This window comes from Micromonospora sp. DSM 43699, assembly GCF_055517075.1.
In genome coordinates, this window is record NZ_JBTMMT010000018.1 from 1 (window position 1) to 57,450 (window position 57,450).

Annotated in this window: 52 protein-coding genes; 23 read left to right on the plus strand and 29 right to left on the minus strand. The window is 72.6% G+C overall.

All coding sequences use genetic code 11. The features are described 5' to 3' along the window. Positions 1–16: 16 nt before the first annotated feature. On the minus strand, positions 17–1,306 hold the full coding sequence (locus AC0AIB_RS11970) for an adenylosuccinate synthase (protein ID WP_328341433.1): 1,290 nt from the start codon (positions 1,304–1,306) through the stop codon (positions 17–19). A gap of 123 nt (positions 1,307–1,429) precedes the next feature. On the opposite strand from AC0AIB_RS11970, the gene AC0AIB_RS11975 reads away from it, so the two are divergent. Beyond that, on the plus strand, positions 1,430–2,506 hold the full coding sequence (locus AC0AIB_RS11975) for a hypothetical protein (protein WP_465096669.1): 1,077 nt from the start codon (positions 1,430–1,432) through the stop codon (positions 2,504–2,506). 79 nt (positions 2,507–2,585) lie between these two features. Further along, positions 2,586–4,451, plus strand: coding sequence for a MinD/ParA family ATP-binding protein (locus tag AC0AIB_RS11980; protein WP_465096670.1), 1,866 nt, complete (start codon positions 2,586–2,588; stop codon positions 4,449–4,451). An 87-nt stretch (positions 4,452–4,538) separates the two neighbouring features. On the opposite strand, the gene AC0AIB_RS11985 is transcribed toward AC0AIB_RS11980, so the two are convergent. Continuing rightward, positions 4,539–4,967, minus strand: a complete 429-nt coding sequence (locus AC0AIB_RS11985; protein ID WP_465096671.1) for a DUF3151 domain-containing protein — start codon at positions 4,965–4,967, stop codon at positions 4,539–4,541. Between the two features lie 309 nt (positions 4,968–5,276). Here AC0AIB_RS11985 and AC0AIB_RS11990 point away from each other — a divergent pair, with 309 nt between their 5' ends. Beyond that, positions 5,277–6,482 (plus strand): LOG family protein, encoded by a 1,206-nt coding sequence (locus tag AC0AIB_RS11990; protein WP_465096672.1) that lies wholly within the window; start codon positions 5,277–5,279, stop codon positions 6,480–6,482. Between the two features lie 76 nt (positions 6,483–6,558). Here AC0AIB_RS11990 and fbaA read toward each other — a convergent pair whose 3' ends face one another. Beyond that, a complete protein-coding gene (gene fbaA / locus AC0AIB_RS11995) occupies positions 6,559–7,581 on the minus strand; it encodes a class II fructose-bisphosphate aldolase (protein WP_328341443.1) in 1,023 nt (340 codons plus the stop codon). 144 nt (positions 7,582–7,725) lie between these two features. Beyond that, positions 7,726–8,109, minus strand: a complete 384-nt coding sequence (locus AC0AIB_RS12000; protein ID WP_328341445.1) for a phage holin family protein — start codon at positions 8,107–8,109, stop codon at positions 7,726–7,728. Positions 8,110–8,234: 125 nt separating this feature from the next. Between AC0AIB_RS12000 and AC0AIB_RS12005 the strand changes: the two genes are divergently transcribed. The 5 genes from AC0AIB_RS12005 (at position 8,235) to AC0AIB_RS12025 (ending at position 15,266) form a co-directional block, all read left to right on the plus strand. After that, on the plus strand, positions 8,235–8,447 hold the full coding sequence (locus tag AC0AIB_RS12005; protein WP_328341447.1) for a hypothetical protein: 213 nt from the start codon (positions 8,235–8,237) through the stop codon (positions 8,445–8,447). A 90-nt stretch (positions 8,448–8,537) separates the two neighbouring features. Then, entirely contained in the window at positions 8,538–10,082 is a 1,545-nt protein-coding gene (locus AC0AIB_RS12010) for an LPXTG cell wall anchor domain-containing protein (RefSeq protein ID WP_465096673.1), read from the plus strand. Positions 10,083–10,191: 109 nt separating this feature from the next. Beyond that, entirely contained in the window at positions 10,192–11,646 is a 1,455-nt protein-coding gene (locus tag AC0AIB_RS12015; RefSeq protein WP_465096674.1) for a 3' terminal RNA ribose 2'-O-methyltransferase Hen1, read from the plus strand. Then, positions 11,643–14,156 (plus strand): polynucleotide kinase-phosphatase, encoded by a 2,514-nt coding sequence (locus AC0AIB_RS12020; RefSeq protein ID WP_465096675.1) that lies wholly within the window; start codon positions 11,643–11,645, stop codon positions 14,154–14,156. The genes AC0AIB_RS12015 and AC0AIB_RS12020 overlap by 4 nt, the downstream gene beginning before the upstream one ends. 258 nt (positions 14,157–14,414) lie before the next feature. Further along, the gene (locus AC0AIB_RS12025) at positions 14,415–15,266 is read left to right on the plus strand and encodes a DedA family protein (protein ID WP_328348978.1); all 852 of its coding nucleotides are present in this window, start codon (positions 14,415–14,417) and stop codon (positions 15,264–15,266) included. Positions 15,267–15,445: 179 nt separating this feature from the next. Here AC0AIB_RS12025 and AC0AIB_RS12030 read toward each other — a convergent pair whose 3' ends face one another. From AC0AIB_RS12030 to clpB, 14 genes are all read right to left on the minus strand, one after another. Next, positions 15,446–15,823 (minus strand): ArsR/SmtB family transcription factor, encoded by a 378-nt coding sequence (locus AC0AIB_RS12030; RefSeq protein WP_007454255.1) that lies wholly within the window; start codon positions 15,821–15,823, stop codon positions 15,446–15,448. Between the two features lie 57 nt (positions 15,824–15,880). Next, on the minus strand, positions 15,881–16,420 hold the full coding sequence (pyrE, locus tag AC0AIB_RS12035) for an orotate phosphoribosyltransferase (RefSeq protein WP_328341455.1): 540 nt from the start codon (positions 16,418–16,420) through the stop codon (positions 15,881–15,883). Between the two features lie 167 nt (positions 16,421–16,587). After that, entirely contained in the window at positions 16,588–17,397 is an 810-nt protein-coding gene (locus AC0AIB_RS12040) for an SDR family NAD(P)-dependent oxidoreductase (protein WP_328341457.1), read from the minus strand. Next, the gene (locus AC0AIB_RS12045; RefSeq protein ID WP_465096676.1) at positions 17,394–17,978 is read right to left on the minus strand and encodes a hypothetical protein; all 585 of its coding nucleotides are present in this window, start codon (positions 17,976–17,978) and stop codon (positions 17,394–17,396) included. Before AC0AIB_RS12045 ends, AC0AIB_RS12040 begins: the two co-directional genes overlap by 4 nt. Before the next feature lie 73 nt (positions 17,979–18,051). Further along, a complete protein-coding gene (locus AC0AIB_RS12050) occupies positions 18,052–18,900 on the minus strand; it encodes a hypothetical protein (protein WP_328341461.1) in 849 nt (282 codons plus the stop codon). 153 nt (positions 18,901–19,053) lie between these two features. Next, the gene (locus AC0AIB_RS12055; protein ID WP_328348979.1) at positions 19,054–20,037 is read right to left on the minus strand and encodes a hypothetical protein; all 984 of its coding nucleotides are present in this window, start codon (positions 20,035–20,037) and stop codon (positions 19,054–19,056) included. Positions 20,038–20,071: 34 nt separating this feature from the next. Beyond that, a complete protein-coding gene (locus AC0AIB_RS12060) occupies positions 20,072–21,664 on the minus strand; it encodes a polyamine aminopropyltransferase (protein ID WP_465096677.1) in 1,593 nt (530 codons plus the stop codon). Beyond that, the gene (locus AC0AIB_RS12065) at positions 21,661–22,356 is read right to left on the minus strand and encodes a hypothetical protein (protein ID WP_442930854.1); all 696 of its coding nucleotides are present in this window, start codon (positions 22,354–22,356) and stop codon (positions 21,661–21,663) included. Before AC0AIB_RS12065 ends, AC0AIB_RS12060 begins: the two co-directional genes overlap by 4 nt. 53 nt (positions 22,357–22,409) lie before the next feature. Beyond that, on the minus strand, positions 22,410–22,832 hold the full coding sequence (locus AC0AIB_RS12070) for a DUF350 domain-containing protein (protein WP_328341467.1): 423 nt from the start codon (positions 22,830–22,832) through the stop codon (positions 22,410–22,412). Between the two features lie 38 nt (positions 22,833–22,870). Beyond that, positions 22,871–23,296, minus strand: a complete 426-nt coding sequence (locus AC0AIB_RS12075; protein ID WP_328341469.1) for a DUF4247 domain-containing protein — start codon at positions 23,294–23,296, stop codon at positions 22,871–22,873. After that, complete coding sequence (locus AC0AIB_RS12080) at positions 23,293–23,970, minus strand: DUF2617 family protein (RefSeq protein WP_328341471.1); 678 nt, start codon at positions 23,968–23,970, stop codon at positions 23,293–23,295. Before AC0AIB_RS12080 ends, AC0AIB_RS12075 begins: the two co-directional genes overlap by 4 nt. Before the next feature lie 2 nt (positions 23,971–23,972). After that, entirely contained in the window at positions 23,973–24,599 is a 627-nt protein-coding gene (locus AC0AIB_RS12085; RefSeq protein ID WP_328341473.1) for a DUF4178 domain-containing protein, read from the minus strand. Positions 24,600–24,695: 96 nt separating this feature from the next. Further along, a complete protein-coding gene (locus AC0AIB_RS12090) occupies positions 24,696–25,100 on the minus strand; it encodes a hypothetical protein (RefSeq protein ID WP_328341475.1) in 405 nt (134 codons plus the stop codon). A gap of 227 nt (positions 25,101–25,327) precedes the next feature. Further along, the gene (clpB, locus tag AC0AIB_RS12095) at positions 25,328–27,919 is read right to left on the minus strand and encodes an ATP-dependent chaperone ClpB (RefSeq protein WP_328341477.1); all 2,592 of its coding nucleotides are present in this window, start codon (positions 27,917–27,919) and stop codon (positions 25,328–25,330) included. 197 nt (positions 27,920–28,116) lie between these two features. Between clpB and AC0AIB_RS12100 the strand changes: the two genes are divergently transcribed. Further along, complete coding sequence (locus AC0AIB_RS12100) at positions 28,117–29,166, plus strand: Fic family protein (protein WP_465096678.1); 1,050 nt, start codon at positions 28,117–28,119, stop codon at positions 29,164–29,166. A gap of 57 nt (positions 29,167–29,223) precedes the next feature. Here AC0AIB_RS12100 and AC0AIB_RS12105 read toward each other — a convergent pair whose 3' ends face one another. Continuing rightward, on the minus strand, positions 29,224–29,505 hold the full coding sequence (locus tag AC0AIB_RS12105) for a hypothetical protein (RefSeq protein WP_328341481.1): 282 nt from the start codon (positions 29,503–29,505) through the stop codon (positions 29,224–29,226). Between the two features lie 465 nt (positions 29,506–29,970). Between AC0AIB_RS12105 and AC0AIB_RS12110 the strand changes: the two genes are divergently transcribed. From AC0AIB_RS12110 to AC0AIB_RS12125, 4 genes are all read left to right on the plus strand, one after another. Further along, complete coding sequence (locus AC0AIB_RS12110) at positions 29,971–30,201, plus strand: winged helix-turn-helix domain-containing protein (RefSeq protein WP_091252208.1); 231 nt, start codon at positions 29,971–29,973, stop codon at positions 30,199–30,201. A 131-nt stretch (positions 30,202–30,332) separates the two neighbouring features. After that, a complete protein-coding gene (locus tag AC0AIB_RS12115) occupies positions 30,333–30,833 on the plus strand; it encodes a cation:proton antiporter regulatory subunit (RefSeq protein WP_088641912.1) in 501 nt (166 codons plus the stop codon). 5 nt (positions 30,834–30,838) lie between these two features. Beyond that, positions 30,839–32,044: a cation:proton antiporter gene (locus tag AC0AIB_RS12120; RefSeq protein WP_328341487.1), complete on the plus strand. Its 1,206-nt coding sequence runs from the start codon at positions 30,839–30,841 to the stop codon at positions 32,042–32,044. Between the two features lie 260 nt (positions 32,045–32,304). Beyond that, positions 32,305–32,736 (plus strand): hypothetical protein, encoded by a 432-nt coding sequence (locus AC0AIB_RS12125; protein WP_328341489.1) that lies wholly within the window; start codon positions 32,305–32,307, stop codon positions 32,734–32,736. An 872-nt stretch (positions 32,737–33,608) separates the two neighbouring features. Here AC0AIB_RS12125 and AC0AIB_RS12130 read toward each other — a convergent pair. The 5 genes from AC0AIB_RS12130 to dnaK form a co-directional block, all read right to left on the minus strand. Further along, positions 33,609–33,836, minus strand: coding sequence for a hypothetical protein (locus AC0AIB_RS12130; protein ID WP_328341491.1), 228 nt, complete (start codon positions 33,834–33,836; stop codon positions 33,609–33,611). 90 nt (positions 33,837–33,926) lie between these two features. Further along, the gene (locus AC0AIB_RS12135; protein ID WP_328341493.1) at positions 33,927–34,370 is read right to left on the minus strand and encodes a heat shock protein transcriptional repressor HspR; all 444 of its coding nucleotides are present in this window, start codon (positions 34,368–34,370) and stop codon (positions 33,927–33,929) included. Between the two features lie 28 nt (positions 34,371–34,398). Next, positions 34,399–35,583 carry a molecular chaperone DnaJ gene (dnaJ, locus tag AC0AIB_RS12140; protein WP_465096679.1) on the minus strand — a complete coding sequence of 395 codons (1,185 nt, stop codon included), beginning with the start codon at positions 35,581–35,583 and terminating at the stop codon, positions 34,399–34,401. Positions 35,584–35,665: 82 nt separating this feature from the next. Then, the gene (gene grpE / locus AC0AIB_RS12145; protein ID WP_328341497.1) at positions 35,666–36,409 is read right to left on the minus strand and encodes a nucleotide exchange factor GrpE; all 744 of its coding nucleotides are present in this window, start codon (positions 36,407–36,409) and stop codon (positions 35,666–35,668) included. A 39-nt stretch (positions 36,410–36,448) separates the two neighbouring features. After that, positions 36,449–38,332, minus strand: coding sequence for a molecular chaperone DnaK (gene dnaK / locus AC0AIB_RS12150; RefSeq protein ID WP_465096680.1), 1,884 nt, complete (start codon positions 38,330–38,332; stop codon positions 36,449–36,451). A gap of 211 nt (positions 38,333–38,543) precedes the next feature. Between dnaK and AC0AIB_RS12155 the strand changes: the two genes are divergently transcribed. From AC0AIB_RS12155 to AC0AIB_RS12165, 3 genes are all read left to right on the plus strand, one after another. Continuing rightward, the gene (locus AC0AIB_RS12155; RefSeq protein ID WP_465096681.1) at positions 38,544–40,397 is read left to right on the plus strand and encodes a GTPase family protein; all 1,854 of its coding nucleotides are present in this window, start codon (positions 38,544–38,546) and stop codon (positions 40,395–40,397) included. A gap of 17 nt (positions 40,398–40,414) precedes the next feature. Continuing rightward, the gene (locus AC0AIB_RS12160) at positions 40,415–42,076 is read left to right on the plus strand and encodes a GTPase (protein ID WP_465096699.1); all 1,662 of its coding nucleotides are present in this window, start codon (positions 40,415–40,417) and stop codon (positions 42,074–42,076) included. Between the two features lie 121 nt (positions 42,077–42,197). Further along, positions 42,198–43,424 (plus strand): hypothetical protein, encoded by a 1,227-nt coding sequence (locus AC0AIB_RS12165; RefSeq protein WP_465096682.1) that lies wholly within the window; start codon positions 42,198–42,200, stop codon positions 43,422–43,424. A 12-nt stretch (positions 43,425–43,436) separates the two neighbouring features. Here the strand turns inward: AC0AIB_RS12165 and AC0AIB_RS12170 are convergent, their stop codons facing one another. Together AC0AIB_RS12170 and AC0AIB_RS12175 are read right to left on the minus strand one after the other, a co-directional pair. Further along, the gene (locus tag AC0AIB_RS12170) at positions 43,437–44,348 is read right to left on the minus strand and encodes an NAD(+)/NADH kinase (RefSeq protein ID WP_328341504.1); all 912 of its coding nucleotides are present in this window, start codon (positions 44,346–44,348) and stop codon (positions 43,437–43,439) included. Beyond that, a complete protein-coding gene (locus AC0AIB_RS12175) occupies positions 44,345–45,484 on the minus strand; it encodes an SPFH domain-containing protein (RefSeq protein WP_328341506.1) in 1,140 nt (379 codons plus the stop codon). The genes AC0AIB_RS12170 and AC0AIB_RS12175 overlap by 4 nt, the downstream gene beginning before the upstream one ends. Positions 45,485–45,560: 76 nt before the next feature. Between AC0AIB_RS12175 and AC0AIB_RS12180 the strand changes: the two genes are divergently transcribed. Next, complete coding sequence (locus AC0AIB_RS12180) at positions 45,561–46,247, plus strand: NUDIX hydrolase (protein ID WP_328341508.1); 687 nt, start codon at positions 45,561–45,563, stop codon at positions 46,245–46,247. Between the two features lie 98 nt (positions 46,248–46,345). Here AC0AIB_RS12180 and AC0AIB_RS12185 read toward each other — a convergent pair whose 3' ends face one another. Further along, positions 46,346–46,951 carry a phosphatase PAP2 family protein gene (locus AC0AIB_RS12185; RefSeq protein ID WP_328341510.1) on the minus strand — a complete coding sequence of 202 codons (606 nt, stop codon included), beginning with the start codon at positions 46,949–46,951 and terminating at the stop codon, positions 46,346–46,348. A gap of 359 nt (positions 46,952–47,310) precedes the next feature. After that, entirely contained in the window at positions 47,311–48,243 is a 933-nt protein-coding gene (locus AC0AIB_RS12190; protein ID WP_328341512.1) for a hypothetical protein, read from the minus strand. A gap of 494 nt (positions 48,244–48,737) precedes the next feature. Between AC0AIB_RS12190 and pdhA the strand changes: the two genes are divergently transcribed. From pdhA to AC0AIB_RS12220, 6 genes are all read left to right on the plus strand, one after another. Continuing rightward, complete coding sequence (pdhA, locus tag AC0AIB_RS12195) at positions 48,738–49,916, plus strand: pyruvate dehydrogenase (acetyl-transferring) E1 component subunit alpha (RefSeq protein ID WP_328341514.1); 1,179 nt, start codon at positions 48,738–48,740, stop codon at positions 49,914–49,916. Then, positions 49,916–50,905 carry an alpha-ketoacid dehydrogenase subunit beta gene (locus tag AC0AIB_RS12200; protein ID WP_328341516.1) on the plus strand — a complete coding sequence of 330 codons (990 nt, stop codon included), beginning with the start codon at positions 49,916–49,918 and terminating at the stop codon, positions 50,903–50,905. The genes pdhA and AC0AIB_RS12200 overlap by 1 nt, the downstream gene beginning before the upstream one ends. 5 nt (positions 50,906–50,910) lie before the next feature. After that, positions 50,911–52,368: a dihydrolipoamide acetyltransferase family protein gene (locus AC0AIB_RS12205; protein ID WP_465096700.1), complete on the plus strand. Its 1,458-nt coding sequence runs from the start codon at positions 50,911–50,913 to the stop codon at positions 52,366–52,368. Between the two features lie 219 nt (positions 52,369–52,587). Beyond that, the gene (locus tag AC0AIB_RS12210; RefSeq protein WP_168222356.1) at positions 52,588–52,725 is read left to right on the plus strand and encodes a hypothetical protein; all 138 of its coding nucleotides are present in this window, start codon (positions 52,588–52,590) and stop codon (positions 52,723–52,725) included. 341 nt (positions 52,726–53,066) lie between these two features. Then, on the plus strand, positions 53,067–55,832 hold the full coding sequence (locus tag AC0AIB_RS12215) for an LppU/SCO3897 family protein (RefSeq protein WP_465096683.1): 2,766 nt from the start codon (positions 53,067–53,069) through the stop codon (positions 55,830–55,832). A 111-nt stretch (positions 55,833–55,943) separates the two neighbouring features. After that, entirely contained in the window at positions 55,944–56,156 is a 213-nt protein-coding gene (locus AC0AIB_RS12220; RefSeq protein WP_328341522.1) for a hypothetical protein, read from the plus strand. Between the two features lie 45 nt (positions 56,157–56,201). On the opposite strand, the gene AC0AIB_RS12225 is transcribed toward AC0AIB_RS12220, so the two are convergent. Then, the gene (locus AC0AIB_RS12225) at positions 56,202–57,242 is read right to left on the minus strand and encodes a DUF2690 domain-containing protein (protein ID WP_465096684.1); all 1,041 of its coding nucleotides are present in this window, start codon (positions 57,240–57,242) and stop codon (positions 56,202–56,204) included. Positions 57,243–57,450 lie beyond the last annotated feature (208 nt).

The window sequence follows — 57,450 nt, forward strand, 5'->3', positions numbered from 1 at the left end:
GGGTGGGGGTGGGGGGTTAGGGGAGGAGGGGGTGGCGGATCACGTTTTCTTCGCGGCCGGGGCCTACGCCTACGACGCTGACGCGGGTGCCGGTGATCTCTTCGATTCGGGCGATGTAGCGGCGGGCGTTCTCCGGCAGCTCGTCCTCGGTGCGCGCCTTGCTGATGTCCTCCCACCAACCGTCGTGCTCTTCGTAGATCGGGGTGGCGTGGTGGAAGTCGGTCTGCGTCATCGGCATGTCGTCGAAGCGTTCGCCGTTGATCTCGTACCCGATGCAGAGCGGGACCTTGGGCAGGCCGGTGAGCACGTCCAGCTTGGTGATGACCAGGTCGGTGACGCCGTTGAGGCGGCAGGAGTACCGGGCGACGACGGCGTCGAACCAGCCGCAGCGGCGTTCCCGGCCGGTGGTGGTGCCGTACTCGTGGCCGACCTTACGCAGGTGCTGGCCGTTGTCGTCGAACAGCTCGGTCGGGAACGGGCCGGACCCGACCCGGGTGGTGTACGCCTTGCTCACCGCGATGACCCCGGTGATCGCGGTCGGCGGGATGCCCGCGCCCACGCACGCCCCACCGGCCGTCGGGTTCGACGAGGTGACGAAGGGGTACGTGCCGTGGTCCATGTCGAGCATGGTGGCCTGGGCGCCCTCCAGCAGCACCGTCTCGCCCCGGTCCAGGGCGTCCCAGAGCATCACCCGGGTCTCCGCGATGTACGGCCGCAGCCGCTCCGCGTACCGCAGGTATTCCTCGACGGTCTCGTCGACGTCGATGGCCTTACGGTTGTAGACCTTGAACAACAGCTGGTTCTTCTCGCGCAGCGCGAGTTCCAGCTTCTTGCGCAGGATGCCCGGGTCGAGCAGGTCCTGGAGCCGGATGCCCATCCGGGCGACCTTGTCGCCGTAGGCCGGGCCGATGCCGCGCCCGGTGGTGCCGATCCGGGCCGAGCCGAGGTAGCGCTCCACCACCCGGTCCAACGCCCGGTGGTGCGGCATGATCAGGTGCGCGTCCCCGGAGATCCGCAACCGGGACACGTCCACCCCGCGCTCGGCGAGCCCGTCGATCTCGGCGAGCAGCACCTTGGGATCGACCACCACCCCGTTGCCGATGACGATCATGGCACTCGGGGAGAGCGCCCCCGACGGCATCAGGTGCAGCGCGTACTTCTGCCCGTCCGGGGTGATCACCGTGTGGCCGGCGTTGTTGCCGCCGGAGTAGCGCACGACGTAGTCGACCCGCTCACCCAGCAGGTCGGTAACCTTGCCCTTGCCCTCGTCGCCCCACTGAGCACCGATGAGCACGATCGCTGGCATCTTTTCCGCCTCCAGAAGGCTCGGGTGCCAGGTGGCGACCGGTTGGCGAGCCCGGGGTGTCAGGCTAACAAGTAGGGACGGCGTGGCCGGCAGGGGTTCACGTCGGAGGTCAGGAGGCCCGGTTTGTACGACGTGGTGCTGCTCACCCTCGGCTCGGAGCGGGACGCTCCAGGTGGGGGCTGCGGAAGCGGCGACGCCTGCTGCGGCGGCACCTCCGACCCCGCCGGGAAGCCGCCCGCCGCGCAGCCCGACGCAGGCAGCCAGACCAGCAGAGACCACCGGACCAGCACAGGCAGCCAGACCAACACGGGCGGGGAGCGCTGTGCGACGCCGCGCGTCCCGGTGCTGGCCTGTGCCGACGAGCTGACCGCCCGGGGTGCCCGGGTGGAGACCGTGACCGCATACTCCGACGCCGAGGTCGACGAGGTGCTGGCCCGGCTGGACGCCCCGGCCCGTCCCGACGGCCTCACCTGGCCCGACCCGGACAGCAAGGTCCGGCTGGTCGTCGCCGCCGCCAGCGACGCCCAGCTGCGCGCCGTCGTGCGTCGGCTGGTCCGCCGGTACGCCCCACCGCCGAGCCGCCGCCCGGCCGAGCTGGCCGGCAACCGTACGGTGCCCGATCTGCCGCCGATCGGGGTACTCCCGCTCGATCCGGCCCGGGGTGGCCCGCACCGGGACCTGGTCGCGCAGCTCGGTCTGCCCCGGGAACCGGCGGCGGTGGCGGCGGCGGTGCTCGACGGCGGCGTACGCCGACTCGACCTGCTGCGCAACGACGGCGGCTCGGTGACCCTGGACGGCGCGTTGCTCGGCGCGGCAGACGACGCGGGCCGGCCGCTGCACTGGCGCGGCCGGGTCGAGGTGGACGACGCGGTGCTCTCCGACGGCACCGACCCGATCCTGGCCTGCGCGATCGGCAATGCCGGCGGGTACGCCACCCTCGACTCGCTGCCCCTGCTCACCGCCGGCGACCCGGCCGACGGGCTGGTGGAGGTCGCGGTGGCCGTTCCCGTGCCGGCCCGCTCCACGTTGGGTAGGAAGAGGAAGATCCGGTACGAGGTGCGTCGGGCCCGGGGCCGGGCGGTGGCCGTGATCCCCCGCGACGAACGGGTGCCCTTCCTCGACGACGGCGTCGAGGGTGAGCTGAGCCGCAAGCGGTCCTGGTGGACCGAGCCCGGAGCCTGGGCGGTCTACCAGGGCTGACCACCACCCGCGTCCGTCACCCGGCGTGACGGGACCGGGACGGCCTATCCTCGGCGGGAGGAATGGGGGAGGAGCCGTGGTGGACGACAACGCCGACCGGGCAGGACTGCCCGGCCAGCAGCCGGTGCCGGAGCGGGACATCGAACCGCTCTGGCCGCCCGACCCGGCCGATGCGGTGCCGCACTGGGCCGGCGAGCCCGCGCCGGTGTACCCGCCGACGGCGTACCCGTCGCTCGCCGCGGAGGTCACCCCGACGCCGCCCGACGGTGGTTGGGCCCCGCCCGGGTACGACGGTCAGCTGGATCTCGATCTGCCGTTCACCCTGGACCCGTCGCTCGCCGGCCCACCGTCGCCACCCGCCGGGCCTGCCCCCGGGCCTGGTCAGGCGACGCACACGAACCCACCGAACGGCCTGGCTCACTTTGTCCCACCGGCCCGTCCGGGCCACGGGAGCGGCCTGACCGACGGGACCGACCCGACCGAGTCGGATCTTGAGGGGTCTCCACCCTCGGCGGGGCCTGAACCTCCCGGGATCCGCGGGACCGGCCCGGATCCGACGTCGGATGCGACGGGCGTGGCGGCGGTGTCGGCACCGCACGCCGGCCGGGGCGAGTCGCCGTGGGCGCTGCCGCCCCAGCGGCTCTCGGGCGGTGCCGATGAACCCGGCAGAGCCGAAGGTCCGCGCCGGGCCGAGGTGGTGCCCGCTGCCGCCGTTCACCCCTACCCGGCACCCACCGCACCGCCGCCGCTCCCGCCCACCTCGCCACCAGCACTTCCCGCCGCACCCGGCCCGACCGCCTCGGCACCGACCGGACCAGGGCCGGTGGATCCCGGATCGACCCGCCCGGAGTCGACGGGCGGGACAGGACCGGTGCCGCCCCCGCAGCAGTCACCGGGGGGTTGGTACCGACCCTCCTGGCCGGAGCAGCCGGCCCCGGTCGGGGCGACCCCACCGGCCAGTCCCGACCCCGCGGCCCTGACCGGATACCCGGAACTGGGCTGGTCGCCGGAGAGCGGGGTCGCGCCGACCGCCGAGGACTTCGCCCGCCGCCGGCAGATCCGACCGGCCGAGCCGATCGCCACGATGGGCGTACGGGCCATGGTCAACCGGATCGGGCTGGTGAAACTCCCGCCGGGGCAGCACGAGCAGGAGTTGAAGCGGGACATCGAGATGGTGCGCCGCAACTTCGGCGGGCTGCGCCAGGTGACAGTGGTCAATCCCAAGGGCGGGGCCGGCAAGACCGTGGCCATCCTGCTGCTCGCGATGACCTTCGGGCAGAAGCGCGGTGGCTACGTGCTGGCCTGGGACAACAACGAGACCCAGGGCACCCTGGGCATGCGGGCGCAGCAGGACTTCCACTCCCGTACGGTCCGGGACATGCTGCGTGACCTCGGGCAGTTCCAGGGGCCGCACGGCCGGATCGGGGACCTGTCGCAGTACGTCCGCTCGCAGGGCGAGGGGATGTTCGACGTGCTCGCCTCGGACGAGTCGGCCACCGGCGGCGAGATGCTGACGGCGGCGGCGTTCGCCGAGATCCGCGAGGTGGTGAGCCGGTTCTACAAGCTGATCTTCGTGGACACCGGGAACAACGTCCGGGCGCAGAACTGGCAGGCCGCGATGGACGCCACCGACCAGTTGGTGGTCACCATGTCGGCCCGTAACGACTCGGCCGAGACGGCCGCCCGGATGCTCGACCACCTGGAGCAGAGCGGTCGGCACCGGCTCGTCCGGCAGGCGGTGACTGTGGTGTCGATGCCGCCGTCCCGCAAGGAGATCGACCTGCCGGCCATCCAGGAACACTTCGCCGCCCGGACGAGGGCGGTGCTGCTCGCGCCGTACGAGCGGCTGATCGACACCGGCGAGCCGATCCGTTACGGCGGGCTCTCCTCGGCCACCCGGGACGCCTGGCTGAAGATCGCCGCGGCGGTGGCCGAGGGGCTCTGATCGGCCCGGTCAGCAGCACGACGACGGGAACCGGCGTCACCGGCCCGCCCCGGACGACTTCGGGGCGGGCCGGTGACGACCGGCAGGTCAGGCGCTGGCGAGAGCGTCTCCGGCCGCCGGGTCGCAGTCGCGGAGGAACTGGGCGCACCGGGCGGCCTCGTCCGCCTCGCCGATCTCACCGGCGGCCCGGGACAGCACGTACAGGCAGCGGAGGAAGCCCTGGTTCGGGGTGTGCGACCACGGGACCGGGCCGTGCCCCTTCCAGCCGCTGCGCCGCAGCTGGTCCAGGCCACGGTGGTAGCCGGTGCGGGCGTACGCGTACGCGGCGATCACCTGGCCGCTGTCCAGGGCTCGGGTGGCCAGCGCCGCCCAGGCCGCGCTGTGGGTGGGAAAGCGGGCCGCGACCTCGGCGTACGCCTCGTCGGTGCCCTTGTCCGCGGCGGCGGCCAGAGCGGCGTCCGCCTCTTCGTGGACGGGCAGGAGGGTGGCCGGAGGCTCAGGCAACAGGTTCTGCATCGCCCCATTCAACCCGCTTCGCCCTGCGCCGCGCGAGGGGGTCGGGTGCATACGGTGGCTGAACGGTGGAGGTCTACGTCACGCCCGGGACCCTGTCGGGTGAACCCTCGGCCCCACCGGGTGAACCCTCGGCCGACCGTACCGGCCCTGCGGCCCATGCCGCCCGAAGATATTTTCCACTACAACTATTGGTCCGGAGCCTCCCCAGGAACCGGTTACGCAGGAGCCCGGTGACCTCGGTCGCCGGGCTCCTGTCGTCGGTGCCCCGGCCGCCGCGCGGCGGTGGCGGGGTGGGGGCAGGATGACGGGGTGCCGACCCCACCTCCCGCGGACGTCATCGCGCCGCACGACACCAGTCATGACGAGATCGAGACCCGGGCCGAGTTCGACAGGCACCTGGTCGCCGGCAGCCTCGCCGGGTTGACCGTGCAGGGGCTCCGCCTCGACCTCGATCCGGTCCCCGACCTGACCGCCACCGAGGTGGCGGGCACCCTCTTCGTGGGTTGCCGGTTCGCCGGCCGGGAGGTCGGGGCCGACCTGGTCCGGCGCGGGGCGAACGTCGTGCCGCCCTTCTCCGGCCTGCCGTACCCGACCCAGCCGGCCCACCTCTACACCCCGGCCGACCTGGCCGAGGGGTTCGCCGACGCCGGCTTCGCCGGGATGTACGACACCCGGGTCTACCAGCACTTCCGCGCCCACGGCGGGGCCCTGCCCGACGTGAAGGAGGCGCTCGGCCAGCGGCTGCACGACCACGGGGTGGACAACGCCCTGGCCGACGCGACCCGGACCTGGCTGTCCACCCACGGGCCGCAGTCGGTGGTGGGGGTTATGGGCGGGCACGCGGTGCCGCGCGGCAGCGTGCCGTACCGGATGGCGGCGGTGCTGGGCTGGGAGCTGGCACGGGCCGACCGACTGGTGGTGACAGGTGGCGGCCCCGGGGTGATGGAGGCGGCCAACCTGGGGGCGTTCCTGGCGGCCTGGCCGGCGCGGGAGCTGGACACCGCGATCGACCTGCTGGCGGCGGCCCCCGACTTCACCGACCACGACCGGTACACGGCCACCGCGCTGGCGGTCCACGAGCGCTACGCCGCCGCCGTGCCGCAGCAGCGCGGCCCCGGCCTGGACTGGGCCCGCTCCGGCGGGCTGGCCATCCCCACCTGGCTGTACGGCCACGAGCCGGCGAACCTGTTCGCCGGTCGGATCGCCAAGTACTTCTCGAACGCCATCCGGGAGGACACCATCCTGCGGCTGGCCCGGGGCGGGATCGTCTTCGCCCCCGGCCGGGCCGGCACCGTGCAGGAGGTGTTCCAGGCGGCGACGAAGACGTACTACGGCACGGACGGGGCGAGCGGGGCGTACGTCTTCCTGGACCGGGCGTACTGGACCCGGGAGCTGCCGATCGAGTCGTTGCTGCGGCCGCTGTTCGCCGGGTCGCCGGCCGGTGACCTGTCCGCCAGCATCCACCTCACCGACGACGTCCACGAGGCCGTCCGGGTGCTCACCGCGACCGCCTGACGCCCGTCCCGGCCACCGCCGTGACGCCGACGGCCGGCCCCCGTGCGGGGGCCGGCCGTCGGCGGGCTACGAAAGGTCACTTCATCCGGGTGCCGGTGGAGCGCAGGTGCTCGCACGCCTCGGCGACCCGGGCGGCCAGACCGGCCTCGGCCAGCTTGCCCCAGGTACGCGGGTCGTACTGCTTCTTGTTGCCGACCTCGCCGTCGATCTTGAGTACGCCGTCGTAGTTGCGGAGCATGTGGTCCGCGACCGGCCGGGTGAAGGCGTACTGGGTGTCGGTGTCGATGTTCATCTTCACCACGCCGTAGTCGAGCGCCTCCCGGATCTCCTCCAGCAGCGAGCCGGAGCCGCCGTGGAAGACCAGGCTGAGCGGCTTGTCCTTGCCGTACTTGGCGCCGACCGCCTCCTGGATCTGGTTGAGGATCTCCGGGCGGAGCTTGACGTTGCCCGGCTTGTAGACGCCGTGCACGTTGCCGAAGGTCAGCGCCGCCATGTAGCGGCCCTTCTCGCCCAGGCCCAGCGCCTCGACCATGGCCAGGCCGTCCTCGACGGTGGTGTAGAGCTTGTCGTTGATGGCGTTCTCGACGCCGTCCTCCTCGCCACCGACGACGCCGACCTCGATCTCCAGGACGATCTTGCCCTTGGCGGCCTCGTCGAGGAGCTGGGCGGCGATCTCCAGGTTCTCCGCCACCGGCACGGCCGAGCCGTCCCACATGTGCGACTGGAACAGCGGCTCCTGGCCGTTGCGCACCCGCTCCTGGGAGATGGCCATCAGCGGCCGGACGAACCCGTCCAGCTTGTCCTTCGGGCAGTGGTCGGTGTGCAGCGCGACGTTGACCGGGTACTTCTTGGCCACCTCGTGCGCGTACGCGGCGAACGCCACCGCACCGGTCACCATGTCCTTGACGGACGGGCCGGACAGGTACTCGGCACCACCGGTGGAGACCTGGATGATGCCGTCGCTCTCCGCGTCGGCGAAGCCCTTCAGCGCAGCGTTCAGGGTCTGCGACGAGGTCACGTTGATCGCGGGGTACGCGTACCGGCCGGCCTTGGCCCGGTCCAGCATCTCCGCGTAAGCCTCGGGGGAAGCGATGGGCATGTGAAAAGCTCCTTAGTTACCGCTCTCGGCCGCGCTGGCCGCTGACTTCCATCGGTGCGCCGGACCGCGCTGTCCACCGTCGGCAGTATCCCGCAGGAGGCGACGGCGGGCACCACCGCCCCGGCGACCGTCCACCCGTCGGCCTCACCGGATCTCCCGACGGTCCGGCACGGCGATGCTGATCAACCAGGTCACCACGGCCATCACGATGGCCCCCCAGAAGGCGGCCCAGAAACCGTCCACCCGGAACGGCAGGTCGAGGGCGCGCGCGAGCCGATCGGTCAGCAGGAACAGCAACGCGTTCACCACCAGCGCGAACAACCCGAGGGTGAGCAGGTAGAACACGCACCCGACCACCTTGATCACCGGCTTGAGGACCGCGTTGACGACACCGAAGATCAGCGCCACCACGAGCAGGGTGAGGGCGGTGTTCGCGCCGTTGCGGCCGGTGACGTCGACCCCGGGCACGATCAGCGTGGTGACCCACAGCGCGATCGCCGTGATCACCAACCGGATCAGGAAACCCACCGACCCATCCTGACACCGGCCGGCGTTCCCGGTGGGACGTTCCCGCGTTCCCGCGCCCACCGGGCGACCTGCGCCACCAGCCCGTACGGTGGGGTGGACAGGCCACCGGAAACCAGGGAGGGACGATGGGTCAGCCCGACGAGGACTTCACCCCGAGCGACCACCTCGACCCGGAGGAGCGCGACCCGGAGGCCGAGCCGGCCGACGCGGTCGAGCAGGCCGCCGTGATCGGCCCGGACGAGACCGACGCCGAGCCGCACCGGGGCCTGGAGGTCGCCGACTGGGACGCGATGGAGCAGGCCCGGGTGGTCACCGCCGACGAGGACGACTATCGCTGAGGGACGGGCACGCCGATCACTCAGCAGAGTGACCCAAAAACCGTGAGGTACCTCTAAGCTGCGTGGGCCCACCCCCACTGGGAGGACCCCATGATCGAGCGTTCGCATCGGCGCTGGCTGGCCTGGATCGGCGTCGCAGGCGTGTTCCTCACCGGCACCGCCACCCCGGCCCTCGCCGCGCCCACGGTCGAGATCCGGCCCTATTTCCAGGACACCACCCTCGCGCCCCGCTCCCCGGGCGCCTCCCGCGTCCTGATCCTGTACGCCGACCGACCGACCGCGCTCTCCGACGTCTCCGTGCGGTACGACTACCGCTCTCTCGCCGGCAAGATCACCGTCGCCGCCGAGCGGGCCATGGACTGCACGGCCCCGGAGCCGGGCGTCCTGGTCTGCAAGGAGCCCGACGGCATCGACATCACCGAGGGACTACCCGGCAGCGGGATCTACCGGAGCGGCACCGAACCGGTACGCATCACCGCCACCGACGAGGCGATGGTCGGCGACTCGGGCGACGTCAAGGTCGACCTCCTCGTGGCCGGCCAGCGACGGGGCAGTTACACCTCCCGGATCCGCGTCGGTGAGGGCGTCGACCTGGCCGGCGGCCCGGACACCAGCCACTCCACCCCGCCCGGCGGGAAGGTCGCAGTGCCACTGGTCGTGGCGAACGTCGGCGACAAGGCCGTGGCGGGCTTCGCGGCTGTCTTCGACCTCCCCTACGCCGTCCTGGCCCCGGGCCGGTTCAGCAACTGCCTCTACAACGATGATCGCCTGTTCTCCTGCCAGTTCGACGAGGAGATCCCGGCGGGCGGGCGGCTCGCGACCACGTTGGACCTCCGGCTCGGCAAGGACACCTATGCGCCGAGCACCCAGTCCGCCTCGGCCTACTTCATGACCAGGGCCGACTTCGAGGACCTGTACCGGGTGCAGAAGGAGGCCGGTGCCCGGGCGGCCATCCCCGGCAGCGGCCCGAGACTGGCCCTGACCGACGCCTCGACGCAGTCGCGGCACGCCGACCAGACCGACGTCGGTCCGGGCAACAACTACACCTCGTGGTCCATCAAGATCACCGGCAGGAACGGCACCGACCTCGTGGCGGTCGGCGACACGGTGCAGGGCGGGGCCGGCGCCGTCGTCACGGCGACCGTCGGCTTCCGGAACAACGGCCCGGCCACGCTCGACAGGGTGAACGGCGACTACGAGGCCGCCACCCACACGGTCGTCGAACTGCCACCGGGCACCACCGCCACCGAGGTCCCGGACAACTGCGGGTTGCGGCGGGGCACCCGCACCTACCAGTGCAGCTCGGGCATGCTCCTGCTGAACGGCAAGAGCTACACCATGGACTTCCGGCTACGCATCGACAGGGTCGTCCCGAACGCCCGGGGGGCCGTACACGTCAACGCACCGTGCGAGTGCCCGGGCAGCGTTGGCTTCGCCGATGACCTCAGGCCGGCCAACGACCGGGCCTGGCTCACGGTCAACCCGGCCAGCGGCCAGGGTGCCGGTGACGACGGTGGCCTGCCGGTCACCGGCGTGCCGACCTCCCTGTTCGCCGCTCTCGGTGCGCTGCTGCTCGTGGTCGGTGGCGGCGGCTACCTGATGTCCAGGCACCGACGGACCCGCTTCGTCGCCTGACCGGCCTGCCCCGCCGGGCCCGCAGCGGGCTCGGCGGGGCCCGCGTCGTGGGCCACGGCGGGACGTAAACGGGACGACGGAGGATCGACGGCCCTGGCACCCTGGGGCCGTGCTACTCACCCTCACCACGACGCACCGGCCCGCCACCGACCTCGGATACCTGCTGGTCAAGCATCCCGACCGGCTCCACTCCTTCGAGTTGCCGGTCGGCGCGGCGCACGTGTTCTATCCCGAGGCCGACGAGCAGCACTGCACAGCCGCCCTGCTGGTCGACGTCGACCCGCTGCGGCTGACCGGCGAGGGCCGGGGCAGGGGCCGCGCCCCGGAGAGCTTCAGCCTCGGCCAGTACGTCAACGACCGGCCGTACGCCGCGTCGAGCCTGCTCTCCTCCGCGCTGGCCAAGGTGTTCCGCTCGGCCCTGCGCGGCGAGTCCCGGGACCGGCCGGAGCTGGCCGCCGCGCCGATCCCGCTCCAGCTGCGGGTGCCGGTGCTGCGCTGCCGGGGCGGTGCCGACCTGGCCGCCCGGATGTTCGCCCCGCTGGGCTGGGCGGTGACGGCCGCCCCGATTCCACTCGACGACACGCACCCGCAGTGGGGCGACAGCCGCTACGTCGATCTGACCCTCACCGGCACGGTACGGCTCGCCGACGCCCTCAACCACCTGTACGTGCTGCTGCCGGTCCTCGACGACGCGAAGCACTACTGGGTCGCCCCGGACGAGATCGACAAGCTGCTCCGAGCGGGTGCCGGCTGGCTCGCCGACCACCCGGAGCGGGCCGTCATCGTCCGCCGCTACCTGGCCCACCAACGAGCCCTGGCCGGGGAGGCCATGGCTCGCCTCGCCGCGCAGCAGCTGGCCGACGAGCCACCCGCCGACAGCGTTACCGAAGCCGAACGCGAACAGGCCCCTCGCCAGCCGTCGCTGGCGCTGCGCCGCCGGGAGGCGGTGCTCGCCGCGCTCACGGCCAGCGGGGCGACCCGGGTGTTGGACCTCGGCTGCGGACCCGGTGCGCTGCTGTCCGCCCTGATCGGCGACCGGCGCTACACGGAGATCGTCGGCACCGACGTGTCCACCCAGGCGCTGACGCTCGCAGCCCGTCGACTGCGGCTGGACCGGCTGCCGGATCGGCAACGGGACCGGGTCCGATTGTGGCAGTCCGCCCTGACGTATCGGGACGACCGGCTACGCGGGTACGACGCGGGGGTCCTGATGGAGGTGATCGAGCATGTCGACCCGCCACGCCTACCGGCGCTGGAGGATGCCGTATTCGGCCAAGCCCGGCCCGCCACCGTCGTGGTGACCACACCGAACGCCGAGCACAACGTCCGCTACGAAGGGCTGGGAGCGGGCCGGTTCCGGCACCCCGACCACCGTTTCGAATGGACCCGGGTCGAGTTCGCCGACTGGGTCGACCGGGTCGCGGCGGCGTACGGCTATGTGGCCGAGATCCGGGGCGTCGGTGACGACGACCCCGAGGTGGGCCCACCCACCCAGCTTGCCGTGTTCCGCACCGTGGGGACGGGAACGACCGTCGGGACGGGCACCCGGGAGGTAGCCCGATGACCATCCTCGACATTCCCGAACTCGCCCTGGTGGCGCTGGTCGGCGTCTCCGGCTCGGGCAAGTCCACCTTCGCCGCCCGGCACTTCGCGCCCAGCCAGGTGCTCGCCTCGGACGCGTTCCGGGCGATGGTCGCCGACGACGAGAACGACCAGTCCGCCTCGGCCGACGCGTTCGGGGCACTGCACCACGTGGCGGGGGTCCGGCTGCGGCGGGGCCGGCTCACCGTGGTAGACGCGACGAACCTCCAGCCGCACGCCCGCGCCGGTCTGGTCAAGGTGGCCCGCGAGCACGACGTGCTGCCGGTGGCGATCGTGCTGGCCGTGCCGGAGACGCTGGCCTGGGAGCGGACCCAGGCCCGCGCCGACCGGACGCACGGCCGGCAGGTGCTGGCCCGGATGCAGCGCGACCTGCGCCGGTCGTACGGGCAGTTGGACCGGGAGGGGTTCCGCAGGGTGCACGTGCTGCGCGGGGTCGAGGAGATCGACGCGGCGCAGGTTCGCCTCGACAGGCTCCACAACGACCGGCGGGAGCTGACCGGGCCGTTCGACATCGTCGGTGACGTACACGGTTGCCGCCAGGAGCTGGAGTCGCTGCTGACGCGGCTGGGTTACCTGCTGCACCGCGACGACGCGGGTCGCCCGGTGGACGCGGCGCACCCGGCTGGTCGTACCGCCGTCTTCGTGGGTGACCTGGTGGACCGCGGCCCGGACTCCCCCGGCGTGCTGCGCCTGGTGATGGGCATGGTGGCGGCCGGGCACGCGATCTGCGTGCCGGGCAACCACGAGCACAAGTTGCTGCGCAAGCTGCGTGGTCAGGACGTCAAGCTCACCCACGGCCTGGCCGAGACGATGGCGCAGCTCGACGCCGAGGACCCGGCGTTCGTGACCGGGGCGGCGACCTTCATCGACGGCCTGGTCAGCCACTTCGTGCTGGACGGCGGCCGGCTGGTGGTGGCACACGCCGGGCTGAAGGAGGCCTACCACGGCCGCGCGTCGGGCCGGGTCCGCTCGTTCGCGCTCTGGGGCGAGACCACCGGCGAGACCGACGAGTACGGCCTGCCGGTGCGCTACCCGTGGGCACGCGACTACCGGGGCTCGGCAATGGTCGTCTACGGGCACACCCCGACCCCGGTGCCGGAGTGGGTGAACAACACCATCTGCGTCGACACCGGTTGCGTCTTCGGCGGGCAGCTCACCGCGCTGCGCTACCCGGAGAAGGAGCTGGTCTCGGTCGCCGCCCAGCGGGAGTGGTACGCCCCGGCCCGGCCTCTGGTCAGCCCGCCGGCCCGCCCGGACACCGTGCTCGACCTGGCCGACGTGACCGGGCGTCGGCACCTGGAACACGCCTACGGGACGCTGACCGTGCCGGCGGAGAACGCCGCCGCCGCGCTGGAGGTGATGAGCCGGTTCGCGGTGGACCCGGGCCGGCTGGTCTGGTTGCCGCCGACGATGGCACCCTGCTCGACGTCGACGGTGGAGGGGTTCCTGGAGCACCCGACGCAGGCGTTCGACGACTACCGGGCGGCCGGTGTGGAGCGGGTGGTGTGCGAGGAGAAGCACATGGGTTCCCGGGCGGTGGTGCTCGTCGAGCAGGAACCCGGCGCGTTCGGCGGCGGGGTGGTGCACACCCGTACCGGCCGGCCGTTCTTCGGGTCGCCGCTGGACGGCGAGCTGCTGGACCGGGTCCGGGCGGCGGTCGGCACGGCCGGCCTGTGGGACGAGCTGGGCACCGACCGGCTGCTGCTGGACTGTGAGCTGCTGCCCTGGTCGGCGAAGGCGGGTGGGCTGATCCGCGAGCAGTACGCCAGCGTCGGCGCGGCCGGGCGGGCGGCGTTGCCGGCGGCGCTCGCCGCGCTGGACGCGGCGGCGGCCCGGGGGCTGCCGGTGGACGCGCTGCGGGACCGGATGACGGCCCGCCGGGCGGAGGTCGAGGGCTACTCGGCGGCCTACCGGGCGTACGTGGCACCCACCGAGGGGTTGCGCGGGGTGACGCTGGCGCCGTTCGCGGTGCTGGCCGGGGCGAAGGTGACCTTCACCGACCGGGAACACGGCTGGCACCTGGCGCTGGCCGACCGGCTCTGCGCGGCCGACCCGGAGTTCTTCACCCCGACCCGACGGCAGGTGGTGGAGCTGGCCGACGCGGCAGCGGTGGCGGCGGCCACCGACTGGTGGCTGGCGCTGACCGGGGACGGCGGCGAGGGGATGGTGGTCAAGCCGTACGCCGGCCCGGCGGCCCGGTCGGCACGGGGCTCGCTGCTCCAGCCGGGCATCAAGTGCCGGGGCCGGGAGTACCTGCGGATCATCTACGGCCCCGGGTACACCGAACCCGCCCAGCTCACCGCGCTGCGTCGCCGCTCGTTGGGGCGCAAGCGGGGCCTGGCGCTGCGCGAGCACGCGCTCGGCCTGGCCGCCCTGGACGCGTACGCCGCCGATGTCCCGCTGTGGCGGCGGCACGAGCTGGTCTTCGCCATCCTCGCCTGCGAGTCGGAGCCGGTCGACCCCCGGCTCTGACGGTCGGCGACACCCCACTGCGTCCACACGGCACGGCAGACCGTGGCCGTTGCGGTGGAGTCGCCAATCGTTCGGCCCATTCGGCTCGCTGCCCGCCGTAGCGGGGCGGTGACCGCCCGAGTTGTTCCGTACGCTACGCCACGACTGCCTCCACGTCCGGGGGGTGAGATCCCGGCCGAAGGGACGAGTGCCGCGACCGGCCCCTTCGCGGGCTCGGTATGGTGTGTGGCCGTGGACACAGGTGAGAAGACCCGGATGATGACCGAGACGGTCGCGCTGAATCCGCTCGACCCTAAGGATCTGCTCCAGACCTTCGGTCTGGTCGGCGTGTGGGTGATCCTCTTCGCCGAGACCGGGCTGCTGGTGGGGTTCTTCTTCCCCGGTGACTCGCTGCTCTTCCTGGCCGGGGTCGCCGCCTCGCCGGTGGCCGACGCGATCTTCGGCAGCGGCACCCGGCTCTCCCTGGTCGGACTGCTGATCGGTGGGCCGCTCTGCGCGATCGCCGGCGCCCAGCTCGGGCACTGGCTCGGTGCCCGCTACGGCCGGCGGATGTTCGAGCGCCCCAACTCCCGGCTCTTCAAGAAGGAGTACGTGGAGAAGGCGGAGTTCTACTTCCAGAAGTTCGGCCCGGCCAAGGCCGTGGTGCTGGCCCGGTTCATCCCGATCGTGCGGACGTTCCTCAACCCGGTGGCGGGTGCGCTCGGGATGCCGGCGAAGCAGTTCTTCCTCTGGAACGTCGTCGGCGCGATCCTCTGGGTGGACGGCATCCTGCTGATCGGCTACCTGCTCGCCGACCAGATCTACAACGCCATCGGCGACAAGATCGACAGGTACATCCTGCCGGTGGTCGCGCTGATCATCCTGATCTCGGTGCTGCCGATCTTCTTCGAGTTCCTCCGCGACCGGAAGGCGCGTCGGCGCGGTGAGGCAGTCGCCGTGGTCGCCGCCGCGAGCGCGGTGGGGGCGGTGGAGGCCGTCCGGGACACCGTCGAGCACCACCACCACGACCAGCCCCGGCAGCCGCACGACCAGCAGTTCCCACCGCAGACCTACGGTCAGTCCCCGCCGCAGGACGGTGGGCGGTACCCGGAGCACGGTCAGGGCCGCTGACCGGCGGACGACGAACGGCCGGTCCTCGGGGAGAGGACCGGCCGTACGCGTACACGTACGCCACCGCGGGCACGGTGGTGGATCAGCGAACTGACCGGTGACGGACAACCGTCACCACCCGATGACGCCACCCCTGGTACGCCATCGGACGTCGCCCCTGGCCGGGACGACGGGTGCAGTCAGCGGGCCTTCTTGGTGGCCCGCTTGCGCGGCGGCGTGAGGAGGTCGGCGATCGTGGCGATCGCCGACGGCACCAGCCGGTAGTAGGCCCACACACCACGCTTCTCCCGCTCCAGCAAGCCGGCCTCGGTGAGGATGCGGAGGTGGTGGCTGACCGTCGGCTGCGAGAGGCCGAGCGGCGCGGTGAGGTCACACACGCACGCTTCGCCCTCGGGCGCCGACTGGATCAGGCTGAGCAGCCGCAGCCGGGCGGGGTCGGCAAGGGCCTTGAGGACCCCCGCCAGCCGCTCGGCGTCGGCACGTTCGATCGGCTCGCCGGCAAGCGGCGAGATCTGAGGCATGGTCATTTCAGCCAACGCAGTTCCCACGTATTCCATCCTTCCACCAGCAGCATCGATCCGCCTGCATATCAGCAGATCCGAATCGGCAAATTTTCACGCCACAAGGCCGAGGTCAGCCAACGTATAGGCCGCCCGATACGGCAGTCCGGCGGCTCGTACCACGTCGCCGGCGCCGCGATCGACGACAACCGCCACGCCCACGACCTCCGCCCCGGCCTCGCGTAGTGCTTCGACGGCCGTCAACACACTGCCGCCCGTCGTCGAGGTGTCCTCCACCGCCAGTACCCGCCGGCCGGCCACCTCAGGACCCTCGATCCGCCGTTGGAGACCATGCGCCTTGCCGGCCTTGCGGACGACGAAGGCGTCCAGGGGGCGGTCGGTCTCCGCGGCGGCGTGCAACATCGAGATGCCGATCGGATCGGCACCCAGGGTCAACCCACCGACCGCGTCGTAATTCCAGTCGGCGGTCAGCTCGCGCATCACCCGACCCACCAGGGGAGCGGCCCGGTGATGGAGAGTCACGCGACGCAGATCGACGTACCACTCCGCCTCCCGCCCCGAGGAGAGCACGACCCGGCCATGGACCACAGCCAGGTCAGTGATGAATTTACGCAGGTCGTCGTGGTCCCCCATGGCGATAGAGGGTACTGCGCAAGTCTGTGCGTCGTGTGTGCGCCCCACCCGGATCGACCACACGAGCGACCGATGACTGGCGATGGACCGCTACGCTGCGCGACCGCACCGGCAGAGTTGTGGTTCGATGTCAGGCCGTCCGGGCACGGTCCGGCACCGACGAACAGTCATCCCCCGGTCGGATCGACCCGTCCCCGCCGGTCCCGGAACGCACCGCGCAACAGCCGTCGCGGTATGTGCCGCAGGCTCGCCACGGCCAGCTTGTACTTCCAGTCGGGAACGCTTACGGTCTTGCCTTTCCGCAGGTCACGTAGGGCCTCGGCGACCACGTCGTCGGCCCGCAGCCAGATCCACCCCGGCATGCCGGACATGTCGATGCCGGTGCGTTCGTGATAGCCGGTACGGGTGTAGCCGGGGCAGAGCGCCATCACGTGCACGCCCGACGCGCGTACCGATTCCCCGATCGACTCGCTGAAACTGGTGACCCAGGCCTTGCTGGCCGGATAGGTGGAGCCCGGCATCACCGGGCCGAACCCGGCGACCGAAGAGACATTTATCACTGTCCCATCGCCGCGGCTGGTCATGGGTCCGAGGGCCGCAAGAGTAAGCCGCATCACCGCGTGCACATTCAGCCGGAGCAATCGGGTCTCGTCCGCGACGGTGGAGCGCAGAAACGGCCGGCTGAGGCTGGTTCCCGCATTGTTGACCAGCAGGTGCACCGGGTCGCCGGTGGCGAGCCGCCGTTCCACCCGGGCACTACCGTCGTCGGTGGACAGATCGGCCGCAAGGGTCTCCACCCGGTTGCCGTACCGGCCGGTCAGCTCGGCGGCGGTCGCGTCGAGCCGGGCGGCGTCCCGGGCCACCAGGATCAGCTCCCAGCCCTCGGCGGCGAGGTGCCGGGCGAACGACTCGCCGATCCCGGCGGTGGCACCGGTGATCAACGCGGCGCGGCCCGCAGCCGTTCGGTCGGCGGTCACTGTTGCTCCTCAGCTCTGCGGCGGGCGAACCAGGCGTTCGCCGGCGGCAGGGCCAGCAGCGCGGCCACCACCAGGTAGCCGAGGGCCTGGCCCGCCGAGACCCCCGCGTTCGCCGGGACCCACCAGGACGGGTAGGCGTCGCCGAGGGTGCCGAACAGGTCGGCCACGCCCCGGTCACCGACGCCCAGCCGCAGCGGCCTGGCCCGCTGACCGACAAGTGTGACAAGTGCGCACCCACCGGCGAGCAGGCCCAGCCCGCAGACCACCCAGACGCCGATCCTGGCCGCCCGCCGTCGGGCGAGCAGCCCACCGGCCAGGCCGACCAGCAGCAACCCCACCAGCACCGTCAACATCGCCGCGCCGATCGTGCCGAGCCTCAGCAGCCGGACCACGCCGTCGACGTCGCCCGGGTCGGCGGCGGTGCCGGTGGCGGCGGCCCGGAACCTGTCGATCGTGCCGCCCAGGGCGAGCAGGGTGGTCACGGCGTAGACCCCGGCGACGAGCGCCATCAGCCCGAGCAGCGCCGCCGCCGTGGTGACGGCGACCGGCCGGCGAACCGGCACCTGATCCGGGTACGACACGACGATTCCCTCCGGTAGGCGTCGGTGAGCAACCTACTCGGAGGGAATCGTCGATGTCGCCGTTACGCGCCCGTCAACTGCCGGCGGGGCGCTGCGGGTCGTCCGGTCCGCTGCCTCCGGCGGGCCGGTCCGGCTCCCCACCCGACGGCGGCTGCCAGGACGAGCCGTCGGACGGCTGCGGCTGGTCCGGCACGCCAGGGGTGGACGCCGACGACGGACCGGGCTGACCCGGGGCCGACGACTGGCCGGGGGCACCGGCCTGCGGGTAGCCGGGCGTGGCCGGGTAACCCGGGGTCGCCGGGTAACCCGGGGCGGCCGGGTAGGCGGCACCGGGAACCGGCGGCTCCCAACCACCCGTCTTGGGCTTGCGGAAGAACTCGTTGGACTTCGGCAGGGCGAGCAGGATAAGCGCCGCCAGCAGGGCGAGCAGGCTGAGCACGCCGAGCAGGGTGCTCACCGGGTTGTACCAGGAGGGCAGCACGGCGTTCATGCTGCGCTCCAACTCCTCGGCGCTCGGCGCGTCGCCGGAGGTGGAGCCGGCGGAACCGCTGAAGCCCGCGGCACCGTTGACCAGTCCGCCGCCGACGCAGCAGACCATGATGCCGCCGACCACCCAGGTGGCGATCCGGCTGCCGTTCTTGCCCCGGTTGTTGAAGATCGCCAGGACGACGAGGGCGATCGCGATCAGCAGCAGGACCGCGGACGCGCCGACGGCGAAGACCACCACGGCGGTGCCGAGCCCCTCGACCTCGCTCGCGGTCCCCTGGAACGCGTCCTCGAACGCCTGGCGGAGCTTGCCGCTGATCGACAGGGTGAGGATCAACCCGATCAGTTGGAGCGCCGCGAACAACATCAGCAGATAGCTGGAGAGTGTCACCAGACCCGGGCGGGTCCGGGCGGGCGTGCTGTGGGAATCGACCATGATTCTCCTTCCTAGATCACCGCACCACGGTAACGTCCGCAGTCCCGTCGCACCGGGTACGACGGAGCCGTACCCGATGATCGACCTGCCGAATCATCACCGCGCCGGGCACCGGTCCGCGACCGAACCGGATCAGTCCGCCTGCTCGCCCGGTCACGACTCGCGGACCAGTCGACGGTGTTCGGCGGTCACCACGGCGAGCAGGAGCAGGTCCACCGCGAGCCCGGTCACCGCGTCGAACTGGTTGACCGTGAAGTTGAAGATCTGCCCGAACAGCAGGTCGACCAGGAGGGCCAGCTTGAACAGCCGGAACGCGGCCCGCCGGTCGTGGCGGAGCAGGAACGCCGCGCGGATGCTCAGCACGGCGGCGACCAGCGCCGAGGCGGACACCCCGAGCACCGCGCCCCACTCCCCGGCCTGGTCCAGCTCGCCGGCCACCCCCTCGGTCACCACCCCGACCACCGTCGCCACCGGCTCGACGACCAGGTAGGCCACCACCAGCAGGACCACCCAGCGCTGGGCGGTCAGCCGGATCAGCGCGGCCCGCAGTCGGGCCACCCAGGGCTGCCAGAACCGCTGCGGCGGCGGTTCCCGGCGCGGCACCACGTCGAGCAACGCGGACACCGCCGACTCGACCTCCGGGCCGGCACCCCGGACCAGCCGCAGGGTGGCGATCCGCCGCCGGTCGGTGAGCCCCCGGCCGACCCCGCCGACGATCACGTCCAACGCGTTCGCCACCCGTTCCCCCGGGGTCAGGCGCAGCCGGTCGCGCAGCGCCTGGGTGATCACCACCAGCAGGGCGAAGACGGCGTAGATGATCCCGGCGGCCGGTCGGTAGAAGTAGTTGGTGCCGGCGGTGACGAACTTGCCGACCTCGTCGATGAAGAGCCCGAAGCCGACCCCGGCGAGCACCGCGCCGGTCATCCGGGCGGCCCCGCCCAGGAAGACCAGCGCCACACCCAGGCCGACGGTCATCAGCAGACCACCCCAGAGCACGTGCGCGATGTGCAGACCACCGCCGCCGAGCTGCGGGTAGCCGGTGGCGCGCAGGAAGGCCCGGGTGACCAGCACCGTCGCCACCCCGGACAGCACGAATGCCTGGAGGTACGCCGCCGCGTCCACCGCACGCGGTGGCAGCCGGCGGCGCGACGACGGTGACACCTGTCCGAGGCTAGTAGCCGCGCCACTCACTGCGGGCGTAGTCGAGCACCCTGGGCCGCAACAGGGTGGAGGCGGGCACGTCGAGGCGGGCCCGGTCGGCGGGGAAGGCCGCCGCCGCCCGCAGCACCGCCGGGTCGAGGAACCGCAGCCGGGGCGGGTCGGCCGGCAGCTCCAGCACCGGCGGGGTGCCGCCCGGCGCGGCGAGCACGAACCCCCAGTCGCCGAACGACGGCACGTCGACGTGGTAAGGCACGGTGGCGAAGCCGGCCTCGCGTACCGACGCCTCGATCGACCAGTACGACCTGGGCGCGAAGTACGGCGACCCGGACTGCACCACCAGCCGGCCGCCCTCGGTGAGCACCGAGCGGATCAGCGCGTAGAACTCGACTGTGTAGAGCTTGGCGGTGGCCGTCTCGTCCGGGTCGGGCAGGTCGGCGACGACCACGTCGAAGCGTTCGGCGGCGGTACGCAGCCAGCCGAACGCGTCGGTGTTGAGCACCCGTACCCGGGGGTCGTCGAGGGAGCCGCCGTTGAGCGCCCGCAACTGCGGCTCGGAGCGGGCCAGCGCCACCACCGCCGGGTCGAGGTCGACCACTGTCACCCGGCGCACGTCCGGGTAACGCAGGATCTCGCGGACCGCGAGCCCGTCGCCGGCACCGAGGACCAACACCTCACCGCGCGGGCCGCGCATCGCCGGATGGACGAGCGCCTCGTGGTAGCGGTATTCGTCGATCGAGCTGAACTGGAGGTCGCCGTTGAGGAACAGCCGCAGGTCGGTGTCGGGGTGGCCGACCTCGCGCACCGACCGGGTCAGCACGATCTCCTGGTAGCGGGAGCGTTCGGCGTGCACCACCGGGTCCCGGTAGAGCTGCTGGCGGCTGGTCACCTCGAAGTCGGCGGCGGTGACCCAGGCGTACCCGAGGCAGAGGGCGACCACGACGGAGCCGGCGCCCAGCACGAGCCGGGCCCGCCGGCTCAGCTCGGCGCGGAACACCGTGCAGACCAGGGCCAGGCCGGCGACCGCGTTCACCGCGCCGACCACCAGCGCGCCCTTGAGCTGGCCGAAGACCGGGATCAGCAGGAACGGGAAGGCGAGCCCGCCGAGCAGCGCGCCGACGTAGTCGGCGGCGAACAGGTCGGCGACCGCGCTGCCGGCGGCCTGCTCGCGGATGCGTTGCAGCATCACCATCAGCAGCGGGATCTCCGCGCCGATCAGCAGGCCGAGCACGAACGCGGTGCCGACCAGCGCCGGGCCGTACAGGTCGAGCCAGGCGAAGGCGGCGTATAGGCCGAGCACCGACAGGCCGCCGAGCAGGGCGAGGGTCAGCTCGATCACCGCGAACGCGGCGGCGGCCCGGGGCTGCAACGGCTTGGCGACCAGCGCGCCGACCCCCATCGCGAAGACCATCACGCCGAGCACGATCGACGCCTGCCCGACCGTGTCACCGATCAGGTAGCTGCCGAGCGCGACAAGCGCCAGCTCGTACACCAGGCCGCAGGCGGCGCAGACGAAGACCGCGACCAGCACCGCCGCGCGGGCGAGCCGCCAGCGCGGCCGGGCGGCCGGGCCGCCGTCGGCCGGCACCGATGTCCCGGCGGTCACGGCTTGCCCCAGGTACGCCCGGCCGGGGCCGGGGCCCGCCGCCGGCTCCGCTGCACGAACCCGACGGTGATCAGCAGCACGGCGACCAGCAGCAGGCCGGCGGCGGTGAGCAGCAGACCCCACCGGTCCCGCCAGAAGTCGCTGCCGGCCTCCGGCAGCGGAGCCACCGCGGCACCGGGATCGACGGTCGGGGTGGCGGCCGGTGGTGCGACGCCGGCCTCGGCCACCAGCAGCGGCAACGCCACAGCGGCCCGGCAGACCGCCCAGCCCGGGTCGTCGACGAACACGTCGTCGTTCAGGCCGAACCTGGTCAGCCCGGCCTGCACCGAGGCCAGGTCGGCGGCGGCGATGTCGGGCGAGCCGACCACTGTGACGTACGCCGAGTCGCTGCTCTCGCTGCTCTCCGCGGTGTAGGTGATCCGGGCACGGGCCTCGACCCAGCGCGGGCAGCGGGCGTCCTCGCTCACCGGCACCCCGTCGCCGAGATTGGAGCCGACACTGACCGCCGAGTCGTACGACTCCTCCAGCCGCCAGCCGTAGCAGATGCCCTGGCTGGCGGTGGCCTGGGCGAGCAACGGCACGGTGTCGGCGCGTTCGTCAACCGCCGGGGCGGGGACGGCGGTGCCACCGGAGTCCTGGTTGAAGAGGCTGCTTCCCACGCAGCACAGCGCCAGGCCGAGGACGATCCACACCACCCAGGCGCCCGTGTTCTGTTTCGGCTTCGCCGGCTGTTGCGCCGTGGTCATCAGCTGATGGCGGCGGCGATGACCGCGCCGGTGGCGAGGTGCACCACCGCCGACACCCAGACCGCCGGGTGCGGCTGCGGGTCGACCAGCAGCTCGCCCAGCTTGCCCGGGGTCAACGCGTCGAGCAGCACGAACGCCAACGCCATGATGACCAGCCCGACGATCCCGTACGCGGCGGCACCGACCAGGCCGAGGAGGAAGTCGTCCTCGCTGGCGGCGATCGCGGCGACCACGATGGTGCCGACGCCGGCCAGGTTCGAGGCCAGCAGCAGCGCCGCGTTCCGGTTGCGTTCGATCCAGATCTGCTCGTGGAGCTTGCCCGGGGTGGCCACGTCGACAAGCACGTAGCCGACGGCCATCAGGACGACGCCGACCACCCCGTAGGCGAGGGTGACCAGCAGATCGGTGACCAGGTTCTGCACAGGTGCTCCAGGGTTCGTTCGGTCGGGATCGGTTCGCGCTACTTGCCGGTGCCGGGGCCGCCACCGCGTACCGTGCTGCCCCGCCCCCAGCCCCAGTGGTTGCCCACCGTCGAGTGGTAACGCGGGTACGCGGTCCGCATCCGTTCCAGCAGGATCACCGAGCCGGCGGCGATCGGCAGGATCACCAGCGAGTCGTCGTCGTAGCGCAGGTAGACGCCGCTGCCGTCGACGTACTGGTCGGCCGGCTTCCAGGCGCCGGTGATGTCCTCCGCCACCTGGCTCGGGGTCCGGTTCGAGGTGTAGGCGACGGCGTCCCCGCCGATGTCCCGGCTCGCCGACCGGGTGTAGCGGTCCTCGACGTAGCCGCGCGGCGAGAAGTTGCCGTAGAAGATGGCGAAGGCGGCCACCAGCGCGCCGATGACCGCCAGGGCCACCCCCACCACGATCCAGCGTCGGTAGGTCACGGTTTCTCCTCCGTTCGCGACTGCGGGGTTCGCACCATCGGCTGCGGGGCTCGCGGGAGCGCCACCGTCGTCTCGGTCAGGACCAGTTCGTTGGTCTGGGGGTACGCGTGCCAGGTGCGCCAGCCGACCGACCCGGCCGGCAGATCGGTGCGCACCGCCAGCGCGGTGACCGCGTCCGGGTCGCCGGGAAAGACCCCGACCAGGGCGTACGGGTGGTCGGCCAGGTCGGCGCGGAGCGCGGTGATCCGGGTGTGCAGCTCACCCTCGGCGGGGCGCAGCACGGTGGCGGTGAACCGGTAGCCGCCCGCCTCGTCGTGCAGGCTGTCGGGCAGGTGCGGCGGTCGACCGGGCAGGCAGGCCACCGTCTCGACGAGCGCACCCGCCGCGTCAGGACCCGTCGCGTCGGGGCCCGCCGCGTCAGGACCCGTCGCGTCGCCGGACCCGGCCGAGGTGGCCGCGTCGGCACGCCCGGCCGGAACGTTCGTGTCGGCGAGCCCGGCCGGGGCGGTAAGGACGACCTGGTGTGACGCACCTAGCAGGCGTAGCCGGAGCCGGATGCCACCGGGCAGGGTCAGGTCACGCACGTGCAGGGCGGGGCGTTGCGGGCCACCGAGCGCCAGGCTCAGGTCGGCGGCGCAGGTGTCGACGTACGGGGTGTCCAGGCTGACCAGCACGATCAGGACGCCTCCGGCCCGGCCTGCGGGTACACCATCACGTCGGCACGGTGCAGGTGTTCACCCCGGCCGACCTCCCAGCCGGCCTCCCCGTACGCCTCGAAGGAGAGCCGCTCGCCGCCCTGCCCCCGGTAGTCGTGGTAGCGGACCGTGCCGTGCGGGTCGAGGCCGGTGCTGCCGGTGGCCGAGTAGCGAGCCTGGCCGGACTCCTCCCAGGAGTAGCGGCGGCCGGCGAAGTCGAGGGTGGGTGCGCCCGGGGTGACCGTCGCGGCCGGCTCGGCCGTCCAGAGCACCAGTTCCAGGTCGGGGTCCTCCTCGACGGAGAGCCAGCGCTTGTCGCCCTCGACGGTGTCCAGCAGGTGCTCGGCCCAGCTCCAGCCGCCTTCGACCAGGTGCACCGAGCCACGGACCGCGTACGACACCTGGCGGATCTCGACGATGTCACCGGGCTTGAGCTTGCGGGGGTCACCGCGCAGCGCGTCGGAGTCGGTGTCGCGGAAGGGGTCCTTCGCCGCCGTCGGGCGGGTCTGCCTACGCCCCTTGCGCAGGGCCACCACCGCCACCACGACCCCGGCGACCCCGATCAGACATCCCAGCGTCGTCACGACGTATGCCAGCGAACCGTTCACCCCGACCACCTCCCCAAGTGTGTCGGCGGAGACGGTAACAACACCGCGCACCCCACGCACCTGGGGAAACTCAATTATTGCTGAGTGAACGGTCAGTTACTGAGCGTCTTCGTCGGTGCGGTGGTCGGCAAGCCGTTCGGCGGCGTACCCACCCAGCGTGGTGCTGCCCATCAGGCAGCCACTGAAGGTGGTGAGTTCGCCGTCGTCGTCGCGTAGCATCGTCCAGGCGTCCCGGGCCGCCGGCGGGTCGACCTCCTCCAGCAGCGTCGCCGCGTACGCCCGACCGGCCGGCGAGCCGTGCCGCAGCAACCAGTCGACCTGCTCACGGGCCTGTCGGGGACGCTGCGCGAACGCCTCCTCGACCCGCCGGTACGCCTCGGTCGCCGGCAACAGCGTGCCGGCGAACCCCACCCCGCCGAAGGCGACGGTGTCCGCCCCGGCGAGTTCCCGCACGGCGGCATCCAACTCCGGATCCCCGCTCTTCTTCCGCATCCCGAACATGTCCCCATCCTTTCCCCGCCCCGCCCCCAACCAGCCCACCCCATCCCGCCCAACCCCATCCCACCCCTCCCCACCGTGCCCCTGCGCCCCGCGCCCCGCGCCCCGCCCGGTCCGACTGCGGTGATCAAGAGGTTTGCGCAGTGGAGAGCGCTCTCGGTGACGTAAACCTCTTGATCACCGGCACAGAGGGGCGGGGAAGGGCACAGAGGGGCGGGGAGGAGCGGGAGTCAGGCGGGGGTGACGGTCAGGCCGTCCTTGCTGTCGGCCAGGTCGACGCGCACCGTGTCGCCGTCCCGGATCACGCCGCCCAGCAGGGCCTTGGCGAGCTGGTCGCCGATGGCCGACTGGACCAGCCGGCGCAGCGGTCGGGCACCGTAGATCGGGTCGTACCCGTGCTCGGCGAGCCAGGTCCGGGCGGTGTCGGTGACGTCCAGCGCCAGCCTGCGGTCGCCGAGCCTGCGGCGCAACCGGTCGAGCTGGATGTCGACGATGGACCGCAGGTCGTCCCCGCGCAGCGCGGCGAAGACCACGATGTCGTCGAGCCGGTTGAGGAACTCCGGCTTGAAGTGCGAGCGAACCACCGCGAGCACCCCCTCGCGGCGCTGCTCCTCGGCGAGCGTCAGGTCGCTGATCACCGACGACCCCAGGTTGGACGTCAGGATCAGGATCGCGTTACGGAAGTCGACGGTACGACCCTGGCCGTCGGTGAGCCGCCCGTCGTCGAGCACCTGGAGCAGGATGTCGAAGACGTCCGGGTGGGCCTTCTCCACCTCGTCCAGCAGGATCACCGAGTACGGCCGGCGGCGCACCGCCTCGGTGAGCTGCCCACCCTCCTCGTAGCCTACGTAACCGGGCGGGGCACCGACCAGGCGGGCGACTGAGTGCTTCTCGCCGTACTCGCTCATGTCGATGCGGACCATGGCCCGCTCGTCGTCGAAGAGGAACTCGGCGAGCGCCTTGGCCAGCTCGGTCTTGCCGACGCCGGTCGGGCCGAGGAAGAGGAAACTGCCGGTGGGGCGGTCCGGGTCGGCGACGCCGGCCCGCGCCCGGCGTACCGCGTCGGAGACGGCACCGACGGCCTCGGCCTGGCCGACGACCCGGCTGCCCAGCGACTCCTCCATCCGGAGCAGCTTGGCGGTCTCGCCCTCCAGCAGTCGGCCGGCGGGGATGCCGGTCCAGGAGGCGACCACGGCGGCGATGTCGTCCGCGCCGACCTCCTCCTTGAGCATCGCGCCGTCGGCCTGGAGCCGGGCCAGCTCCTCCTCGGCCTGCTTCAGCTCGACCTTCAGTGCCGGAATGCGGCCGTAGCGCAGCTCGGCGGCGCGTTCCAGCTCGCCGTCGCGCTCGGCCCGCTCGGCCTCGCCGCCCAGGCGTTCCAGCTCCTCCTTGGCGGTGGAGAGCTTGGTGATGTGGCTCTTCTCGGTCTGCCAGCGCTCGGACAGCGCGGTGAGCTGCTCGCGCTTGTCGGCCAACTCCTTGCGCAGCCGTTCCAGCCGCTCGGCGGAGGCGGCGTCGGGCTCCTTGGCCAGCGCCATCTCCTCGATCTCCAGCCGGCGGACGGCCCGCTCGATCTCGTCCACCTCGACCGGCCGGGAGTCGATCTCCATCCGGAGCCGGGACGCGGACTCGTCCACCAGGTCGATCGCCTTGTCCGGCAGGAACCGGTCGGTGATGTAGCGGTCGGACAGCGACGCGGCGGCGACCAGCGCGGCGTCGGTGATCCGGACGCCGTGGTGCACCTCGTAGCGCTCCTTGAGGCCGCGCAGGATGCCGATGGTGTCCTCGATGGTCGGCTCGCCGACCAGCACCGGCTGGAAGCGGCGCTCCAGGGCCGGGTCCTTCTCGATGTGCTCGCGGTATTCGTCGAGGGTGGTCGCGCCGACCATCCGCAGCTCGCCGCGCGCCAGCATCGGCTTGAGCATATTGCCGGCGTCCATCGAGCCTTCACCCTTGCCCGCGCCGACCACGGTGTGCAGCTCGTCGAGGAAGGTGATGACCTGCCCGTTCGAGTTCTTGATCTCCTCCAGGACGGACTTGAGCCGCTCCTCGAACTGGCCCCGGTACTGCGCCCCGGCGACCATCGCGCCGAGGTCGAGCGAGACCAGCTTCTTTTCCCGCAGCGACTCCGGCACGTCGCCGGCCACGATCCGCTGGGCCAGGCCCTCGACGATCGCCGTCTTGCCGACGCCGGGCTCGCCGATCAGCACCGGGTTGTTCTTGGTACGCCGGGAGAGCACCTGGATCACCCGACGGATCTCCGAATCCCGGCCGATCACCGGGTCGATCTTGCCGTCCCGGGCGCTGGCGGTCAGGTCCACGCCGTACTTGGTGAGCGCCTGGTAGGTCTGCTCCGGGTCGGCGCTGGTGACCCGCCGGTCCCCGCCCCGCACGGTCGGGAACGCGGCGACCAGGTTCTCCTCGGTGGCCCCGGCGGACTTCAGCGCGTTGGACACCGCGCCACCCACCCGGGCCAGGCCGGCGAGCAGGTGCTCGGTGGAGGTGTACTCGTCGCCGAGCGGCCGGGCGATCTGCTCGGCGGCCCCGATGGCGTTGACGAACTCCCGGGCCAGGGTGGGCTCGGCGATGCTGGACCCGCGCGCGGCGGGCAGCCCGTCGACCGCGCGCTGGGCGACCCGGCGCAGCTCGGCGGGATCGGCACCCACGGCGCGCAGCAGGCCGGCGGCGGTCGAGCCGTCGGTGTCGAGCAGGGCCAGCAGCAGGTGCCAGGATTCCACGGTGGCGTGACCACGCTGGTTGGCCAGCGCGACGGCACCGGTGATGGTTTCGCGGCTCTTGGTGGTGAGTCGTTCCGTGTTCATGGGCTCCCCCGGGATCGGCGTGTCCACTAGTAAGAGACACCACCAAAGTTGAGCCTATTCCGCTCAACTCTGCTGGTGTGACTCGCATCACAATGAGTCGAGACCGAACGCGCCGGGGCTCGCGCAGCAAACTACCCAAAGAAACTACTAAACTAAATAATTCACGTCACCGTTGGGGACTTTTCCGGGAGTTTGCCGTGCTCAGCTTCGCCAAACTGGACCATTGCATCGGTCACGTTCCCGGCCCGGTCGTGACGGCACTGAGCACGGTGGACGTCGGCCGGGGATCGGAGGATCTCTACCGCGACCAGCTACCCGGGCTACTCAACCAGTTGGCCGACCGGGCCCGGGTAGCGAGCATCACCGCCTCGTCGGCCATCGAGGGGATCGTCGTCGACGACAGCGCCCGAGCCGATCGCATCCTCGCCGGACGGGTCACCAACCTGAGAACTCGCAGCGAGCAGGAGTTGGCCGGCTACCGGGACGCGCAGGACTACCTTTTCCAGGGCTCCTGGCGACCGCTGAATCCGGGCCTCCTACTCCATCTGCACAAGTTGCTCTTCGCCCACACCGCCGCGCCGGGCGGCCAGTTCAAGACCGAGGACAACGTCGTCGACCGCGCCGCCACCGGCGAAGTGACTGTTCGCTTCCGGCCCGTACGAGCGTCGGACACGCCCTATTTCGTAGCCGAACTGATCGATCGTTACGCGGCCGAGACGATAGCGCGGCGTCACCATCCGGTACTCCTCGTCGGCCTCTTCGTACTCGATCTCCTCGTCGTGCACCCCTTCGAGGACGGCAACGGCAGGGTGACGCGGGCACTCACCAATGCCCTGCTGATGGATGCCGGCTACTCGGTGTCGAGGTACGTCAGCCTGGAGCACCAGATCGCCGCGAGCGCAGACGGCTACTACCAGGCACTGCTGGACTCGACCCACGGCTGGCACGACGGCGAGGCCGATCCCTGGCCGTGGCTGACCTACTTCGTCAGCATCTTGGCGAACGCGTATCGCATGTTCGCCGAACGCGCAGCTTCGGATCGGGCAGACGGCTCGAAGCAGGATCGGGTGCTCGACTACGTGCTCCACCACGCCCCGCGCATCTTTCGGGTCGCCGACATCCGCACGGCGCTACCCGGCATCAGTGACCCGACGATCCGTGTCGTACTGGACCGCCTACGTCGTGAGGGCGCGATCGCTTCGGAGGGGCTGGGCCGGGCGGCGGCTTGGCGGCGCCTACCGTCCTGATCCGGCGGAAGGCGCCCGCCGGTCAAGAGGCAGACAGGGGCTCACAGTCAGCTCAGGTCAACGGGGCAGGCGGGCGGCGTTCGGTGGCCAACGGGGCAGGCGAGAGGTGCAGGGGGTCTCGTGGTCCGCCCGGAGCACGCACCGCCGACCACTGTCCAGCCGGTTGTCGCAGTAGACGCGGTGGCGTACCCCCTGATCATCCTCGGCGGAGACGGTGGTCTCGCCGGGGTCGACGTGGGCGAGGAAGGCAAGCGAGCGGGCCGCCGTCCGGGCGAGCATCTTGGCCCGCGCCAGATCCGCGGCGACCACCGGCAGGTGTACGACATACCGCCCGGTCACGCCTCCCCACCCGCCCGACCCGGCTCACGCCGCCCCGGGCGGGCCGGAGCAATATCGGCCCAATGGCGGTATCGCGATGGCTCGGACACCGCAATATCGCCCCACCTGAGTTGACCAAGGTCGAGCTTCGACGGTGGGTGCGGCGACTCGTACGCCATGGCGCTCCTTCGTTGGACGGCTCGGTGTCGCGGTGCTGGAAGGGCAGCCCGGCCGCGCTGTCGCCTCGGCCGGACTGCCCGCCCTGCCGTCGCAGCCCACTTCGGTGGTACGACGACAGGGCCGCTGGCCTGGTCGGGACGGGCCACGGGGGATGCCCGCCCCGACCGCGAGCGCCCCAAGTGCCATCCGGGGGCGTTCACGACGAACCTACAATCGGTACCGGTTGTAGGTCAATGACCCACCCACGATTGCTTGAGGTCGGAGGTGCCCGCGTGATCAAATGGGCGTGCCATCCGGGGAGTGTGTATGCCCAAGCAGCAGTACCAGGTGCTCGCAGACGAGCTGAAGAACAAGATCGATTCGGGAGAGTGGCCGCCCGGCACCAAGCTGCCGAGCAGGTCGCAGCTGTGCAAGGAATACAGCGTGTCGGACACCGTGGTCGGCAAGGCCATGATGATCCTGCGCGCCACCGGGCTCACCGAAACCCTGGAAGGGGTCGGAGTCTTCGTCGCCACACCCGCCGACGCCTCGTCCTGAGCCGGCCGCCCGGCCCACAGGGTTACCGGTCGGAGGGTCGGCGAACACGGGCGGTGTCGACGGCAGGGGGCCCACCAGCAGCGCAGACGTCCGGCGGGCCGGTCTTTCCGGCAGGGTATAACCTCACGTCCGTGCGAGTACGTGTCGAACAGACCGCCTTACCAGGAATCGGCGTACGTCATGATCTGATGACGGAGTCCGGTCGCCGGCTCGGTGTGGTCTCCCACCGCAATGGCCGCCGCGACCTGGTCCTCTACGACCCGGACGATCCCGACTCCTGCCAGCATGACATCCCGCTGACCGACGACGAGGCCGAGGCGTTGGCCGACATCCTCGGCGCGTCGCTGATGCTGGGTCAGCTCTCCGGCCTGCGCGAGCAGGCGGCCGGGCTGCTCACCGAGCAGATCGCCATTCCGGCCGGGTCGAAGTACGTCAACAAGCGACTCGGTGACACCAAGGCGCGTACCCGCACCAGCGCCTCCATCGTGGCGGTGCTCCGGCAGGGCGAGGTCAACGTCTCGCCCGATCCCACCTTCCGCTTCGCGGCCGGTGACGTGGTGGTCGTGGTCGGGACCCGGCAGGGTCTCGACGGGGTGACAGCCATCCTCGCCGACAGTGACCCGGACGGCTGAGGCGGATGCACGAAACCACCACACTGCTCATCGAGGTCGGCGCGCTCCTGCTTCTACTCGGGCTGCTCGGCCGGCTCAGCCGCCGGTTCGGCGTCTCCCCCATCCCCCTCTATCTGGTCGCCGGTCTCGCCTTCGGTCACGGTGGCCTGCTCCCGCTGGCCGCGAGCGAGGAGTTCTTCGCCGTCGGCGCCGAGATCGGCGTCATCCTGCTGCTGGTCATGCTCGGCCTGGAATACAGCGCCAACGAGCTGGTCGGCAACCTGCGCTCGGCGGCCCCGGCCGGCCTGATCGACGCGGCGCTCAACGCCCTGCCCGGTTTCGGTTTCGCGCTGCTGCTCGGCTGGGGCTGGGTGGCCGCCGTGGTGCTCGGCGGCATCACCTGGATCTCGTCCTCCGGGGTGATCGCCAAGGTGCTCGGCGACCTCGGCCGGGTCGGTAACCGGGAAACCCCGGTCATCCTCTCCGTGCTGGTCATCGAGGACCTGGCGATGGCGCTCTACCTGCCCCTGGTGACCGCACTGCTGGCCGGTGTCGGCCTGGTCAAGGGCGGCATCGCGCTGGGTGTCGCGGTGTTCACCGTGGTGATCGTCCTGGTCGTCGCCATCCGCTTCGGCCACCTGATCTCCGCCGCCCTGTCGGCCAAGGACCCGGAGGCGTTGCTGCTCGGGGTGCTCGGCCTGACCCTGCTGGTGGCCGGCATCGCCGCCCGGCTCCAGGTCTCCGCCGCGGTCGGGGCGTTTCTGGTCGGCATCGCCCTGTCCGGGCCGGTGGCGCACCACGCCACCGAGCTGCTCTCTCCGCTGCGGGATCTCTTCGCCGCGGTCTTCTTCGTCTTCTTCGGCCTGGTCACCGACCCCCGGGACATGCCGCCGGTGCTGCTACCCGCGATCGCGCTGGCCGTGGTCACCATGGGGACGAAGCTGCTCACCGGCTACCTGGCGGCCCGCCGGGCCGGCATCGCCGAGCCCGGCCGTTGGCGGGCCGGCTTCGCGTTGATGCCGCGCGGTGAGTTCTCCATCGTCATCGCCGGTCTGGCGGTCGCCGCCGGCACCGTCGAACCCAAGCTGGCCGCGCTCGCCACGGCGTACGTGCTGATCACCGTGATCACCGGGCCGATGCTCGCCCGACTGCCCGACATGCGCTGGTTCAAGCAGCGGCTGCGCCGCCGGATCGCTGCCCAGCACCCCCGGCCGGTACCCGCCACGGACTGAGCCAGGCCTGGCCAGGTCGAGGCCTTACGGTCGACCTGGCCAGGCCACGGCTGCCAGGTCGACCCGGCCAGACGGCGGCACGGTCCCCTGGCCAGGTCACGGCTGCCCTGGCCAGGTCGCCCCGACCAGGGCAGCCGTTGCCGAATTGCTCCCGGTGGGGTCTTCCGTCGGCCGGGCAGCGGCGGCTAGCGTTGCGCCCCAGCAAGCCCGGGTCCGCGGATGGCCGGAGGCACCCCGCGGCTGTGAGCGGAAGGTTGCCGGTGAACGTGCAGGGTCCGACGTTCCGCGGCTTCGCCAACCCCGTCGACCCGTCGCCGGCGGAGTTGCGGGCCTGGGCGTACCAACCCGATTCGGTGCCGTTGACCTCCCTGCCCCAGGACTGGGACCTGTTGGTCGCCGGTGACCACCTGGTGTCCACCCTCTTCGAGCTGGCCATGGATCCAGCCTGCCCGGCCCGCCGGTTCGCCCTGCACTGCCTCTACATCTACGCGGCCGACGGCATCCGGACGAACTTCCGCGCCCATCCCCGGCGGCGCTTCCGCAAACTGGTCGAGCAGGCCGAGCGCGACGGCGACGAGTTGGTGCGCAACTGGGCGTACAACAGTCGGGTGCTGCTGGCCCGTCAGGAGCTCTTCACCTACCACGACTGGTGCGAGGGCGGCCTGGTCCGGGGGAACCGCCGACTCGGCTGAGCTGACACACCGGCCCGGCCAGAGCGATCACGTCGGCCCCCTCTCCCCAACACCGTTGCGTTAACGCCGTGGGCAGCTGGTCAACCCGGGACAGGAAGTGCCCGATCGGGGAGCGGGGTGGGCCCGCTTGGCGATCATGGAGTGGTGGTGCCGACCTTGGGGGCTTTACGGGCGTTCTGTCACCCACCACAACTCCATGATCGGCGAGGCAGCGGTGGTCGACGAACAGCCGGACCACCTAACGCAACGGTGTTGCCCCTCTCCCCGCGACCACGATGCGGCCAGCGAAGAACGACGACTCCGACCCATCACGCAGTGCCACCATCACCCCACCCCCACCCTCTACCACTCACTCCCTTTGCTCTGCTGTCCTCACTGCGACAGTCACGACAGGTAACCAGACCTCGGATCAAGAAGAGAGCGCTCTCACTACTACCCCGCAGGCCATGCCAGATGTCGCCGATGGCAGCAGAGCAAAGCGGGGCAAGGAGACATGCGAGGGGAAGCGCGCAGATCACTGTGTGTCATGGCGCAAGGAAGTTACTCTGCGCAATCTACGGAGTACCTGCGGACCAGCAACCCGGCGGGCGAGTGGCCCCGGCGGGAGAGTGACCGCATCTGCAGCGAGCCCCGCCCGCGCAACCGAGCGCAACCGAGCGCACCCACCGCAGCGACCCGGCCCCAGCGGCGACTGGCCAGTCGACAACCTGGTCGGATTAAGTCCGATTGGTTCTTTTGGATCCGATTCGGTTTGGTTCGGTTTGAACTCGGCCCACACCGGCGAGTCCGGCCCACACCGCAGCCCCACGCCTGGCAGGACGGCGAACGGGCCGGGACCCCCCGTGGGTCCCGGCCCGCACGTCGGCGGATCGTCAGCGCTCCGATCCGCCCTGGTTCCGGCGTTTCGCCACAGCCTGCCCCTGGTCCACCCCACGTTCGGCCCGGTCCGTCCGATCAGCCCGGTCGGCGAACCTGCCGTTCTTCACCGTGTCGGAGAACTTGCCCTGGGTAACCCGGTCGAACTTCTCCCGGACGTTCTCGGCCACCTTGTCGAGCCGCTCCTCCGCCTGTCGGGCCACCTTCTTCGCCGATTCCGCCACGGTTTCCCCCCGCCATCGGAGCCCGGATTGAACTGGTTGGACCTGATTCATAGGCTAACCGGAACCACCGCCTCACCGCCGGAAAACCGGTCAGCGGTCGGGGGTGCGGCGGGGACGCCAGACGACCAGCGCCGTGGAGGTGCGGTTCGTCGGCACCAGGTCACCCCGGGAGAAGCCGCTGGCCAGCGTCTCCAGCTCGGCGATCCGCCGGTACGCGGCGTCCAGCTCCGCCTCCAACCGGGCCACCCGCTGCTGGGCCTGCTCCACCAGGCGTTCCAGGCTGATGATCCGCTTCACGCCGGCCAGGTTGACGCCCTCGTCCTGACTGAGCCGCTGCACCTCGCGCAGCAGCACCACGTCGCGCACGCTGTAGCGCCGCCCGCCCCCGGCCGCCCGGCCGGCCTGCACCAGGCCGAGTCGGTCGTACTGGCGCAGCGTCTGCGGGTGCATTCCCGCCATCCGTGCCGCGACCGAGATCATCAGCACCTTGGCCTCGTAGGCAGGGTCACCCGAACCGACGAACCCGTCCGACATCCCACTCACCTCCGCACCCGTCCACCGGTCAACCGGCCCGACGCACCCGCGCGTCGAGATGTTCCCGGGCCGCCGGCGGCGTCGACCCGGCGAACGACTCCAGCGCCGCCCGGGCCTCGTCCGACACCGTCGCCGGCACCACCACGTCCAGCGTGACCAGCAGGTCACCGGCCTGCCCGTCCCGTCGCACCACACCCTTGCCCCGGGCCCGCAGCACCCGACCGGACGGGGTTCCCGGCGGGACGCGCAGGGTCACCGCGCCGTCCAGCGTGGGCACCCGCAGATCGGTGCCGAGCACCGCCTCGGTGAAGGTGATCGGTACGGCCAGCGTCAGGTCGTCACCGGTACGCCCGAACAGGTCGTCCGGGCGGACCTTCACCTGGACGAACAGATCGCCCGCCGGCCCACCGCGCTGGCCCGGTTCGCCCCGCCCGGCCAGCCGGATCCGCTGACCGTCGGCGACCCCGGCGGGAAAGCGGACGTTCAGCGTGCGGGCCTTGGTGACTCCGCCGGTGCCGTGGCACTCGGGGCACTTCTCCTCGACGACCGTCCCGACGCCCTGGCAGTTGCGGCACGGCTCGGAGAAGCTGAACGACCCCTGGTCACGGGTGGTCACCCCGGCACCGTGGCAGACCGGGCAGGTGGTCGGCTGGGTGCCCGGCTTCGCGCCGTTGCCGTGGCAGGTGTCGCAGACGCCGGGCGCCCGCAGCGTCAACGGCAGGGTGACGCCCCGGACCGCGTCGCCGAAGTCGAGGGCGACCTCGGCCTCCACGTCCCGACCCCGGGCCGGGCCACGCGCCCGCGTCGGACCGGGCCCACCGGCACCGCCGGAGAAGATCGAGCTGAACAGGTCGGTGAAGCCGCCGCCACCGAACCGGGTGTCCCCACCACCGCCGCCGCCGAACAGGTCGGAGACGTCGAACGGGGCACCACCGGGCTGACCCGGGCCGCGTGCGCCCCGGCGGAAAGCGCCCGAGCCGAACAGCGAGCGCATCTCGTCGTACTCGCGGCGCTTGGCATCGTCGCCGAGCACCGCGTACGCCTCGGAGACGCCCTTGAACCGCTCCTCGGCCGACGGGTCACCGGGGTTGTGGTCCGGGTGCGACTCCCGGGCCAACTTCCGGTACGACTTCTTGATCTCGTCCGAGGAGGCGGACTTCTCCACGCCCAACGTGGCGTAGAAGTCCTTCTCGATCCAGTCCTTGGAACTCACCGGTCCACCCCCTTCCGTGAGATGTGGCCCGGTCGCCCCGCCCGCCGGGTGAGGGCGGGCGGGGCGACCGGATGGCCGTGCACTATTCCGGGTCGGCGACCGCGACCATGGCCGGCCGCAGCAACCGCTCGCCGAGCAGGTACCCCCGGCGCATCACCTGCACGCAGGTGGGCTCGTCGACGTCCGGTGAGGTCTGGTGCGCGACCGCCTCGTGCCGGGTCGGGTCGAACGGGTCACCCTGCTCGCCGAAGGGCGTCAGGCCGAACTTGCCCAACGCCGTGGTGAGCTGCTCGGCCACCGTGCCGAACGGACCGACCAGGTCACCGTGTTCCCGGGCCCGGTCCAGGTCGTCCAGGATCGGCAGCAGCGCGGCGAGCACCGAGCCGGTCGCCTGCTCCTGGACCACACCCCTGTCCCGGTCCACCCGCTTGCGGTAGTTGGCGTACTCCGCCGACACCCGTTGCAGGTCGCGGGTCCGCTCGTCCAACTCGGCCCGGAGGGCTTCCAGTTCGGCACCGAGCGGGGAGCCCGTCGGGCTGCCGTCGACCGGCTGCGCGGGGGCGTCCACCACCGGCGGACCGGTCGGTGCCGGGCCGTCGAGCGTGGTCGCCTCGATCTCGATCTCGTCGACCACCACCTCGGCATCCTCGACCAGCCCCTCGGTCGGGGCGTCCGCCCCGGCGTCGGCGGCGGCGGGCGTCTCCTCGGTCCGGCCGAGCTTGCGGTTGTTCCGGATGACGACCCGCGGCCCGTCGTCGGCGGGCGCGGAGCCACCCGGCGTCGACCCGGAGGCGTCCGGGTCGGCGGCTCGTGGCTTCTCCGTCATACGACTACCTCGTTCCCTGTGCGGTGCCGGTGCGGACGGTCACTTCTTGTCCTCGTCCACGATCTCCGCGTCGACCACGTCGTCGGCACCGCCGGCCTTCGGGCCACCGGCCGCACCGGCACCCGCGCCGGCACCGGCACCGGTGCCGGTGCCCGGACCGGCAGCACCCGGCTGCTCCCCCTGCTCGGCCTGCTGCGAGTAGAGCAGCGAACCGGCCTGCTGGGAGACCTGGGCGAGCCGCTCGTGGGCCGCCTTGATCTTCTCGATGTCCTGGCCGCCGAGCGCGCCGCGCAGTTCACCGAGCGCCTCGTTGAGCTGCTCCCGGTTCTCGGTGGGCAGCTTGTCGCCGCTCTCGGCCAGGAACTTCTCGGTCTGCCACTGGAGCGCCTCGGCCACGTTGCGGGTCTCGGCCTCCTCCCGGCGACGCTTGTCGTCGTCGGCGTGCTCCTCGGCGTCCCGGCGCATCCGCTCGATGTCGTCCTTCGGCAGCGAGGAGCCGCCGGTGATCGTCATCTTCTGTTCCTTGCCGGTGCCCAGGTCCTTGGCGTGCACGTTGACGATGCCGTTGGCGTCGATGTCGAAGGTGACCTCGACCTGCGGCACGCCGCGCGGTGCCGGCGGGAGGCCGGTCAGCTCGAAGGTGCCGAGCTTCTTGTTGTACGCCGCGATCTCGCGCTCACCCTGGAACACCTGGATCAGCACCGACGGCTGGTTGTCGTCGGCCGTGGTGAAGACCTCGGAGCGCTTGGTCGGGATGGTGGTGTTGCGCTCGATGAGCTTCGTGAAGATGCCGCCCTTGGTCTCGATGCCCAGGCTCAGCGGGGTCACGTCGAGCAGCAGGACGTCCTTGACCTCGCCCTTGAGCACGCCGGCCTGGAGGGCCGCGCCGACGGCGACGACCTCGTCCGGGTTGACGCCCTTGTTGGGGTCGCGGCCGGTGAGCTGCTTGACCAGGTCGGTCACGGCCGGCATCCGGGTGGAGCCGCCGACCAGGATCACGTGGTCGACGTCGGCGATCTTGATGCCGGCGTCCTTCACGGCCTGCTCGAACGGGCCCTTGCAGCGGTCCAGCAGGTCCTGCGTCATCCGCTGGAACTCGGCGCGGCTGAGCGTCACGTCCAGGTGCAGCGGGCCGGCCGAGCCGGCGGTGATGTACGGCAGGTTGATGTTGGTGGTGGTGGCCGCCGACAGCTCGATCTTGGCCTTCTCGGCCGCCTCGCGGAGCCGCTGGAGGGCCATCTTGTCCTGGCCCAGGTCGATGCCGTGCTCGCCGCGGAACGTCTTCACCAGGTGGTCGATGATCCGCTGGTCCCAGTCGTCGCCGCCGAGCTGGTTGTCACCGCTCGTCGACTTGACCTCGACGACGCCCTCGGCCAGCTCCAGCAGGGACACGTCGAAGGTGCCGCCGCCCAGGTCGAAGACCAGGACGGTCTGCTCCTTGGAGCCCTTGTCCAGCCCGTACGCCAGGGCCGCCGCCGTCGGCTCGTTGACGATCCGCAGCACGTTGAAGCCGGCGATCTCACCGGCCTCCTTGGTGGACTGGCGCTGCCCGTCGTTGAAGTAGGCGGGGACGGTGATCACCGCGTCGGTGATCTGCTCGCCCAGGTAGGCCTCGGCGTCCCGCTTGAGCTTCATCAGCGTGCGCGCCGAGATCTCCTGCGGGGTGTACTTCTTGCCGTCGATGTCGACGGTCCAGTTGGTGCCGATCTCCCGCTTGACCGAGCGGATGGTCCGGTCCGGGTTGGTCACCGCCTGGCGCTTGGCGACCTCACCGACGAGCACCTCGCCGTTGCGGGCGAACGCGACGATCGACGGGGTCGTCCGCGAGCCCTCAGCGTTGGCGATGACGGTGGGCTCACCGCCCTCCAGAACGCTGACGCAGGAGTTCGTCGTGCCGAGGTCGATACCGACCGCACGTGCCATCTTCGCTTCCTCGCTTCGTTCGTTACGGGTGGGCAGGTCAGAGGGCCTGCCCGGGGGGCCGCCCGTAGCGACCACACCACAAGTTGAGTGAACTTGACTCAATAGTGCCACGCGATCGCCAAAGCGCAAGTCGAGTTGAGCCGACCCGACGCAACCTGACCGTTACTACCCTCCGGTTGTCTCTGTTGCATCGGTCGGGCACGCTTTAGCGGTGACGACGCACGGCGATCCCGCCACCCGGTCCGGCGCGCCCACCGTCGCCGCCCGCACCGGGCCGTCGGAGACCGACGAGACGCCGCCCGGCACCACCGGAGACGGCCTGCCCGCCGCCCTCACCGGCCTGCGGGCCGCGATCGGCGCGACCCGGTTCCCGTTGGCGCTGCCCTCGGCCGAGCCGGCCCGGCACACCGGCCGGGCGCTGACCGACCAGCTCGACGACTACCTGCTGCCCCGGCTGGCCCGGCTCGACGCCCCACTGCTCGTGGTCGTCGGCGGCTCCACCGGCGCGGGCAAGTCGACCCTGGTCAACAGCCTCGTCCAGGCCCGGGTGAGCGCCGCCGGCGTGCTCCGCCCCACCACCCGGTCCCCGGTGCTGGTCTGCAACCCGGCCGACTCCGCCTGGTTCCGCCAGGGTGAGCTGCTGCCCGGTCTGACCCGCACCAACGAGCCCAGCGAGGACCCGGGCACCCTGCACCTGGTCACCGCGCCCGCGCTCCCACCCGGGCTGGCCTTCCTCGACGCCCCCGACATCGACTCGGTGGTCGACGCCAACCGGGCCCTCGCCGGCCAACTGCTCGCCGCCGCCGACCTCTGGCTCTTCGTCACCACCGCCGCCCGGTACGCCGACGCCGTCCCGTGGGAGCTGCTGCGCACCGCCCGCTCCCGGGGGGCCGCGATCGCCATGGTGCTCGACCGGGTGCCGCCCGAGGCCGCCGACGAGATCGCCGCCCACCTGTCCGAGATGCTCGCCGCCCAGGAGCTCGGCGCGGCACCGCTGTTCGTCCTGCCGGAGACCTGGGTCGACGGTCAGGGTCTGCTCCCCGACCGGGTCACCGCACCACTGGGCAGCTGGTTCGCCCGGCTCGCCGCCGACGCCGAGGCCCGCGCCGCCGTGGTCCGGCAGACCCTGGACGGCGCACTCGCCTCGCTGCACCCGACCGTGGAGGCGCTCGCCGACGCGGCCGACGAACAGGTCGCCGCCGCCGACGCGCTTGACGACCGGGTCCGGGCCGCCTACAAGGGCGCGCACCGCACCGTGGCCGAGGGGCTGAAGGACGGCCGGCTGCTGCGCGGTGAGGTGCTCGCCCGCTGGCAGGAGTTCGTCGGCACCGGGGAGTTCTTCCGGACGCTGGAGGCCCGGATCGGCCGGCTGCGCGACCGGCTCGTCGCCGCGGTCACCGGTCGGCCCGCCACCCCCGCCACCGAGCTGCGCAACGCCATCGAGTCGCAGCTGGTCACCCTGCTGCGCGGAGTCTCCTCCGAGGCGGCGGAGCACACGTACACCGCCTGGAAGGCGCACCCGGCCGGGGCCGCGCTGCTCGAACCGCCGCTGGCGCACGCCTCGGCCGAGCTGCCCGAACGGGCCGAGCGACTGGTCCGGGACTGGCAGCGGGCGGTGCTGGAGCTGGTCCGGGAGGAGGGCGGCGACCGGCGGTTCGTGGCCCGGACGGCCGCGTACGCGGTCAACGCCACCGGGCTGGCCGTGATGATCGCCGTCTTCGCCTCCACCGCCTTCATCCCGACCGGCCTGGAGGTCGCCACCGGGGCGGGCACCACAGTCGCCGCGCAGGCCGTACTCCAGGCGATCTTCGGCGACCAGGCGGTGCGTACCCTCGCCGCGAAGGCCCGGGGTGACCTGCTGGACCGGGTCCGCACGCTGCTGGACGAGGAGGCGGCCCGCTACCTGTCCCGCACCGACACGGCCCGGTGCGGTGCGGAGGCCGCCGCCGGGCTGCGTCGGGCCGCCGGCCGGGTCGAGGTGGCCCGGCACCGCAGCGGCCTCGCCGACCGGGTCGGCCAGGCCCTGCCGACCCCCACCCCGACCTCCGAGGAGGGCACCCGGTGACCAACATCGTCGGCCGGATGCGCGAGGCGCTCCGGGGTGACCAGCGGGTCGACGCCGATGCCCTGGTGGCCCGCCTCGACGCGGTCCGCCGGTTCCTCGACGCGGTCGACGGCGAGGTGCCCGACGCCCAGTTGGTCGGCGCGAACACCCTGGTCGAGCGGGCCGGCACCCGGTTGTCACTGTCCCGGGACCACACCGTGGTGGCGTTGGCCGGTGCCACCGGCAGCGGCAAGTCCAGCCTGTTCAACTCCCTGGCCCAGCTGGATCTCTCCCCGGTCGGGGTGCGCCGGCCCACCACCGGTGTCGCGCACGCCTGCGTCTGGGGGCCGTTGGACGGCGGCAACCAACTGCTCGACTGGGTCGGCGTGCTGCCCCGGCACCGGTTCGTCAGGGAGAGCGCGCTGGACGGCGACGACGAGTCCGCCCTGCACGGGTTGATCCTGCTCGACCTGCCCGACTTCGACTCGGTGCAGCGGTCCCACCGGCTGGAGGTGGACCGGCTGCTCGGCCTGGTCGACCTGGTGGTCTGGGTGGTCGACCCGCAGAAGTACGCCGACCGGGTGATCCACACCAGCTACCTGCGCGAGTTCCACAGGCACCGGGAGGTGACGGTGGTGGTGCTCAACCAGGCCGACCGGTTGCCCCCGGCCGAGTTACCCCGGGTCCTCGCCGACCTGCGCCGGCTGCTCGACGTCGACGGGCTCGACGGGGTGCCGCTGCTGGCCACCACGGCGGTCGAGCCGGGCGGGATGACCGGGCTGCGGGAGGCGCTGGAACGGGCGGTCTCGGATCGGCAGGCCGCGCTGCGCCGGCTCTCCGGCGACGCCGACACGGTGGCGACCGCGCTTGGCGAACTGGTCGCCGTCGAAGCTCCGGGGCACGTCCCGGACGCCGGAACGGTCCGCGCCCTGGACCGGGCGCTGGCCGAGGCGGCCGGGGTGCCGGCGGTGGCGGGCGCGGTCGAGGGGGCGTACCGGCACCGGGCCGGCGGGACCACCGGCTGGCCGCTGGTACGCGGTTGGCGCAGGCTGCGCCCGGACCCGCTGCGCCGGCTGCACCTGCCCGGCCCGTCCACCGACCCGCAGCAGCCGGAGCAGCCACTGCTCGGGGCGACCTCGGTACCCGAACCGACGGCCGCCCAACAGTCCGCCCTCGGGTTGGCCATCCGCGCGGTCGGCGACAGGTCCGGCGGGGAGCTGCCGGCACCCTGGCCGGCCGCGGTGACCGCCGCCGCCCGGTCCCGGCTGGCCGACCTGCCGGACGCGTTGGACGGGGCGGTCGCCGGCACCGACCTGGGGATGGACCGCCGGCCCGCCTGGTGGCGGCTGGTGGGTGCCCTCCAGTGGCTGGTCACCCTCGCCGCCGTGGCCGGGCTGGGCTGGCTGGTGCTCGGCTACGCGCTGCGTGCCCTCGGGCTGCCGGCGCTGGATTACCCACGGGTGGGCGAGGCGCCGCTGCCGACCGTACTCCTGCTCGGTGGTCTGCTCGCCGGTTTGTTGGTGGCGGCGGTGACCCGGCCGGTGGTCCGCTGGGCGGCCCGGCGGGCCCGGCAGCGGGCCGAACAGCGGCTGACCGAAGCGGTCGCCCGGATCGGCGCGGAGTACGTCCTCATCCCCGTCCGGGTCATCATCGACCGGTACGCCCTCGCCCGTCAGGCCTGGCAGGACGCCGCCCGCTGACCGGCACCCGACCGGGCGCGGGCGGCCGAACGCCACCCGTCGACGAACGCCCGGCCACCCGCCGGTGAACGCCGCCGTCGGCACGGGTGTCCGGGGCGGCGCGGCGGCGTAGGGTCGTGCCATGGCCACGCCACAGACCCCCTACGACGCGGTGCTCTCCGCGGCCCGCGACGTGACCAGGCTGGACTGCGCGCTCGACGCCGAGATGCTCGGCACGGCGCTGCTGGGCAGCGTCTACGCGATCGCCGAGACCGACCGGGAGACGGCGGTCCGGGACTTCGTCTCCGGTTTCCTCGCCGCCACCTCCCGTCGCCGCACGGCCGCCGCCACCACCATCCGCCAGGTCTTCGCCGCTCTGGTGCCCGATGCCGAGGGCGCGGCGAAGGTCCGCCCCGGTGCGCAGGCGCCGGCCTGGGCCGGTCAGCTCGGCCGGGTCCGCCTCACCGGCACCTGGTCGTACGGCGACGTGTTCGGCGACCAGACCTCCTACCTGGCCACCTTCGCCTACGACGACGAGCTGGGCGGCCCGGAGCACGCCCTGGTGGCGCTTGTCGACCACAACATCGGCATCACCAAGGACGTCTTCGTCGGTGGGCCGGCCGAACGGATCCTGGACCAGGTCCGGCAGATGTGCGCCGACGACGACCTGACCTGGTTCCGGGAGGAGGACCCGGCCCGGATGCACGGCGAGGTGCGCCGCCACCTGGCGATCACCGACGACCTCGGTGACCTGCCCGCCGAGGGTTCGCTCGCCACCGACCGGGCGCTGGTCGGGGCGCGGTTGGCGGTGCTGCCCGGGACGGACGCCGACACCACCGAGGGTGTCGCGGAGCCGCTCGACGCCGACGAGCGCACCGCGCTGGTACGGGCCTTCCTCGCCTCCCCCGAGGCGGCCCGGCACGGACTGAACACCCTCGACAGCGACGCCGAGCTGGCCTCGTTGCACTTCTGCCTGGGTCTGCTCTTCGACCACTCGGCGAGCTTCCCGGATGCCGACCCGCTGCGGTGGAGTCCGGCCGTGGCCGGGTTGTTCCTGCTCGACTGGGTGCACCGGCGGGCCGTGCTGGACATGGACGACGCGGCGCTGCTGCCCCGGGTGCTGCGTGCCTGGGCGGCGTTCGCGGCCCGGCGGCGGGGGCTGCCCGAACGGGCCGCCACCCAGACCGACGAGGCGATCGAGGAGCTGGTGCCGGAGTTCGCCCGGCTCTACTCGACAGGCGAGCGACGCAGCCCGGCGACGGCGGCGGTGGCCCAGTTGATGGCCGACGGCGTCGACCCGGACGACCCGGTCGCCCTGGACGCCTGGATCGAGGCCAACCGGCAGCGTCTCGGCGACGACACCCCCTGAGCGCCTGACGGTCTACGGCTCGACCAGGGCCAGTCGGCCGGGGGCGACGTCGAGGCGGATCCGCTGGCCCCAGCGCAGCGCCAGCCGATCCGCCTCCAACCCGTCGGCGAAGGCCACCAGGCCGTCGGACTCGGCGGTCAGCTCCAGCGCGTCGGTGCCGTCGAGGCGGCCGGCGACCAGGTCGACCCCGGTGACGGGGGAGGGCCACGCCTCCCGCACGTACCAGCACAGGGCCGGTTCCTGCGGGGCGGGCGGTGGGGCGGCGGTCGGCCGGTCCCGGGCGATCGAGGCACACCAGCCGGTCGCCCCGGTGCCGGTGCCGACGACCACCCCGGAGGAGGACTGCCGTTCCCGGCGGGGGCAGTCGTCCGCGGTGACGTCGAGCAGGTAGCGGGCCGACTGGTGGGAGGCGTGCCCGACGTACACCTCGTTGAGGCCGACCAGCTCCTGGCCGTCGTCGAGGGTGGCCCGGACCATCGCCCGGTGGCGCAGCGGCGCGGCCCCGGCGACCACCGCCGGCAGCAGCGCGGCCACCTGGTCGCCTGTGCACCGGACCAGCACCCCGGCGTTGCGGCCCGGCTCCGGGTCGACGCCGACGACGGGCTGCCCGGTGAGGTACTTCGCCACGTTGGCGACCAGGCCGTCCGGGCCGACGGCGACGATCACGTCCTCCGGACCGAACAGGAACCGGGGCAGGTCGTCCCGGTCCACCGTGCCGCGCCGCCAGTCGGCGGGGACGGCGGCCCCGACAGCGGTCAGCGCCGCCTGAAGGGCCTCGTGCCGGTCGATCACCTCGGCCAGGTCCCGGCCCCGGGCGCGCAGGTACCACTGGGCGGCCGCCCGGGTGCCGTGCCGGGCGAGCAGTTCGTCCAACTCGCTGGGGCGGCGGACCACCACCACCCGGGGGGCCAGCGTGCCGCTCACCGCTCGACCGCCCCGGCTCGCCCGGTGAGCCGCTCGACCGCCCCGACCGGCCCGGTGAGCCGGCCGAGCAGGTCGGCCAGCAGGTCCGGGGTGACGGTGAGCTGGCCGATCTGCGGGAGCTGACCGGCGAGTTCGCGGACGGTGAGGGCTTGCAGCACCGCCGGCGGCAGTTCGGCGTACGCGGCCAGCTTCGCCGCCTCCGCCTCGGCCTCGGCGGCGCCGACGGCGCGTACCGTCTCGGCCTTGGCCAGGGCGAGCACCCGTTCCCGGTCGGCGGCACCGCCGGCGAGCAGCCGGTCCTTCTCCGCCTCGGCGGTGGCCAGCACCCGGGCGCGTCCGGCGGCGGCGGCGTTGGCGACCTGCTCCCGTTCCGCCTTGCCGTGGGCGGTGGCCAGCTCGGCGGCGGCGTCGAGCTCGGCCCGGCGGCGGGTGTTCGCCCCGTGCTGCTCGACGAGCTGCTGCTCCCGCCGGGCCAGCTCGATCTTGTTCTGGAGCTCGTTCTCGGCGATCCCGCGTTCCTGCTCGACGGCCTGCGCCCGGCGGGCGTAGGTGGCCCGGTCGGCCTGCACCTGCACGGCCTCCCGGGTGGGGGTCTGCAGGGCGCGTTCCAGCTCGGGTTCGGGCCGGACGGCGACCACCCGGGCGCTGACCACTGCCACACCGATGTCGGCGAGCCGGGGTTCGGCACCGAGGGCGGCGGAGACCGCCTCGCGGACCGGTGCGACGGTGGTCAGCGCCTCGGCCAGCGGCACCCGGGCGAGCAGGTCGAGGGCGGGTTGTTGGGCCAGCTCGGCCAGGAGCGTGGCCACCTGGTCGAGCGGGCGGGACCGGGACCGGCCGGTGCGCGGGTCGATCGAGAAGTCGAGCCGGGCGGCGGCCAGCGCCGGGTCGGCCACCCGGTAGGTCACGGTGGCCTGGACGGTGATGTCGGCGAAGTCACCGGTCCGGGCGTGGAAGAGCAGGGGCAGTTCCCGGTCGTCCACCGGCACCTCGCTCAGCACGGCGGTCAGCGGCCGGTACCAGAACGACTGGCCGGTCCCCTCCCGGCGGACCCGTCCGTCGACGTGCAGCCGTACCCAGTTGGTGGGTGTCCCGCGCAGGTGGCGCAGGAAGAGTCGTCTCGTCACGTCGGCCATGTCTCGCATCCTCCCCTTTTTCGTCTCCATGACGATAAACGATCTGGTAACTTATCGTCAAGGTGGTGATAAAGCGATGACCGACTACCCGCCCTTCGCCGTGACGGTGGACCTGGTGGTGCTCACCGTCCGCGCCGACGAGCTGCACCTGCTGCTGGTCCGCCGGGGCGTCCCGCCGGACGAGGGTCGGTGGGCGCTGCCCGGTGGCTTCGTCGGCATCGACGAGGACCTGCCCGACGCCGCTGTCCGGGAGTTGACCGAGGAGACCGGGCTGCCCGAACCGGCGGGCCACCTGGAACAACTCGGCACGTACGGCCGACCCGGGCGCGACCCGCGCGGACGGGTGGTCACCGTGGCCTGGTTGGCCCTGCTACCCGACCTGCCGACCCCGGTGGCCGGCTCGGACGCCGCCTCGGCCGACTGGGCGCCGGTCGCCCGGCTCACCCCCGGTGAGCTCGCCTTCGACCACGACCGGATCGTCGCCGACGGTCTGGAACGGGCCCGCGCCAAGTTGGAGTACACCCCGCTGGCCAGCGCCTTCTGCCCGCCCGAGTTCACCGTGGCCCAACTGCGGGCCGTCTACGAGACGGTCTGGGGCACCCGGCTGGACCCGCGCAACTTCCACCGCAAGGTCACCGGAACCCCCGGATTCGTCAGCCCTGCGGGCCGGGCCACCGAGGGCGACCGGGGGCGACCCGCCCAACTGTTCCGCCGGGGCCCGGCCACCCGGCTCCACCCACCCATGCTCCGCCCTGAGCCCTGAGCCCTGAGCCCTGAGCCGCCCGCCGCCTCCCGCGAACCCCGGCCGCGCCACCGCCCGCCCGACCGACCCGGCCGGTCACCCGGTTCGGGGTGGGAGCCTCAGAAGAGCGGGCCGTAGACCACCCCGGCCACCAGGCCGCCCACCAGCGCACCCACCACGACCTGGGCGACGGTGTGGTCACGCAGCCGCACCCGGGACCAGCCGACCAGACCGAGCAGCGGCACGGCCGGCAGCAACCGGGGACCGAAGGTGAGCAGCAGCACCACGAGCGTGCCGGCGGCCACCGCCGAGTGGATCGACATCTTCCACCAGTGGCTCACCGACACCGCCACCACCAGACCGACCACCCCGGCGGCGACCAGGGCCAGCACCGACCGCGGCGCATCGAGCGCCGCGAGCAGCGCCAGCCCGGCGGCGGCCGAGGCGAGCCCGAGCAGCAGCGGTACCCGGCGCTGCTCGCGGCGTCCGATGTGATGGTCGGTGAGTCGGCCCCGCCGCACCCCACCCATGATGTAGGCGAACGGGACGCCGGCGGCGAAGACCGTGGCGAGCAGCCCCCAGGCCAGCCCACGCGCCCCACCGGCACTGTGCCAGCCGATCAGCACGGTCAGCCCGCTGACCAGCACGGCCGGCGCGGTCAACTCGGTCACCACCCGGGCCGCCCGGGTCACCGCCCCTGCCGGCACGACCGGCTCGGCCTCCACCGGGGCGGATGCGGTCCGCTCGGCGGCAACCGGGAGGCCCCCGGCTGGAGCGGGTCCGGCCGGAGCCGGTCCGGCCGGAGCAGGGACAGCCGGGTCGCCGTCGACCGGGGTACGTCCGGGGGTCGTCGCCGGCCGGTCGCCGCCCTCGTCGCGCGTGCTCAGCGTTCCGCCCCCAATCCCTTCCGCCTGACCCGGCACGCCGTGGTGGTCGACGGGTCGGCCGTCGGCATCCGAACCGCGCGGCTCAGAGTGGCCTCAAGATCAGATTGCGATTCTGCAGACGACACGCCGATACGAGTACGCGAAATCACAATCTGATCATGGTGGCCCGTCCCGCCCTCACGCGACGACGCTGCGACTCAGCCTGCGGCGTCGACCGTCACCGTACCGTCGGGACCGGTGGTGTCGTGGCCGGTCGGCGCGGGCACGGCGGGTGCCAGCGGCGCGGGGGCCGGAGTGGCCGACGGGGGCGCGGGCCGGGCCGGCGGGCGGGCCGGATCCGGGCCGACGCGGGGCACGGGGCGGGCTTCGTCCAACGGGCGCAGGGCGCGGGGCGCGCGGGTGGGGATCGCCGTCGCGGTGGGCCGGGGGCGCGCCGTGGGGATCAGGGTGACCGTGACGGTGGGGCCCGGTGTCGGGGTGGGCTCGGGCACCTGTGTGGGCTCGGACGACGGGGTGGGCTCAGGCGACGGGGTGGGCTCGGGCGGAGGGGTGGGCTCGGACGGCGGGGTGTCGGGGGGCGCCGAGGTCGGCGACGGGTCCGGCGGTGGCTCGGAGAGGGTGGCCGTCGGCTCGGCGGTCGGGCTCGGGTCCGCGCTCGGTGCGGCGGTGGGTGCGGGACGGGACGGACCGGTCGGCGGGGACGTCCGGCGGATCGGTCGGGGCGTGGTGACGGGTGGCGGAGCGGGACGGTGGGCGGAGCCGGCGTCCACGGTGGGCGGGGCCGGGGCGGCAGCCGGAACGGGCGGCGGCGGTGCGACGGTCGGCGGGAGGGCCGGCTGGCCGGTGGCGGGCACCGGTACGACCACCGGGCCGACCGACGGGGTGGGCAGGAACGGGGTGCCGCCGTCCGGTAGCGCGGTGCTGCCCACGGTGGCCGATCCGGTGCTGATCGCGGCGAGCACGGGCATCGAGGCGGCCCCGGCGAGCAGGGCGACGGTGAACAGGTAGCCACGGTGTGGCCCACCGAGGCCGGGGGCCCGGTGGACGCCGATCATCCGCCGGTAGCTGCCTCCACCGGCCCGGTGCCGGCCGAGGAGCGGGACCGGAGGACCGTCACCATGCTCGGACACCGCACCACTCCCTCGTCGACCTGGACACCATCGTCGGTGGACAGCCCGGACCTGAACGGACATTATGCGCTAAACGCCCATCGACCACGTCAGCTTGACCCAGTGACGCCCAGTTCACCAGGCACCACAGCGTGTCGACACACAAAAAGTCCGTCGTGGCCACTCGGCCATACCGACAAAAGAGTCCACGCGTCATGAAGCGGACATCGTCCCACCGGCGGGAGGGCCATACTGTGGGGCCGCTCACCTCCTCTGCAATCATTCAGGCACGACGGCAACGCAGCCGCACCTCCGCGTACCCCGTGGCAGGCGTAGCTGGTCGCCGGCGCTCCCGAACCGGGTTCTACCCATGGATCCGGCTCAGGCCGCGCGGCAACCCCCACCGGGGCTAGGCACGGCCGCCAGGAACCAGTCCGGCAACAGCCGGGCCGGCGCACGTTGTGCGCGGACGGGTGACCCCCCGGCTCGGGCACAGACACGACAGGGAGAGACGGATGGCAAAGGGCGACCCTGCGGTCTCCAGCCGCGGCCGGCGAGCCGCACCCCGGTCCCGGCGAACCGCCGCGACCGGCGAGCCGGAACTCGTACAGCTGCTCACCCCGACCGGCGAGCGCATCGAGAGCGCCGTCGGCCCGGACGGCACCGAGTACCGCGTCGACTTCACCGACGAGGAGTACCGCGGCCTCTACCGCGATCTGGTGCTGGTCCGCAAGCTCGACGCCGAGGCGACCGCACTGCAGCGGCAGGGTGAGCTGGGCCTCTGGGCCTCGCTGCTCGGCCAGGAGGCGGCCCAGGTCGGCTCCGGGCGGGCGCTGCGCAGCCAGGACATGGCCTTCCCGACCTACCGGGAACACGGCGTGCTCTACTGCCGGGGCATCGACCCGATCATGCCGCTCGGCCTGTTCCGCGGCGTCGACCAGGGCGGCTGGGACCCGAACGAGTTCAAGTTCAACATGTACACGATCGTCATCGGGGCGCAGACCCTGCACGCGACCGGGTACGCCATGGGCGTCCACATGGACGGCCGCACCGGCACCGAGGACGGCGAGGCGGTGATCGCCTACTTCGGCGACGGCGCCACCAGCCAGGGCGACGTCAACGAGTCGTTCGTCTGGGCCAGCGTCTTCAACGTCCCGCTCGTCTTCTTCTGCCAGAACAACCAGTACGCCATCTCCGAACCGCTGGAACGGCAGACCCGGGTGCCGCTCTACCGCCGGGCCGGGGGCTTCGGCTTCCCCGGCGTCCGGGTGGACGGCAACGACGTGCTCGCGTCGTACGCGGTGACCCGGCACGCGCTGGACAACGCCCGGCTCGGCCAGGGCCCCAGCCTGATCGAGGCGTACACCTACCGGATGGGGGCGCACACCACCTCCGACGACCCCACCCGCTACCGGATCGCCAGCGAGGTCGAGGCCTGGCAGGCCAAGGACCCGATCGCCCGGATGAAGGCGTTCCTCGACAAGCAGCAGATCGCCGACGCCGACTTCTTCGCGTCGGTGGACGAGCAGGCCCGCGCCGAGTCGGTGCACCTGCGCGAACGGGTGCTCGAACTCCCCGACCCGGCCCCGGTGTCGATGTTCGACCACGTCTACCCGCACGGGTCGCCCGAGGTGGACGCGCAGCGGGCGCAGTTCAGCAGGTACCTGGAGTCGTTCGAGGGGAGCGCGCACTGATGGCCACGGAGACGCTCACCCTCGGCAAGGCCCTCAACACCGGCCTGCGCCGGGCTCTGGAGAACGACCCGAAGGTCGTCATCATGGGCGAGGACGTCGGCAAGCTCGGCGGCGTCTTCCGGATCACCGACGGGTTGCAGAAGGACTTCGGCGACCAGCGGGTGATCGACACCCCGTTGGCCGAGTCCGGCATCATCGGCACCGCCGTCGGCCTGGCCATCCGGGGCTTCCGGCCGGTCTGCGAGATCCAGTTCGACGGCTTCGTCTACCCGGCGTACGACCAGATCGTGTCGCAGGTGGCCAAGATGCACTACCGCTCCCAGGGCAAGGTCACCATCCCGATGGTGATCCGGATTCCCTACGGCGGTGGCATCGGCGCGGTGGAGCACCACTCCGAGTCGCCGGAGGCGTACTTCTCGCACACCGCCGGTCTGAAGGTGGTGACCTGCGCCAACCCGCAGGACGCGTACGTGATGATCCAGCAGGCCATCGCCTCGGACGACCCGATCGTCTTCCTGGAGCCGAAGCGGCGCTACTGGGAGAAGGGCCCGGTCGAGCTGGACGCCCCGCTGTCCGGGGCGTACCCGCTGCACTCCGCCCGGGTGGTGCGGCCGGGCACCGCCGCCACCGTGCTGGCGTACGGCCCGATGGTGCGCACCTGCATCGAGGCGGCGACCGCCGCCGCCGAGGACGGCCGGGAGCTGGAGGTCGTCGACCTGCGCACGCTCTCCCCGCTGGACCTGACCGCCGTGTACGAGTCGGTGCGGCGCACCGGCCGGTGCGTGGTCGTCCACGAGGCCCCCGGCAACCTGGGCCTGGGTTCGGAGATCGCGGCGCGGATCACCGAGGAGTGCTTCTACTCCCTGGAGTCCCCGGTGCTGCGGGTGACCGGCTACGACACCCCCTACCCGGCCAGCCGGGTGGAGGAGGAGTACCTGCCCGACCTCGACCGGGTGCTCGACGCCGTCGACCGCTCCTTCGGCTGGTGAGCGCGATGTCCCGGATCAAGGAGTTCAACCTGCCCGACCTGGGTGAGGGCCTGACCGAGGGCGAGATCCTCGCCTGGCTGGTCAAGGTGGGCGACGTCATCGAGCTGAACCAGCCGATCGTCGAGGTCGAGACGGCCAAGGCTGCCGTCGAGATCCCGGCGAAGTGGGCCGGCGAGGTGCGGTCGATCTTCCACCCGGAGGGCAGCACGGTCGAGGTCGGCACCCCGATCATCGCGATCGACACCGACCCCGGCGCCGGCCCGATCGCCGAGTCCACCACCGCCGCCCCCAGCTCCGCCCTGCCCACCCCCTCGGCCGCCGCGCTGGCCGCAGTCGAGCTGGCTCCCGCCGAGGGCGCCGTCGAGCCGGGCATGATCGGTGGTCCCGCCCCCGGTGGCCGTACCGCCGTCCTGGTCGGCTACGGGCCGCGTACCACCTCCGCAAAACGCCGCCCCCGCAAATCCCCCACGACTCCCCACTCCGTCGATCATGGAGTTGTGGTGGGTGACAAAATCACCCCTACCCCCGCAAGCCAGGCACCATCCCTCCATGATCGACCGGGTACGAGCGGGCCGGTGCTGGCGAAGCCGCCGGTGCGGAAGCTTGCGAAGGATCTCGGGATCGACCTGGCCACGCTGAGCGGGTCGGGTCCGCTCGGGTCGATCACGCGGGAGGACGTACACGCGGCGGCGAACGGGAGCACGACGGCGGCCGAGCCGCTGGCGGCGGCCCCACCGGTCACGGCGGCCGCGAGCTTCGGCGCGGACCGCGAGCAGCGCATCCCCGTCAAGGGGGTACGCAAGCTCACCGCCGAGAACATGTCCCGCTCGGCGTTCACCGCTCCGCACGTCACGGAGTTCCTGACAGTGGACGTGACCCGGGCGATGAAGGCGCTCGACCGGCTGCGTGACCGGCGGGAGTGGCGCGAGGTCCGGGTCTCGCCGTTGCTGCTGGTCGCCAAGGCGGTGCTGCTGGCGGTCAAGCGGCACCCGATGGTCAACTCGACCTGGGCGGGCGACGAGATCGTCGTCAAGGAGTACGTCAACCTGGGCATCGCGGCGGCCACCGGGCGCGGTCTGATCGTGCCGAACATCAAGGACGCCGGACGACTCACGCTGCGTGAGCTGGCAGATGCGATGACGGGCCTGGTGCAGACGGCCAAGGCGGGGAAGACCTCCCCGGCGGACATGTCCGGCGGTACGTTGACGATCACCAACGTCGGGGTCTTCGGAGTCGACACCGGCACCCCGATCCTTCCCCCCGGGGAGGCGGCGATCCTGGCCTTCGGCGCGGTCCGCGAACTGCCCTGGGTACACAAGGGCAAGGTCAAGCCACGCCAGGTGACCACGCTGGGGCTCTCCTTCGATCACCGGATCGTCGACGGCGAGCTGGGATCGAAGTTCCTGCGCGACATCGGCGACTTCCTCGCCGACCCGGAGGCGGCCCTGCTCGCCTGGACCTGATCACGCGACGTGCGGCGACGGCCGGTGTGCCCAGGGTGAACTCCTGACACACCGGCCGTTGCCATCCAGGGAAGAAACAGTGGCCTAGATCCCTCCTTGACCTACGATCCTTAGGCGGGTGTCTCAGCTCACCTAACAATCGATGGCAGGCGGCGGTCGGTTGGTGTTCAATGGAGTCATCAGGGGCTGACAACCGAATAGCCGGAAGAGAGACACACCATGAGCATGATCGAGCGAATCCGCACCCGTCGTGACGCCAACCGTCGGGCCCGTGCCATCGAGCACGCACTGCGTTCCGCCAACTCGCCGGCGGTCCGCGAGGAGATCCTCGCGATCGCCCAGCGTCACATGAGCTGATGCGGCAGCGACTCTCCCACCTCCCCCAGATCGATGACCCGCCCGGCCCCGGGCGGGTCGTTCGGCGTTTCGGGCCCGTCGAGACCGGGATTCCACCTCGCCACGACGCCCGGTACGGTGGTTCCGGTCGCCACCCGCCGACCTGGACACCGATCGCGCCGGATGGATGCCGATCGACACCGTCCGGCGACGCGGAGTGACGGCCGGTGCTCCCTGGGTGCCCCGCGCGCGAACCGGCTACCGTGCGGGGAGCCCGCACGGCCGAATCGGCCGGGCACCGGTGACGCAGCCGACCGGACGGACGGCATCGGCGGCCGACATGTGATGGAGGAGGCGCACCCATGACGTCCGAGGGCCAGCACCGCCCCGGCCAGGAGCCGGACGAGGTGCCGCCGGGCTCCGGTGGACCGGCGCCGTACGGCGACCGACAGCCGCAGCAGGACCCCGGGTACGGCACTCCCGCCACACCCGACCTCGGCTGGGCGCCACCGCCCCCCACCGGACGGGCCAATCCGACCGGCCCGTCCTGGTCCACCCCGGACCAGCCGGCGGCCTGGGGTGGCCCGCAGGTTCCCCAGCAGTCCGAGCCGACCGAGGCGTGGAGCCCGCCCGGCTGGGCCCAGGCCGAGCAACCCGCCCCGGCCTGGGCACAACCCGAGGCAGGCGTCCGCGGGGCGGCCCGGGTGCCGCAGCCCGACAACCCGGCCGGTGGTGGTTGGTCCACTCCGGCCGATCCGGCTCCGCCCGCTCCCACCGGCTGGCCTGGTCAGGACGCCGCGCAGCAGGAAACCCCCGGCGCCAGCAGTTGGGGCACCGCACCCGCACCCCAGCAGGACGAGCCGACCCGCTCCGGCGGCTGGCCGGCCGACGACCGGGCCGACCAGGCCCGCGGTAACGGCTGGCCCGCCGACGACCGGGCCGAGACCGAACCGGCGCGGGACGGCTGGCCGGCCAACCCCCAGGACGCGCCGGGCACCTCCGGTGGCTGGGCCGCCGGTGCTCCGTCCCACCCCGACGAGACGCACCGCCCCGCCGGTCGGGCCTCGGTACCCGTACCCGCCCAGCCGCAGCCCGCGAACCCGGCAACGGTGGCCTGGCCGCAGCCGGAGTCCGGCGGCCACGGGGGCGCCCAGGTGCCGCCGGCCAGCGCTCCGGTCACCGACCGTTGGTCCACCGAGGACGACCCGGCCCGCTCCGGCGGCTGGTCCGCCAACCGGCCCGGCCCGGACGACGCCGACCGCTCCGGTGACTGGCCGAACGGATCGCAGGACGACCGGCAGCCACAGTGGGGGGCGCCGGACGAGCCCGCCACGGCCCGTTGGGAGGGTCGGCGCGAGCAGCCAGCCGTCGATGCCTGGCCGGGCGGGGCTCCGGCCCGCCCCGAGCAGCAGCACCAGGACGATCCGGCGTCGGGCCAGGAATGGCCGGCGCAGGCCGGTCCCCGCGGCACAGCCGCCGCACCGTCCCGGGAGGACCGCCCGGAGTCGGGTGCGACCTGGACGGCACCGGAGCAGCCTGCCCGGGCTGCCGCGTCGGTTGCCACGCCGGACGGCCCGCCCGCCTGGGCCGGTGCCGCCGACGACCACAACCCGACGCCGTGGGCGGGTGCCGCACGCCCGGCCCTGCCGGACGCCGAGCCGTGGGCGCCCGAGCAGGCGTGGGGCCGCGCCGAGCCGACCGCCCAGCCCACCGAGGGGGCCTGGGAGCCCCGGCGCGGCGAGGACCAGCCGATCTACCAGCCGGGGCCGGCCCCCGGCATCTCACCGGCCAACGCGGTGCCGCTCCCACCGCAGGAGCAGCGCGTCCCCGGGGCCAGCCTGGCTGCCGCACCACCGGCCGATTACGTCCCGCCCGCCCAGTTCGGTGGTCCCGTCGAGCAGCAGCCGCACGGCCGGGAGGCGGCCTCGTGGGGCGCGGTGGAGCAGCCGCACGGCCGGGAGGCGGCCTCGTGGGGCGCGGTGGAGCAGCCGCAACTGCCGGCCGGGCCGGCGCTGCCCGCCCAGCGGCTCTCCCCCGAGTCCGAGAGCGCCGGTCGCGCCTCGGTGCCGACGGCCGACGGAGGGGAGTCCGGTGCCGTCGGCCGGGCCTCCGCCAGCGCCTCGGTGCCGATGGCCAGCCGGGTCGTTCCGCCGTCCGACCAGGAGGCGCGTCCGGGAGGCCCGGCCGTTCCGCAACCCCGGGTGTACGGGCGACCGGCCCGCCCGGAGCCGGTGGACGAGGCGGAGGAGCACGACACCCGCCGCCCCGAGCACGATCCCCGCTTCGCCGACCAGGACCGGCCCCGCTTCGACGGCCCCGAACAGCCCCGGTTCGACGAGCCGGAGCGCCCCCGCTTCGACGACCAGGACCGGGCGCACGGCTTCGGTGCCGAGGCGCCCTCGTCCGCGCCGCCCGCGTTCGGTGGGGGCATCCCGGCCTTCGCCGACCCGGCCGGCAGCAACCGGCCGATGAACGGCACCCGGCCGCACGGACCGGCGGACCGGCCGGCCGAGCCGTTCGGCACCCGGCCGACCAGTGGCGGCCCGACCAGTGGCGGCCCGTCCGGTGCCGCACCCGTGCCGGGATACGGCCACCCGGCGCACGACCCGGCGCACGGCGGCTACGCGTCGCCGTTCCCGCCCACCGGGCAGCAGTTCCCGCCTGCGGGTCAGCAGTTCGCACCGGCCGGGCAGCAGGCCGGCCCCGCCGGTTGGCCGGCCGAGCCCGAGCAGGAGCAGGGGCAGGGGCGTTTCGACGCGTTCAAGCCGGAACCGGAGCCGGAGCAGAAGGCCGAAGAACAGCCCACGCCCAAGGTACGCAACGGGCGGGTGCTCGCCCTGGTGCTGATCGTGGCGGTGCTGATCCTGGCCGTCCCGCTGGGCCTGCTGATGCTCCTCGGCAAGATCGGTGCGGACGACAAGCCGGCCCCCTTCAACCCGGCCGTCGGCTCCTGCGTCAAGCAGTCCGGCAACGGCGCGAGCGCGGCGGGCTGCAGTGAACCGGGCGCGTTCACGGTCATCTCCAAGGTGGACGCCAAGGAGAAGTGCACCGACCCCGCCCAGCCGCACGTGGTGCTGCCGGGCGGTGGAGTCGACCGGGTGCTCTGCCTGAAGCCGGCCGGCCAGTAGCGCGCACCGTCGGCGGGGGCACGGTCGACCGTGCCCCCGCCGTCTGCGTTTCGGGTTCTCCGAAGTGGGCAGTCTAGAGAGCACACTGACGTCACCCGAGGAGGTCACCCCATGGCAGGCGCCGAGAACGAGGTCAACCGCAGCGCTCGCAGCGGTCGGTTCGTCAGGGAGAGCACCACCGAGCGGGACCCTCGGCACACGACCACCGAGCAGGTCGGGAGCGACGGGGAGCACGAGGTCCACCGCAGCGCGAGCACCGGCCGGTTCGTCACGGAGACCACCGCCGAACTGCACCCCTCGACGACCGAGACCCAGCACGTCTGACCGACCGGACCATTACTGCCCTCCGCGCTGGCGCGGAGGGCAGTGTCATGTCCGGGCACCGAGGCGTACGCAGGGGGTCCGGGCGCTCGCCAGCAGGTTGCGGTTGTCCGCGGCGGTGACGTCGACAGTGACCGACACACAGCCTTCGGTGGTCCGCAGCACGTTGCCGAACACGCTGTACACCTGACGTTTGACCATGAACGGGTAGTCGAACCGGCTGACCGCCCCGTCGGACGGGCGGGCGGCGGAGAGCCGGATGGTCGCCCCGGTCGGCACCCGCTCGGTGGAGACGAAGAGCGGCCAGGCCGCCCGGCAGCGCGGCGAGTAGCGCAGCGTCAGGCTCCCGTACGGCGGCTGTTTCGGGTCAGGGTCCGGGACCGGGACGGTCTCCGCACTGACCGCGTCGACCTGGCAGCGTTCCTCCTGCGGATCCGCCCCGTCGGCGGCAGGAGCGGCGGCGGTCGTGGATGCCGGGGTCGACGCGTCCGCCGGTCGGTCCGACTGCCGGCCCGGCCGGGAACCCGAGTCGGCAAGCAGGGGAACGACCGAACCGGCGACGAGCACCGTCAGCCCCGCCGTCGCGACCAGCGCCCACCGGGACACCGCCGATCGCCGTGCCGACGTCGATTGTCCTGACAGCGGTTGGCCCGACAGCGGTTGCTCCGACGCCGGTTGGCCCGACGCCGGCTGCTCCGAGGCGGGTCGGGGGGTGGCCGACCCGGTCTCCTGGCTCGGCGCGGACTCCCGGTGCCAGCGGGCTCGCCAGGTCGCCTCGTCGCCACCGCAGGCCCGGACGAACGCCATGGTCAGTTCCAGCGACGGGAACCGGGAGCCGGACAGCACGCTCGCCAGGGCGGTGTGCGAGTAGTGGGCGGTCGAGGACATCTTCCGCAGCGACGGTTGCCCGGCGTCGCGCCGCAGTCGGGCGAGATCGGCGACGAATTCGCGGTGTAGGGCCTCGCCTTCGTGATGCCGGGCATCGCCTTCGTCGCGGCGGGCATCGCCTTCGTCGCGGCGGGCATCGCCTTCGTCGCGACGGGCATCGCCGGGCACCTGCTCGCCGAGCCGTCCGCTTCGACCCGTCATGGGCCCTCCCCTGCGCGTAAACCCTGGTGTCAACGTCCGTCAGGCCAGTGCTTTACAAGCGGGTGCCGGGACAGGATCGACCCGGCAGCAGCCACCCGCTGGATAGGTACCGGCGAATATGATCTCACGGGTTGTGTCGGGTCCGACACGCATCCGAACGGTTCGAAATCGACGTTCGCCCCGGGGATATCGGACCGTACGAGTCACC

Excerpts from the sequence above, each read along its gene's own strand:
- AC0AIB_RS11970 (WP_328341433.1), bottom strand. The coding sequence starts at position 1,306 with ATGCCAGCGATCGTGCTCATCGGTGCTCAGTGGGGCGACGAGGGCAAG.
- AC0AIB_RS11985 (WP_465096671.1), bottom strand. The coding sequence starts at position 4,967 with ATGCAGAACCTGTTGCCTGAGCCTCCGGCCACCCTCCTGCCCGTCCAC.
- fbaA (WP_328341443.1), bottom strand. The coding sequence starts at position 7,581 with ATGCCCATCGCTTCCCCCGAGGCTTACGCGGAGATGCTGGACCGGGCC.
- AC0AIB_RS12005 (WP_328341447.1), top strand. The coding sequence starts at position 8,235 with ATGGGTCAGCCCGACGAGGACTTCACCCCGAGCGACCACCTCGACCCG.
- AC0AIB_RS12010 (WP_465096673.1), top strand. The coding sequence starts at position 8,538 with ATGATCGAGCGTTCGCATCGGCGCTGGCTGGCCTGGATCGGCGTCGCA.
- AC0AIB_RS12020 (WP_465096675.1), top strand. The coding sequence starts at position 11,643 with ATGACCATCCTCGACATTCCCGAACTCGCCCTGGTGGCGCTGGTCGGC.
- AC0AIB_RS12025 (WP_328348978.1), top strand. The coding sequence starts at position 14,415 with ATGACCGAGACGGTCGCGCTGAATCCGCTCGACCCTAAGGATCTGCTC.
- AC0AIB_RS12030 (WP_007454255.1), bottom strand. The coding sequence starts at position 15,823 with ATGGAATACGTGGGAACTGCGTTGGCTGAAATGACCATGCCTCAGATC.
- pyrE (WP_328341455.1), bottom strand. The coding sequence starts at position 16,420 with ATGGGGGACCACGACGACCTGCGTAAATTCATCACTGACCTGGCTGTG.
- AC0AIB_RS12050 (WP_328341461.1), bottom strand. The coding sequence starts at position 18,900 with ATGGTCGATTCCCACAGCACGCCCGCCCGGACCCGCCCGGGTCTGGTG.
- AC0AIB_RS12090 (WP_328341475.1), bottom strand. The coding sequence starts at position 25,100 with ATGTTCGGGATGCGGAAGAAGAGCGGGGATCCGGAGTTGGATGCCGCC.
- clpB (WP_328341477.1), bottom strand. The coding sequence starts at position 27,919 with ATGAACACGGAACGACTCACCACCAAGAGCCGCGAAACCATCACCGGT.
- AC0AIB_RS12110 (WP_091252208.1), top strand. The coding sequence starts at position 29,971 with ATGCCCAAGCAGCAGTACCAGGTGCTCGCAGACGAGCTGAAGAACAAG.
- AC0AIB_RS12120 (WP_328341487.1), top strand. The coding sequence starts at position 30,839 with ATGCACGAAACCACCACACTGCTCATCGAGGTCGGCGCGCTCCTGCTT.
- AC0AIB_RS12135 (WP_328341493.1), bottom strand. The coding sequence starts at position 34,370 with ATGTCGGACGGGTTCGTCGGTTCGGGTGACCCTGCCTACGAGGCCAAG.
- grpE (WP_328341497.1), bottom strand. The coding sequence starts at position 36,409 with ATGACGGAGAAGCCACGAGCCGCCGACCCGGACGCCTCCGGGTCGACG.
- dnaK (WP_465096680.1), bottom strand. The coding sequence starts at position 38,332 with ATGGCACGTGCGGTCGGTATCGACCTCGGCACGACGAACTCCTGCGTC.
- AC0AIB_RS12160 (WP_465096699.1), top strand. The coding sequence starts at position 40,415 with ATGCGCGAGGCGCTCCGGGGTGACCAGCGGGTCGACGCCGATGCCCTG.
- AC0AIB_RS12165 (WP_465096682.1), top strand. The coding sequence starts at position 42,198 with ATGGCCACGCCACAGACCCCCTACGACGCGGTGCTCTCCGCGGCCCGC.
- AC0AIB_RS12175 (WP_328341506.1), bottom strand. The coding sequence starts at position 45,484 with ATGGCCGACGTGACGAGACGACTCTTCCTGCGCCACCTGCGCGGGACA.
- AC0AIB_RS12180 (WP_328341508.1), top strand. The coding sequence starts at position 45,561 with ATGACCGACTACCCGCCCTTCGCCGTGACGGTGGACCTGGTGGTGCTC.
- pdhA (WP_328341514.1), top strand. The coding sequence starts at position 48,738 with ATGGCAAAGGGCGACCCTGCGGTCTCCAGCCGCGGCCGGCGAGCCGCA.
- AC0AIB_RS12200 (WP_328341516.1), top strand. The coding sequence starts at position 49,916 with ATGGCCACGGAGACGCTCACCCTCGGCAAGGCCCTCAACACCGGCCTG.
- AC0AIB_RS12205 (WP_465096700.1), top strand. The coding sequence starts at position 50,911 with ATGTCCCGGATCAAGGAGTTCAACCTGCCCGACCTGGGTGAGGGCCTG.
- AC0AIB_RS12210 (WP_168222356.1), top strand. The coding sequence starts at position 52,588 with ATGAGCATGATCGAGCGAATCCGCACCCGTCGTGACGCCAACCGTCGG.
- AC0AIB_RS12215 (WP_465096683.1), top strand. The coding sequence starts at position 53,067 with ATGACGTCCGAGGGCCAGCACCGCCCCGGCCAGGAGCCGGACGAGGTG.
- AC0AIB_RS12220 (WP_328341522.1), top strand. The coding sequence starts at position 55,944 with ATGGCAGGCGCCGAGAACGAGGTCAACCGCAGCGCTCGCAGCGGTCGG.
- AC0AIB_RS12225 (WP_465096684.1), bottom strand. The coding sequence starts at position 57,242 with ATGACGGGTCGAAGCGGACGGCTCGGCGAGCAGGTGCCCGGCGATGCC.